Genomic DNA, 57,671 nt, shown 5'->3' on the forward strand with positions numbered 1-57,671 from the left:
GTTTCTAAAAATTGATAGGTTTCAGGATGCAAACGTCCTGTATCTAAACTAAATACACGAAATGGCAAACCTAAATTAGACGCCATATCAATCAGTACCACATCTTCTGCGCCAGAAAAAGAAATTGCAACTTCACCCTGCTGGTTCAAAGCAAGTTTTAAAATCTCGCTCGGTGATTTATCGGCATATTCAGTCGCGAGTGCATCAACAATGTCTATGGTGGGAATGGTGTGCATAAGTCTTCCTGCAGTCGGCTTGAGGGCTAATCTTTGTTCTTGAGCGGATTATTTTAATGGAATTCCTAAAAAGGTCTTATCACTAAAAAATAAATGCTTATGAATGAAATAGATTTAAAAAAGAACAAGGCAAATAACAAATCTTCGGCTATGATAGGGAAAAATTTTTACAGGTATTTTGGGAGAACCCATGGAAATCGTATGTCTTGATCTTGAAGGTGTGTTAGTTCCAGAAATTTGGATCAACTTTGCTAAAAAAACTGGCATTAAAGAACTTGAAGCAACTACACGTGATATTCCTGACTACGATGTGTTGATGACTCAGCGTTTAAATATTCTAAAACAGCATGGCTTGGGTTTGAATGATATTCAGGCCGTGATTGCGGATATGGGGCCATTCCCTGGCGCGAAAGAGTTTGTCGAGTGGGTGAGCACACACTTCCAATTGATTATTCTTTCAGATACGTTCTATGAATTTGCACATCCGTTGATGAAGCAATTGGGTTGGCCAACAATTTTCTGCCACAAGTTAGAAACAGATGAAAATGGCATGATTACAGCATACAAATTGCGTCAACCCGACCAAAAGCGCCAGGCGGTTAAAGCATTACACGGTTTAAATTTCCGTGTAATTGCTGCAGGTGATTCGTATAACGATACAACGATGCTAGGTGAAGCGGATCATGGTTTCTTATTTGATGCACCTGAAAATGTGATTGCAGAATTCCCACAATTCCCTGCAATTCATGGTTATGAAGCATTAAAAGAAGCAATTCGTGGTGCTTCTGTACGTGATATTCCAGCTTAATCTGAAGCTGAGTATAACAAAGGGCATCATTTGATGCCCTTTGTTTTTATGCGATATGAACTGTGAACTATTTAGAAGCGGTAGCCAATATTTAATCCATATGCAACTGCGTAATTATTTTCAAACTTGCCTGCTTCCGTATGTGCACCTGTGACGGCATCAGCATCACCTAACCAGAAGTATTTAAATCCTGCACCAATGAAATAATTTTCGGTAGGTGAGTAGCGAACCCCTGTACCCACACTCCAGTAGCCTTCAGTTGGACCTAAGGTCGTAACAGGGTTGCCGGCACCAGAATCCCAGCCTAGAGATACATTACCACCCCAACGATCATTGAACTTACGCCCTACACCAACAGTTGCAGAAATTTGGTCATCTTTATAGTCAATAAGGTTAAATCCATTAGGTTTGGTGGGTACATAACCAACTTGGCCTAATATTTGAGTAAGCTTGCCAAATTTGTAGGGTTGTACTTTAAAATTTGACCATTCCACCCAGCGAAGGTTTGCAAATGCAACGGTGTTCGCCATAATTCCCGTTTGGAAATCTAGATTGACAGATTGTGGTGTTGTTAGTTGTGTTTTGCCTGGAGTAGAACTAATTTGCGTCATAATTGCATCTAGTGTAGGGATTTGGGTAAATCCTATTGCACCAAAGTTTTCATAAGCAGTCATTTCATGCTCAATTTCAGAGCGGTAAGTAAGAGAAGCTTTAAGTGCGATTTCAGGGATTTGATATGCAACACCCGCTAACCAACCCACAGACTCATCTTCACCTGTTTTAAAATCATAACCATTAAAGGCTGAATATGCAGTACCACGTAAAATAACAGTACCATCTACTGTCTGATATACAGCACCAGCATATAGATTCCAATTTTCATTAGGTTGATAACCCACTAACAGGTTTAAATTTTGGGTATCAACCACAACAGAAGTACTGCCTTGAAATGGTACAGGTCTACTTTCAACAAAATTATTGTTCCCAAAATATTCAGCATCGGCGCCAAAAGGTTGATCGTAAATTAAACCAATCGACACTTTGTTAGTTGCTTGAACTTTTAATGCAGCGTGTGGGAAGTAATAATCACCTGCCATGTCATCTGCTTGGTGTTTATCTTTGTCTTGACCAGATACATTTGGATCTAAAATAGAAATACCTGCTTCTGCATAATTACCCGGTTGTAAAAATGCAGCAATAGATTGACCGGAACGGTCTAAACCAGCAGCAAGCGCAGGTGTAAGTGGGAGAGTGCTAAGTAAAATAGCCGAATAGATTTTATTGAGCTTCATGGTCGTTCCCTGATGCTTTATGTAACAAAAAGTGCAGGAAAAGTAACATATTTAAAAAAAGAGTAAATGCTCAACTTCGCAGAATAAATGAACTGAATAAGTTATAAATCGCAGTTGATTAGAGTAAAAGTACTATTTTAAAGTCTTAAGTAAATGAATTCTATTAAATAATTTTTTAGGGTAATGTTTGGGTAAATATGAGTTTAAGTGTTTTAAATTTGAACATTTAGTTAACACTCGTATAAAAAATGGGAGTTTTAGTTGAAAAAAAAGCCACCCTGAAGGGTGGCTCCTTTGAAAAGCAATAGATTAGAAGCGGTAACCGATTTTTAAGCCGTATGCCCAAGCATCGTTGTCTTCAAAATTTGCAACATATTCATTCGTTCCAAATTGTGCACCTGATTGAGCTTTAGCATCACCAAGCATGAAGTACTTTACACCACCCGCAATAAAGTAGTTAGCTGCAGGTGAGTATTGAACACCTAAGCCTACGTTCCAATAACCTTCAGTTGGTCCAAGAGTTGTTACAGGATCACCTGCACCAGAATCCCAACCCACAGAGACATTACCTGCCCACTGCTCATTCAGTTTTCGACCAACACCAACGGTTGCAGATATCTGATCATCCGTATACCCAACAATATCAAAACCAGTTGGTTTATTAATAGCAGGGTTTTGACCAGCTACAACTGATGCTTTACCAAATTTATCTGGGCGGATAGAGAAGTCTTTCCAATTTACCCAGCGTAAATTAGCAAAAGCAACAGTATTTGCCATAACACCAGTTTGGAAATCTAAGTTAACAGATTGTGGTGTTGTGATTTCTGTTTTTGCATCTGGTGCGGCATTTAAACCTGCAAATAAACCAGTTTTAAAAGATTCTTTAGTATTTGATTCATGTTCAACTTCAGAACGATAGGTTACTGAAGTTTTTAGCGCAATTTCAGGAATTTGATATGCAAAGCCAGCTAGCCAACCAATTGCTGAATCTTCTTTCATATTAGCATTATACGAACCAAATGTAGCTGAACCACCATAAGCTAAACCACGAAGTTGTACGTCACCTTTTACAGTTTGATACACTGGACCACCATAGATATTCCAGTTTTCAGTTGGTTGGAAACCGAAAACCATTGCGAGGTTTTGAGTATCAACTTCAACTTTAGAACCTTCTGTTCCATCGTGAAAAGCTCCTTGACCACCAAAGGCACCCAAAGCGGGACTGATTGAACCTAGTACCGCAGCTGGTGGAGTTGTTTTGGTATTAGCGGAAAATTCAGCTTTAGCACCGAATGGTTGATCGTAAATTAAACCGAAAGAAAAATTATCGGTTAATTGAAGTTTTAGAGCTGCATGAGGAAAATAGTAGTCACCAGCCATTTCACCAACATTTGTATTTTCTAAGCCAAATACTGGAGCTAGAGCAGCAGGTGCACCTGCTGGTACATAGCCACTTTTTACATTACCAGAAACACTCGGATCTAATACAGAAATACCTGCTTCAAAATAGTTACCCGGTTGTAAGAACGCAGCCATAGATTGACCAGAACGATCTAGAGCTGCAGCAAAAGCACCTGTCATTGGTACAGTTGCTAAAATCATTGCTGTGCTAAGTGCTTTTAATTTCATTATACATTTCCCTTGGGCTATAAAGTCTTTTATGACAGTTTTTGTTGATGCTTTAAGCTTTCATTTAGGATGATTTCGACTTGTGCAAACCGAGACCATTTGTTACTCCATGTGACAAAAATATCACAATTAAAATAAGAGTAAATGCTCTAGAAAAAACTAATCAGTATAAAAAACACACTGAATAGAGTATTTGTTCTAATTGGTGTGGGTTTTTGGCTTGTTAGTGGTTGAAATTAAAGAATAAATTTTAAAAATCAATCTATTGTTTAAATGCTTTTAATTGGTTAAAAAAAATACTTTTTATTGAAACTCATTTTGTTGCAAGGCATATTTTGCAACAAAATGGGGTGCATTAACGTGTGGTTTTTCCAAGCTTTGCCAAAAGAATGACAGGAATCAGCCCAACCAATACAATTAGTAAAGCTGCTACTGCGCCATCTTCATAAGTGCCCCTAGACGCTTCTGCATATAGCTGGGTAGCGAGTGTTTCCATATTTAAAGGACGGAGCAACAAAGTGGCAGGTAGCTCTTTCATGCAATCTACAAAAATTAATAAAGCTGCAGAAATAATAGCAGGGCGTAATAATGGCAGGTGTACACGCCACAACAGTGCAAAGTTGTTTTGCCCTAAATTGCGTGCAGCATCATCAAAAACACCATGAATACGGTTATAGCCAGACTCAATGCCGCCCACCGAAATAGCTAAAAAACGCACAGCGTAAGCATAAATGAGGGTAAAACTAGTACCGAGAAATAATAAACCTGTGTGTATCCCCAATTTAAATTCTAAAAAGTCGGCAATGGCATGATCAATTTTGCCCAAAGCCAACATGAGACCAATCGCTAAAACGGTTCCTGGAATGGCATAACCTAAACTGGCAATACGGCTAAACCAGCTGTGTTTGCTAAAACGTGCCGCACTGACAATAAAGAAACCAATCAAAATGGTGACGACGGTGGCAAGGCTGGCAAGGATTAGTGTGTTGATTGAGGCTTGGATTAGGAAATCTGAAAAGCCTGCATATTGAATGCGTTTGTAAGATTCTACAAGTAAGTGACTGGTGGGAATTAAAAAGCCAATACAAACAGGAATTAAGCCCAAGCCTAATAACACAAGCGCTTTAAGCCCTTTGACCGATTGTGCAGGCATTAAACGGCTGCGTTGAGCCGAGTTCATATAGCGCTGTTTACGTCGTCCTAAACGCTCTACTAACACCAATAAGGTAATGATCATCAACATGAAAATGGCAATTTGTGCGGCACTGGCTAAATCGGACTGATTGGTCCAGGTTGAATAAATCGACAAAGTTAAGGTTTTAATGCCTAAAAATTCTGTTGCACCAATATCATTAATGGTTTCCATTAAAACCAGACTAGTGCCCACAGCAATTGCAGGACGTGCCAGTGGAATTGCAACACGTAAAAACACTTGATCGGGTTTTAATCCTAATGTACGTGCAACCTCAATTAAACTGGCCGATTGCATCAGAAACATTGCACGGGTGCTTAAATACACATACGGATACAGCACAAAGCTAAGCAAGAAGATGCCGCCCCAAACGGTACGAATATTAGGAAACCAAAACTGTTGTAATTCTAAATTAAACCCATCCCGCAGGATGCTTTGCACAGGGCCAATGGGGTGCAAAATGTCGATATAACTATACGCAATAATATAAGTTGGTACGGCTAAAGGCAGCAGTAAGGCCCAATCTAAAAATGCACGACCTCGGAATTGATACGCTGTTACAATCCATGCGCTGCCTGTACCAATCAGGATGGTGAGAATCCCCACACCCAACAATAAAATCCCTGTTTCTGCCAACGTGTGTGGAATTACATAACGCAGAAGATGCTCCCAAATTTCGCTATCACCTTGTAATGCTGTCCAAATTAAAGCGAGCACAGGTAAACAGGCGAGTAGCGTCAATAACCCACTGAGCGAAAATAAAAAATTAAATTTATTTTTAAGCATTGCGATAGAGGTACTAAATAAGGGGGAGGGAGCAGCAGAGCATCTTACAGTGCAAAGCGCTGCACTGTAAGACAAAAGCAGGAAATTTTAGCGGTTAAACTGGACTTTATCGACCAATAAGTTGGCGGCTTTACGGTGACGTGCAATATCGCTTAAACGAATTGAATCAATATTCAGTTTGCCAAAACTAGCAATAATCGGGTCAATTTTTACCCCAGGTTTGACTGGGTATTCAAAGCCGTTTTGTGCGTAAATGGCTTGCGCATGATCTGAAGCTAAAAACTCGAGCAGTTGTACAGCTTCTTTACGGTTTGGTGCATGTTTAGAAACCACTGCACCCGATACGTTTACATGCGTTCCACCATTTTTAAAGCGTGGTAACACAACATTAATCGCATTGCCCCAGCGTTTTTGTTCCGCGTCACCTGTACGCATCGTGCCGACATAATAGGTGTTGGCAACGCCAATATCACAAATTTTACCTAAAATATCACGCGCCACATCTCGGTCACCACCACTTGCTGGGCGTGCTAAATTGGCTTTCACGCCACGCAACCAAGTTTCGGCTTGTTTTTCACCATGATGGGCAATATACGCTGCAATTAAAGCAGTGTTATATGGATGGTTGCCTGAACGAATACAGATTTTATTTTTCCATTTTGGATTGGCTAAATCTTCATAAGTAATCGCATTAAGCGGTGTACGGTCTTTAGAGGCGTAGACTGCACGTGCACGCATCGACAAAGCATACCAATGACCATTGGCAGCTCGTAAATTGGCAGGAATTGCGCTATTTAAGGTTTTAGAACTTACGCGCTGGGTTAAACCACTTTCTACTAAATCAACCAAATTGCCAAAATCTACAGTCAGCATCACATCGGCAGGAGAACGACGACCTTCTGCTTTTACACGTTCCAATAAACCATCTTTAATAAAAACCGTATTGACTTTTACCCCCAGTTTTTTGGGTAAATTCGGTTAATAAGGTTTGAATCAGCACAGGTTCGCGCGTGGTGTATAAATTGACTTCCGCTGCTTGTGCGACACTTGCACCAAATGCAAGTAAACCTGTAACAAGCAATGATAAATTAGACAGTGGTTTCATGCAGTATTCCTAATTAAAAATTTAAACCTGAACAGCAGCTTGAGTAGAAGATGAAGCAGTGGGTGATTGTTCATCAGACGCCAAGAAATAACAGCTGTTTAAATCGACAGAAACATAGACCTGATCAGTAGGTTGAATATCTTGAAGGTGGTTCACTTGTGCTAAAAGCGTGAGATCATGATCGCGTAGTTTTAGATGCAGTTGTTGTGCATGACCCATAAAACTGGATGACACAACGCTTGCGGGCAACGCATTTTCACTTGGTGTTTGGCTGACACGCAAGTGATGCGGACGGAAGCAGCAGACCAGTGAATCTTGAGCGGTGGTATGTTCTGGCAAATCAATCTTGCCAAATACGGTATGAATTTCTTGGTGATCGATTTGCGCTGGGATTTCATTCAATGCGGAAAAATAGCGTGCAGCAAATAACGTTTTAGGCTGTAAATAAAGTTGTTTCGGTGAACCAATTTGAATAATTTGCCCTTGATGCATCAAAATAATTTGATCGGCAATTTGCAATGCTTCTTCTGGGTCATGTGTCACGATAACCGTAGTCGTTGCAGTTTGTTTGAGGAGTTGAATGGTATTTTGACGAATTTGATCACGCAGACGATGATCCAAATTTGAAAAAGGTTCATCCATCAACAAAACTTGCGGTTCTGGTGCTAAGGCACGTGCTAAGGCAACGCGTTGTTGTTCGCCGCCCGAAAGTGTATATGGATAGGTGTCTTGATGATGCAACATGGAAACATGCGCTAAAGCTTGTTTGGCAATGGTTTCCCGCTGCGCTTTGGGAAATTTCTTTAAGCCAAACATAACATTGTCTAACACACTTAAATGTGGGAAAAGTGCATAATCCTGAAACACTAAACCAATATTGCGTGCTTCCGCAGGAATCTGTGCTTGCTCACTCCACAAGGTATTTTGTTCCAGTTGGATTGTGCCGCTGCTTGGTGTTTCCAAGCCTGCAATCAGACGTAGCATTGTGGTTTTGCCGCAGCCTGAATGACCTAATAAACACACAATTTGTCCACTCATCGCTGACCATGTTGCTTGTTGCACTGCAAAACGCGAACCAAACTTTTTACTGAGCTGTTGGATCGTCAAGACATTGGCAGGTTGAGCAGCGTACGCATTCATAGTTTATTCACACGACAAATTTTGTGCTCAAATGATAACTAAGAACTCTTCTCATGTAGAGTCTTTTTATCATTTAGAATGTAAATGATGTAGCTTTTGCTACAAAAAAGTTGAAATATCAACTGAAAAGAATGGGTTGGAATTTAAATTATTTTAAGTGCAGCACTTTATTTATGGGCTATTAAAAGGGGGGCTTAAAAGCAAAAAGTTACTGCCGAAGCAATAACTTTTTAATTTTTAGAAATCTGTACTATGCGTACTATGCAAATTAAGGTTTTTTCGCATTAAGCACTCTAAATAAAATGTACATCAAGACCACCCATAGAGGAATCATAATGACTGATTCTTTAAAGCCTTGTGTCCACATAATATAAAGTACCACTGCAATAAACGCTAAAACCAAATAGTTGCTGAATGGTGACCAGAGTGCAGGGAATTTGGTTGGAATCGCTAATTTTTTCAGTGTGCTGGTAAATTTGAGGTGAGTCAAACTGATCATCGCCCAGTTTAAAACCAATGCACCCACAACAATATACATGAGGTGGCTTAAAGCTTCTTCAGGTACAAAGTAGTTCAACAATACACAGCCGAAAATTAATACCGCAGAGAATAATACTGCTGGAATTGGCACACCTTGTTTATTCACTTTTAGGAAAATTTTTGGTGCGTTACCTTGTTTGGCCAAACCAAACAGCATACGGCTGTTGGCATACATCCCACTGTTATACACAGAAAGTGCCGCAGTCAAAATCACGAAATTCAGTAAGTGCGCTGCCCATTCGATGCCCATTTGACTAAAAATCATTACGAATGGACTTTTATCTAAACCACCTAAATCTAACTGATTCCAAGGCACTAAAGACAATAGAATGGTGAGTGAACCGATATAGAAAATTAGAATACGGAACACCACTTGGTTAATGGCTTTAGGAATGGTTTTTTCAGGATCTTGCGCTTCTGCGGCAGCCATACCAATCAACTCAATGCCGCCAAAGGCAAACATGAGGAATGCAAGCATGAAGAACAGACCTTCAAAGCCATTCGGGAAGAACCCCCCATGCGCCCAAAGGTTGCTGAATGATGCGGTTGAATTGGCATCTGCAGAAAGTAAGAGATATAAACCAAACACAATCATCGAAACCACAGCAGCGACTTTAATGAATGCTAGCCAGAATTCTGACTCACCATAGAACTTTACATTGCCCAAGTTAATAATGGTAATCACAATGAAAAAGAACAATGCCGAAGTCCAAGCAGGAATATGCGGCCACCAGTAGTTAATATATTTGGCAACTGCGGTGAGTTCTGCCATTGCCACCAAAATATACAAAATCCAGTAGTTCCAACCTGCTAAAAAGCCAGGGAATTTACCTGCATATTTATAGGCAAAGTGACTGAATGATCCTGCAACGGGCTCATGAACAATCATTTCCCCCAATTGGCGCATAATTAAAAATGCAATAAGACCACCAATGGCGTAACCCAAAATAATAGAAGGGCCAGCAGATTGGATGACCTGCGCGGAACCTAAGAATAAGCCTGTACCAATTGCGCCACCCATGGCAATCAATTGAATATGGCGGTTCTTTAAGCCACGCTGAAGTTGTGAAGACTCGTTGTTCAAAGTATTCAGCCCGACAATGAAAAAGTGACAAGATTGTAATAGATCAAATTTCATTAGCCTAGTAGCTATACATTTATGAATTAAATTTATGCAAATTATAAAAATAAGTTTAGTTGGTTTTTATTTTAAAAATTAGCGTAATCAATATATTAATTTTATTTTTGTCTTATAAATCAAGATGACTGACTAGGGTAAATTTTACCAAATGTTGTTTTTTTATACTTAAGTCAAGACCACGATACCTTTTGAATAAAAACCGTTATCATGCAAAAGGGTCTTTTTATATTGACCATAACAATCAAAAACAAGGGAATAAAATTCATGCGTTTTGCACCACAAGTTAAAATTCCAGCGACTTATATGCGCGGAGGTACCAGTAAAGGCGTATTTTTTAAACTTGATGATTTACCTGCAGCAGCACAGCAGCCAGGCAAAATTAGAGATCAAATTTTATTGCGCGTCATTGGCAGTCCAGACCCTTATGCCAAGCAAATTGATGGAATGGGCGGTGCAAGCTCAAGTACCAGTAAAACCGTAATTTTAGCCAAAAGCACTCAACTCGATCACGATGTCGATTATTTGTTTGGGCAAGTTTCGATTGATCAGCCATTTGTCGATTGGAGTGGCAACTGCGGTAACTTAACAGCTGCAGTCGGTGCATTTGCGATCAGCAATGGCTTGGTCGATGCCAGTAAAATTCCAGAAAATGGCATTTGTACCGTACGCATTTGGCAAAAAAATATTGAAAAAACCATTATCGCGCATGTGCCTGTGACGCATGGTCAGGTGCAGGAAACGGGTGATTTTGAGTTGGATGGCGTGACTTTTCCTGCCGCAGAAGTACAAATTGAATTCTTAGACCCTGCCGATGATGGCGAAGAAGGTGGGGCAATGTTCCCAACTGGAAATGTGGTGGACACTTTGCATGTGCCAGATATTGGTACATTCCAAGCGACCTTTATTAATGCGGGTATTCCAACAATTTTCCTAAATGCAGAAGAAATTGGTTATACAGGCACAGAACTGCAAGATGCAATCAATGGTGATGCACAAGCTTTGGCACGTTTTGAAACCATTCGCGCTTATGGTGCTAAACAAATGGGGCTGATTCAGGAAATTGCTGAAGCTGAAAAACGTCAGCATACGCCAAAAATTGCCTTTGTTTCTGCGCCAAAAAGTTATGTCTCTTCAAGTGGAAAGCAAATTCAGGTAGAAGATACCGATTTATTGGTACGTGCATTATCGATGGGTAAATTACACCATGCCATGATGGGCACAGCAGCAGTCGCGATTGGTACAGCCGCAGCTATTCCGGGAACATTGGTCAACTTGGCTGCAGGTGGGGGTGCGCGTGAAGCGGTACGTTTTGGACATCCATCGGGTACGCTTCGCGTTGGTGCGCAAGCCGTGCAGGAAAATGGACAGTGGCAAGTAAAAAAAGCGGTAATGAGCCGTAGTGCACGTGTCTTGATGGAAGGCTGGGTGCGTGTGCCTGCTGAAACGCTTGAATAAATTGGTCACGAACCTGACATTTTAAATTTAAACAAAATTCAGCCTCTATTTCGATAGGGGCTTTTTTGTAGCTGAAATACTATATCGGTGCAGTTAAGGCTTAAAAAAAATTGAATTATGGGTACAATGCTGCAACAGACAAAGCAGCTTACTGCTTATCAGACATGAACCAACAATTCGAGGCGAATGTGTCATCACTTCACGATTTACAGGCGCATGCATTAACCGCAGCCCAACAACGTATTCAGCAAGACTTGCTTACCGCTTTAGAGGCTTTTGCATTGCCAGAACCGTTAAAGTCTGCCGTGCATCATGCCGTCATGTTGGGTGGTAAGCGTGTGCGTCCAGCTTTGTGTTATGCCACAGCTGCGTTAAGACCTAATCAGAACTATGCGGCAGTACGCCGTGCTGCAGTTGCAATTGAGCTGATTCATTGCTATTCACTGGCACATGACGATTTACCATGTATGGATAATGACTTGTTGCGTCGTGGGCAGCCCACTTGCCATGCAGCGTATGGTGAAGATACAGCATTGTTGGCAGGCGATATTTTACAGTCGATGGCATTTGAAATTTTAGGCAGCCGTTTGTTTGATCAGTCTGCTGCGGTAGATCAAGGGATTGTACTCAAGCAGATGCAAATTTTAGCCACAGCATCTTCAAAAATGGTGTGTGGTCAGGTTATGGATTTACAATCTGAAGGCAAACAAGTCGATCAGGCGACTTTGGAAAGTATCCACCGTAATAAAACAGGTGCCTTGATTTCTGCTGCAGTGATGATGGCTGCTGTGACCGTGTTTGATGGACGAGATAAAGCCATTCCGCAACTGCGCGAATATGCACAAGCGATTGGCCTAGCTTTTCAGGTACAAGATGATATTTTAGATATTATTTCAGAGACTGAAGTACTTGGTAAAACTGCAGGCAAAGATGAGCAGGTGGAAAAGTCAACTTACCCTGCATTGATGGGGCTAGAGCAGGCACAAACTTACGCTCAACAGTTACATGATCAGGCTTTTGCTGCGTTGGCCTTTTTTGATACTGCTGCAGCAACAGAGCTACAGCAAATTTCAGAATTTTTACTGTCACGTAAAAGCTAATTGATGCTTTAGGTTTTACTGATGCCTTTAAAAAAAGTGATTTTTAATTGAAGTAAATTGGCGGTGTGCCAAAAAATCAAAAGCGAGCATTTGCTCGCTTTTTTATGTTGCTTTGGAGTAAGTCTATTTTAAAATATTTACAGGTTTAAAATTTCACTCCTTGTTTTGCTTTTTATTCCTGAAGTGTTGCATCTGGAGCAAGAATTGTTTTGCCTTGCTTTAAGCTATCTAAAGCCTCTCGGTTAAAATCGACCAAAAGAGAGTTATTTTGCGGATCAATCGCATAGTGACTAATCAATTTTTGATCACCCTGTAAAGTTTCCAGTCGGTATTCATCTGCAATATTCATAATGCCGTCTAAATTAATGGTGGCAGAAGCCTTGTCTTGACGAAATAATTCATAAACATCGCGTAGGTCAAAAATTGCATTTTGTGCATCGGGATGTTTTTCAAAATAATTTTGCAAATGACGAATAAATAATTGCGCAAACATAAAGTAATTTGGTTTGTGGGTATAGTCTAAGCTCATGTGTTTACTCCTTATTATTCAAATTTTTAATGCTTACTAGGAATAGCACACTCTGGGTGAAAAATTAAAGAAACTCAGGGTCTAAGTTGCAAAAACTACACAAAATTTTGTGCGGCTTAAACTAAGCTGAAACCTGAAGTTGCGATGATCTCTCTATAAATTTAAAAACTTTGCAACGAACCGCTCAATTGGTGTTTTGGAAAAAATAATCATAAATGGTTTATCTATTCATTAAAGCGATTAGTAGCCCTACAGAGTAGTGGAATTCTAAAATATCAAGTATTTGAATAAAAAATCATCCGAAAGACTAAGACTTATGAACTAGCAAGTGAAATCATAAATCAGGTACAATTGGCGTGATTAATTTTGTGTTTGGTGTATTTGAAGGCCAATACATACATTCTTTGTTAATAAATAGGCCTGCCAGGAGTTATCCCCGCATGAGTGCCATTACTCCATACGAATGGGCAATTATTGCCTTCGTGATCGGCGTTACATTTTTATGCGTCTTTATGCTGACCGTTCCTTTACTCCTTGGGGGTAAATCATGGGGGCGTGCGAAGCAAGAGCAGTTTGAGTCGGGTGTTGTAGGTGCTGGTGGAGCACGTATCCGCTTATCTGCAAAGTTCTATTTGGTTGCAATTTTCTTCGTTGTTTTCGACTTAGAAGCACTTTATCTATACGCATGGGCAGCTTCTGTTCGTGAAGTAGGTTGGGTGGGCTTTGCAACGGCTGCTGTATTTATTTTAGTTTTACTCGTTGGCTTAATTTATGAATTATCAACTGGTGCGCTGAACTGGGCTCCATCTGATAAGCGTAAAGCAGCAGGGATTAAACCTAAAATTGGTTCGCCAAATATGGATCTTGCAGAAATCACACGCTTTAACTCAATTGAAGAATTGGTAACGGACCCTACCGGTCAAATTCCAGCTCAATCCTCTGGTCGTGTAAAAAAATCTGCGACTACCTCATCTGACAAGGAGTAACTCGGGATGAAATATACCTTAACCCGTGCGAATCCCGATGCTGATCAATATCCACTTCAAGAGCGTCAGATCGTAACCGATCCGCTTGAAGAAGAAGTGAATAAAAATGTGTTCATGACTCGTTTAGAGGACTTGGCACATACAGCAGTAAACTGGGGACGTAAGAACTCAGTTTGGCCGTTTAACTTTGGTACATCGTGCTGCTACGTAGAGTATGCAACTACCTTAACAGGTGTGCATGACTTGTCACGTTTTGGTGCAGAAGTTATTCGTGCTTCACCGCGTCAGGCAGACTTGATGATTGTTGCAGGTACGTGTTTTGTGAAAATGGCACCTGTAATTCAACGTTTGTACGAGCAAATGCTTGAGCCTAAGTGGGTAATCTCAATGGGCGCATGTGCAAACTCAGGTGGTATGTACGACATTTATTCAGTTGTGCAAGGTGTGGATAAAATCATTCCTGTGGATGTGTACATTCCGGGTTGCCCACCACGTCCTGAAGCATTAATCCAAGCATTGATGTTATTACAAGACCAAATTCAATTAGAGCGTCGTCCGTTGTCTGCGGTGATTGGTGATGATCTTAAGCCAGTATATAAGCCGAAGATGATGCCAGAACGTGACCGTAAGAATGCGCAGCGTATTGCGGTGAAAAACTTACGCTCTATGGATGAAATTAAATAATTTAAACGTACAAATATTGATGCACCCGACGGGTGTAGTTGTCGTTTAGGTTGACTGAATTTGTATTAAATAGGAAGCCAAGCCAATGGCTGAAACTGACATTGCTATGCCAGAATCAACAGCAGTTGATTCACGCCCAGCATTTGCAATTGTAGAAGAGCTCAAAACCAAATTTGGTGAGAACTTCTATGTGCAAACGACTTTTGAAGATTTTCCAACAGTCTGGGTTGAGCGCGCACGTGTACAAGAAGTTTTAATGTTCTTGCGTACAGTGTCACGTCCATACGTGATGTTGTTCGACTTGTCTGCGGTAGATGAGCGTTTGCGTACTCACCGCGATGGTCTACCTGCGTCTGACTTTACTGTGTTCTATCACTTGTTATCGCTAGAGCGTAACACGGACATTCGTATTAAAGTTGCGTTGAATGAGAGTGATCTCAATATTCCAACAGCAACCAACATTTGGCCAAATGCCAACTGGTACGAGCGTGAAGCTTACGATATGTTTGGTATCAACTTCGAAGGGCATCCAATGCTTCGTCGTATCTTGTTGCCAACATATTGGGAAGGTCATCCGTTACGCAAAGAGTATTCTGCACGTGCAACGGAATATACACCGTATATGCAGAACCAAGCCAAACAAGACTTCGAGCAAGAACACCTTCGCTTTGTGCCTGAAGATTGGGGCTTAAAGCGCGGTAATAAAGACGAAGACTTCATGTTCCTGAACTTGGGTCCTAACCACCCATCTGCGCACGGTGCGTTCCGTGTAATTTTGCAGTTGGATGGTGAAGAAGTGAAAGACTGTGTGCCAGATATCGGCTATCACCACCGTGGTGTGGAAAAGATGGCTGAACGTCAAACTTGGCATTCATTCATTCCGTATACAGACCGTGTGGACTACCTAGGTGGTTGTGCCCAAAACATGCCGTATGTGATGGGTGTGGAGCAACTGGCAGGTATTACTGTGCCAGATCGTGCACAATGTATTCGTGTAATGATGTCGGAATTATTCCGTATCAATAACCACTTATTGTTCATTGGTACTGCAATTCAGGATGCGGGCGGTATGACCCCTGTATTCTATATGTTCGCAGACCGTCAAAAAATCTACGATGCGATTGAAGCCATTACTGGTTACCGTATGCACCCAGCATGGTTCCGTATTGGTGGTACCGCACACGACCTACCAAACAACTGGCAGCACCTGATTCGTGAAATCTTGGAGTGGATGCCAAAACGTATGAATGAATACTACACTGCGGCATTACGCAACTCAGTATTCATGGGTCGTACGCAAGGCGTTGCACAGTATGATGCGAAATCTGCTTTGGCTTGGGGTGTAACAGGTACTGGTCTACGTGCAACAGGTATCGACTTTGACGTGCGTAAATACCGTCCATACAGTGGTTATGAAAACTATGACTTTGACGTGCCAGTAGAGTACGAAGGCGATGCTTACGCACGTGTATTGGTTCACTTCCGTGAAATTGAAGAGTCATTGAAAATCATCAAACAATGTCTAGATAACATGCCTTCTGGTCCATATAAAGCGGATCATCCATTGGCTGTTCCACCACCAAAAGACAAGACATTACAAGATATTGAAACCTTGATTACGCACTTCTTAAGCGTGTCTTGGGGTCCTGTAATGCCTGCTGGTGAAGCATCTGTAATGGCAGAAGTGGTGAAAGGTGCATCTAACTATTACTTGACTTCAGATAAGTCGACGATGAGTTACCGTACCCGTATTCGTACACCAACTTTCACGCATTTACAGCAAATGCCTTCTGTGATTAACGGCAGTCTGGTATCTGACTTAATCATTTATTTAGCGACCATTGACGTCGTAATGGCAGACGTGGATCGCTAAGGGGTAAACGCATTATGATGATTTTGACTGATAAAAAGCCACGTGTGAATGTTGAAGGGATTTTAACTGCGGAAGAAATCCATGAAATTGAACATCACATTGGTCATTATCCGTACCCACGTGCAGCATCTTTAGATGCCTTGAAGTGTGTACAGCGCCGTAATGGCTGGGTAGATGACGCGCAGTTAAATGCAATTGCACAACTTCTCACCATCAGCGTTGCTGATTTAGAAGGTGTTGCAACATTCTATAACCGTATTTATCGCCAGCCTGTAGGTCGTCACGTGATTTTATTGTGTGACTCAATTGCATGCTTCTTGATGGGTGCAGAAACGCTGGCAGAAGCATTCCAGCGTGAATTAGGCATTCAGTTTGGTCAAACGACTGCAGATGGTCGTTTCACGTTATTGCCAATTTGCTGTTTAGGAAATTGCGACAAGGGACCAACCTTGATGATTGATGAAGATACTCACGGTTTAGTTGAGGTGACATCGGTGCAACAGTTATTGGAGAAGTATGTATGAATACCGAACCAAGACCAATTTATGGTGACGGTAACCCAGAAACGCATCCATTAACTTGGCGTTTAAGCAAGCAAGAGCACGTGCGTAATGCAGATGATTACGAAGCGCTAGAAGGTTATGCGGGCTTTAAGAAAGCGATTTCTATGCCGCCTAAAGATGTGCTTGAAGTCATTAAAGCTGCGACAGTAAAAGGTCGTGGTGGTGCAGGCTTCCCAGCAGGGATCAAATGGTCACTGATGGCGCCAAACGACAATTCAGGTCCACGTTACCTGATTTGTAATGCCGATGAGATGGAGCCGGGTACTTTCAAAGACCGTTTGTTGATGGAAAAACTTCCTCACCAACTGATTGAAGGTATGTTGATTGCAGCTTATACGCTTGAAGCTACACACGGTTATATCTTTATTCGTGGCGAATACATCGAAGCTGCACAGTACTTAAATGAAGCAATTGAGCAAATTCGTGCCAAAGGTTATTTGGGCGAAAACATTTTAGGTACAGGTTGGGGCTTTGAGTTATACGTGCACACAGGCGCAGGTCGTTATATATGTGGTGAAGAAACTGCATTGATTAACTCGCTTGAAGGTCGTCGTGCAAACCCTCGTACTAAACCACCATTCCCGCAAGTTGCAGGGGCATGGGGTCGTCCAACGATTGTCAACAACGTAGAAACCTATAACAACTTACCTGCAATCATGTTACGTGGTGCAGAGTGGTATATCGGTTTATCTGCAGGTAAATCGAAAGACCCTGGCACAAAAATTTACGGTGCTTCTGGTAAGGTGAAATTCCCAGGTCTATGGGAGCTTCCATTTGGTACGACTGCACGTGAAGTAATTGAAGACTATGCGGGTGGCATGCGTGATGGCTTGAAGCTAAAAGCATGGTTACCGGGTGGTGCATCTACCGACTTCTTGGCAGCAGAACACATTGACTTGCCTATGGATGCAGAAAGCATCATGAAGGCAGGTTCACGTTTAGGCACGTGTTTGCTTATGGTGGTCGATGAAACCCAGTGTATGGTTTCTGCAACCCGTAACTTAGAAGAATTCTTTGCGCGCGAATCATGTGGTTTCTGTACCCCATGTCGTGATGGTTTACCGTGGGCTGTAAAAGCACTCAAAGCAATTGAAAATGGCGAAGGGAAAGAAGAAGACATTCAACATCTTCAAGAACTCACCAAAAAATTGTGGATTGGTAAGACCTTCTGTGCTCACGCACCAGGTGCGATGGAGCCATTAATGGGCGCACTCAAATATTTCCGTGGCGAGTTTGAAGCAAAAGTGGCAAATAGCCGTCCTGCTGCTCAAGCTAGCAACGTAGAACAAGCTTAAGGAATTCGACTATGGCTACAATTCATGTCGATGGAAAATCGTACGAAGTCAATGGCTCGGAAAACTTGCTGCAAGCATGTTTGAGCCTTGGGATCGACATTCCGTACTTTTGTTGGCATCCATCCTTAGGTTCTGTCGGTTCTTGCCGTCAATGTGCCGTGACCCAATATGCGAACCCTGAAGATACTCGTGGTCGCTTGGTGATGTCATGTATGACACCTGCTGCTGACAATACCTATATCTCGATTGAAGACAAGGAAGCAACTGAGTTCCGTGCTTCAATTGTAGAGTTCTTGATGACCAACCACCCACACGACTGTCCAGTCTGTGAAGAAGGTGGTCACTGTCATTTACAAGATATGACTGTAATGACACAGCACGATCGTCGTCGTTACCGCTTTACTAAACGTACTCACTATAACCAAGAGCTTGGTTCGTTCATCGCGCATGAAATGAACCGTTGTATCGCGTGTTATCGTTGCGTGCGTTACTACAAAGACTATGCAGGCGGTACAGACTTTGGTGTCTATGCCAACGCATCACGTGTTTACTTTGGTCGTCCTGAATCGGGTACTTTGGAATCTGAATTCTCAGGTAACTTGACTGAAGTCTGTCCAACAGGTGTATTCACCGACAAAACTCACTCTGCGCGTTATAACCGTAAGTGGGACATGCAGTATGCGCCTAGCGTATGCCAAGGCTGTTCTTCAGGTTGTAACATCTCTCCGGGTGAGCGTTATGGCGAATTGCGTCGTGTAGAAAACCGCTTTAACGGTGAAGTCAACCAATACTTCCTATGCGATAAAGGTCGATTCGGTACAGGTTATGTGAACCGTGAAGATCGTCCACGTCAGCCTCAGTTCCGTAACGGTGCGAGCGTAGAAACCGTTTCTGTAGATGCTGCACTTGATACGATTATTGCCAAAGTTCAAGGCAAAAAAGTTTTGGGTATTGGTTCACCGCGTGCATCGATTGAATCAAACTTTGCTTTGCGTGAGTTGGTTGGCCAAGACAACTACTCAACAGGTTTATCGCAAAAAGAGCAAAACTTGGTTGAACTTGCAGCTTCAATCATGCAAACCGAAGGGATTTACAACCCGGGTATGCGTGAAATTGAAGACTACGATGCTGTGTTAATTTTGGGTGAAGATTTAACCCAAACTGCACCACGTATGGCGTTGTCTGTTCGTCAAGCGGCGAAAAACAAAGCCAAAGAAATGGCGGCAGAGCGTCGTACGCCAGATTGGTTGGCTGAACCTGTGCAACGTATTGCGCAAGATGCAAAATCACCAATTTACATTTTGGCTGCAACGCAAACTCGTTTAGCTGATGTCGCAACAGGTGAAGTGGTTGCTTCTCCAAATGATATCGCACGTTTAGGTTTTGCCATTGCTGCTGCGGTTGCAGGTGACGTGATCACAGGTTTAGATGACGATGCGAAAGCATTTGCACAAACCATTGCTGACACGTTAAAAGCTGCGAAAAAACCATTGGTGATTTCAGGTACAAGCTTACTAGACGCTGCCATTATGGAAGCGGCTGCACAAGTGGCACAAAACTTGGGTGAAAACGCAGGTTTAAGCTTAACTGTGCCAGAAGTGAACTCAATGGGCTTGGCTATATTTGGTGGGCAAAGCTTAGAGCAAGCATTTGCACAAGATTATGATGCTGTGATTGTGGTTGAAAATGACTTATATCGTCGTTTACCTGCAGTACAAGTCGATGCAGCTTTAGCGAAAGCACAAGATGTCATCGTGCTAGATCATGCTGAAACCGCAACTGTGCAAAAAGCCAATATCGTACTTTCTGCAGCAAGCTTCGCGGAAGGTGATGGTACGGTGGTGAGTCAGGAAGGTCGTGCACAACGCTTCTTCCAAGTTTATGACCCAAGCTACTACAAACCTGAATTGGCGATTAAAGAATCTTGGCGCTGGTTACACGCACTTGAAACAGGCTTAAAAGGCAAAGCAATTGCTTGGACTGTTTTAGATGACGTGATTGAATCTGTAGTGAAGAATGTTCCAGCACTTGAAGCAATTCAAGATGTTGCACCAGATGCAGGCTTCCGTGTACATGGCTTAAAAGTTGCGCGTGAACCACGTCGTTACTCAGGTCGTACCGCTATGCGTGCACCGTTATCCATTCACGAACCAAAACAACCTGTCGATGTAGATTCAGCATTAACATTCTCTATGGAAGGTTATGTGGGTAATCAAACGCCAGCGGCACTTGTACCATTTGCTTGGTCTGCAGGTTGGAACTCGCCACAAGCTTGGAACAAATTCCAAGACAACGTGGGTGGTCACTTAAAAGGTGGTGACGCAGGTATTCGTTTATTCGACCGTTTGGCGAAACGTCCTGCACGTAGCTATGTTGCACCTGCACCAGTACTTGCAAATCCAGACAGCTTCCGTTTAATTCCAATGCATCACATTTTTGCATCGGGGGAATTTACGGTGAAAACTCCTGCAATGGAATCACGTATTCCTGAAGCAGTATTTGCTGTAGGTACGCAGGATGCGCAGCGTTTGAATCTACAAGATGGTCAAACAATTACTGTACAAGCAGGCGAAACATCTATCGTGTTGCCAGTACAAGTGATTGAATATTTACCTACAGGTTATATTGGCTACCCAATTGGTCTTGCACCAACGGTATCTCTTGCAGAGCCTGTTTCAGTCGCGGTAGGAGTGTAATTCATGCAACAAGAATTAATCCGTCAGACGCCGCTGTGGGCTGAGAACTGGCCAATTGCCTATTCAGTCATTCAAGCGATTGTCATCTTACTGGTTGTGGTATTGATTGCTGCACTCATGTCTTTTATTGAGCGTCGTTTACTGGGCTTATGGCAAGACCGTTATGGTCCGAACCGTGTAGGTCCAGGCGGTATGTTCCAGATTGTTGCCGACATGCTGAAAATCATGTTCAAAGAAGACTGGACACCAAAATTTGCCGACAAACTTACGTTCCGTATGGCACCAGCAGTTGCAATGGCAACTGCGGTACTGTCGTTCATGGTTATTCCTGTATCACCTTATTTAGGTGTGGCAGACATGAGCATTGGCCTGTTGTTCTTTATGGCAATGGCAGGTATCGCAGTGTATGCGGTGTTATTTGGTGGTTGGTCATCAAACAACAAATACGCATTGCTTGGTGGTTTACGTTCAGCCGCTCAAACCATTTCTTATGAAGTGTTCTTGGGTATTTCACTCATGGGTGTGGTTGCTATTGCAGGCTCATTCAACATGCGTGAAATTGTTGAAGCGCAACGTGATGTTTGGTTTGTGATTCCACAATTCTTAGGTTTCTTGATTTTCGTGGTTGCAGGCGTTGCGGTAACTCACCGTCACCCATTTGACCAACCAGAAGCAGAACAAGAATTGGCAGAAGGTTATCACGTAGAATATGGCGGTATGAAATGGGGTATGTTCTTCGTTGCAGAATATGTCAACGTGGTACTGATCTCTGCGCTTATCGTGACTTTATTCTTCGGTGGATGGCTTGCGCCGTTTAACCTTGAAATTCCATTCATTCCAGCAGCTTTCTGGTTCATTATCAAAACAGCATTCTTTGTAATGATGTTTGTCTTGGCACGTGGTTCTTTAATGCGTCCACGTTATGACCAAGTGATGAACTTTGGTTGGAAAATTTGCTTGCCATTGGCGCTTGTTAACCTTTTGGTAACTGGTGCTGTGATTCTTATGAATCATTCGGCCTAAGACAGCAGGGAGAACAATATGTTTAAGTTTCTAGCTGGGTTTGGGTCAATTGTACGTTCACTGTGGATGGTTTTCTCACACGTGACACGTAAACGTGACACCATTTTGTATCCGGAAGTACCAGCCGAAGAAATTGTACCTCCACGCTTCCGTGGTCGTATTGTGTTAACACGCGATCCAGATGGCGAAGAGCGTTGTGTTGCATGTAACCTCTGTGCAGTTGCTTGCCCAGTGGGTTGTATTTCACTACAAAAAGCAGAACAGGAAGATGGTCGTTGGTATCCGGAGTTTTTCCGTATCAACTTCTCACGCTGTATTTTCTGTGGTATGTGTGAAGAAGCATGTCCAACGACTGCAATTCAATTAACGCCTGACTTCGAGTTAGGTGAATATGTGCGTCAAGACTTGGTCTATGAGAAAGAAAACTTACTCATTTCAGGTCCTGGTAAATATCCTGACTACAACTTCTACCGTGTAACGGGTATGGCTGTTACAGGTAAAGACAAAGGTCAAGCGCAACGTGAAAGCGCACCTGTTGATGTACGGAGTCTATTACCATGATGTGGCCGTTTTATTTGATGGCACTCGTGGCCATTGTCTCTACGGTTCGTGTAGTCACTAACGCGAACCCAGTACATGCTTTATTAAGCTTGATCGTGTCATTGCTTGCAGTTGCAGGCATGTTCATGATCGTGGGTGCTCCATTTGCTGGCGCATTGGAAATCATTGTTTATGCGGGTGCGATCATGGTCTTGTTCGTATTCGTAGTAATGATGCTAAACCTTGGTCAGCAAACCGTTGAACAAGAGCGTAAATGGTTGACTTCATCTGCTTGGGCATATCCAGCTTTGATGAGCTTCCTAATTGGTTTGGTTTTAGTGTGGTCATTAAGCTCAAACTACACCACACCAAGCGCTTTAATGGGCACTGAAATGGTTGGTCCAAAAGCGGTTGGTCAAGCACTCTTTACTCAGTACTTATTATTGGTTGAAGTTGCCGCAATGTTATTACTTGCAGCTTTAGTTGCAGGCTTCCACATCGGTAAACGTGAACCAAGTGCAGAAGAGGAAAAAGAATAATGGGCAACATCCCTTTAGAACATGGTTTGATTGTCGCGACCATTCTTTTTGCACTCGGTTTTTACGGTGTGATGGTGCGACGCAACCTACTATTTATTTTAATGGGCCTTGAAATCATGATGAACGCTGCGGCACTGGCGTTTGTTTTGGCTGGTAGTGCATGGGTACAACCAGATGGTCAGATCATGTTTATCTTGATCTTGACACTTGCTGCGGCAGAGGCGTGTATCGGTCTTGCGATCGTCCTTCAGTTCTATCATCGCTTCCATCATTTGGATGTGGATGCTGCTAGTGAGATGCGCGGATGAGTTATTTATATCTAACAGTATTGTTTCCGCTCATTGGTTTTATCCTTTTAGCGGCAGGGCGTAACAACTTACCTGAAAAAGTTGCTGCGATTATTGGCGTTGGCTCAGTGGGGCTGTCTGCATTATTCGCTTTAATTGCAGGCATGGACTTTGTGAACAATGGTTCGGTTGCAACAACTCAACACTTATGGACTTGGTTCAATGTAGGTGGTTTTGCGCCAGCAATTAGTTTGCACCTAGATGGTTTATCTTTACTCATGCTTGGCATGATTACGGGTGTGGGTTTCTTAATTCACATCTTTGCCTCATGGTACATGCGTGGTGAAGAAGACTTTGCACGTTTCTTCTCTTACTTCAACCTGTTCGTTGCGAGCATGTTGCTGTTGGTTTTAGGCGATAACTTAGCGTTATTGTTCTTAGGTTGGGAAGGTGTAGGTCTGTGCTCTTACTTGCTGATTGGTTATTACTACCAAAACCCTGCAAATGGTTTTGCGGCAATCAAAGCATTTACCGTAACACGTGTGGGTGACGTTTTCTTACTGATTGCATTGTTCTTGCTGTATCAACAATTCGGCACCTTGAATACGCAATACATCGTAGAAAATGCAGCCAATGTAATGACTCAAAGCTCATCCATCACCATTTGGACAGCGTTAATGTTGTTCTTAGGTGCTGCGGGTAAATCTGCACAAATTCCATTGCAAACTTGGTTAGCTGACGCGATGGCAGGTCCAACACCTGTATCTGCATTAATCCACGCTGCAACCATGGTAACTGCGGGTGTTTACTTATGCTGCCGTATGTTCAGCGTATTTGAACTTGCACCTGAAGTGATGTTATTCATTTCAATTACAGGTGCTGTGACCTTGCTAGTTGCTGGTTTTGCAGCATTGGTTCAAACCGACATCAAACGTATTTTGGCTTACTCAACTATGAGTCAGCTGGGTTATATGTTTATGGCAGTTGGTGCAGAAGCATACCAAGCGGGTCTATTCCACATGTTAACTCACGCATTCTTCAAGGCATTATTATTCTTGTCTTCTGGTGCGGTGATTTTGGCTTACCATCACGAACAAAACATTTTCAAAATGGGTGGCTTGTTCTACAAGAACAAATTCCTGTTTGCATGTTTCGCGATTGGTGGCGGTGCATTGGCAGCGATTCCATTCTTGACCATTGGTTTCTTCTCAAAAGACGCTATTTTGGCAGCAGTTTGGACGCAAAGTCATATCGCAGGTATTCCGCTATATAACACCTTATATTGGGTGGGTGTAGCAGGTGCATTCTTAACGTCAATTTATACATTCCGCTTAATTTGGGTTGTATTCTTTGGTAAAGAAAACACACCGTATCACGAGATCAAAGGCGCAACTTACTGGTTCCCATTGGCAGTGCTTGCAGTACTTTCAACTGGTTTAGCGATTGTATTAAAAGCACCAGTGATGAGCATTCTTGATGCTGCAAAAATCCCAGCATTTGTGATTCCTGAAGCATTAGAAGCAGGTGCACATGGTGCAGAGTATGTTGCAATTGGTGTGGCTTTGGCTGGTTTAGCTGTAGGCGTGGTGTTATTTGCCTTTGCTTACAACGCTGTAAAAGGTTTCGCGCAAACTTCATTGGGTGCGGGTCTTGCCAACATTTGCCGTAATGCACTTGGTTTCGATGCGTTGTATGACATCGTATTTGTAAAACCATTCTTGCTGATTGCCAAACTATTAGGTCGTGATCCAGTTGATGGCATGTGGTTAGTACTGCCTGCACTGGTGAAAGGTGGTCATAGCTTCACAAGTTCACGTCAAACAGGTTCATTACGTGAGTACGCATCGAGTATGGCACTTGGTGTTGTGGTCTTACTAATGATCTTGATCGTGATTCAGGTCGTGGGGAAATAAGATGGACGCTCCAAACAATTTAATTCTACCCGCGCTGATCCTTGTTCCGTTCATTGCAGGTTTTATTTGCTGGTTGGTCGATAAACTCGACGATAAATTACCGCGTTACATTGCTTTAGTGGGTATGCTCGTAACTTTGGGCTTAACTATCGCATTGTGGCAAGGTGCCAGCTATAACTACGAATTAGGCGCTCAAGTTCCAACTTGGTCGGCTGAATTTATGTTGCCTTGGATTCAAACCCTAGGCATCAACATTCACTTAGCGGTGGATGGCTTATCTTTACTTATGGTCGGCTTAACTGCATTACTGGGTGTTTTAGCAGTAGGCTGTTCATTTGGTGAGATTCAAAAGAACGTTGGTTTCTTCCACCTTAACCTTTTATGGTCTTTGGGTGGGGTAATTGGTGTATTCCTTGCGATTGACTTGTTCCTGTTCTTCTTCTTCTGGGAGATGATGCTTGTACCAATCTACTTCCTGATTGCGTTATGGGGTCATAAAGGTTCAAATGGTCGTTCACGTGTTTATGCTGCAACCAAATTCTTCATCTACACGCAAGTTGCTGGTTTAATCATGTTGGTGGGTATCTTAGGTCTAGTGATCTACGGATACATGATGTCAGGTACGATTTCGTTCAACTACAACTATTTATTGGCTGTAGCGAATACGCTTGATGCACAGTTACCAGCAGTCGCTTATGCATTTATGATCTGCTTATTTATCGGTTTTGCGGTAAAACTGCCTGTTTTCCCATTACACGGTTGGTTACCAGATGCGCACGCACAAGCGCCTACAGCGGGTTCTGTCGACCTTGCAGGTATTTTGATTAAAACTGCAGCGTACGGTTTGCTACGTTTCGTAATTCCATTCTTCCCAGCGGCATCTGCTCAGTTCGCAGACATTGCCATTATTTTGGGTTTAATAGGTGTGTTCTACGGTGCGTGGTGTGCTTTCCAGCAAACCGACATGAAGCGTTTACTAGCTTATACCTCTATTTCGCACATGGGCTTCGTATTACTTGCAATTTATGCAGGTAATATCCTGACTTACCAAGGCTTAATGATCATGATGTTGGCACATGGCTTGTCATCTGCTGCATTGTTCATTATGTGTGGTCAAATTTACGAGCGCGTACATACACGTGACATGCGTTTAATGGGCGGTATTCGTGGTCAATTCCAATACCTTTCATTCTTCCTGATGTTCTTTGTGGCAGCGTTAGTTGGTATTCCTGGTTTAGGTAACTTTATTGGTGAATTCCTGATTTTAATGGGTTCATTTGAACAGTTCCCAGCCTTCACAATTATTGCGGCAATCAGTTTAGTTTTTGCAGGTGTTTACGGTTTAATCCTGATTCACAAAGCCTTATTTGGTGTACCAAATGAAGAGCAAAAACAGCACTATGCAAATCCGTTAAAAGATTTAAATGCACGTGAAGTTGTGATTCTTTTAATCTGTGCACTGGGTCTAGTATGGCTTGGTCTGTATCCACAAACCTTCCTTGATATTTCAAACTCAAGTATGGCGTGGTTAGCGAATAGCTACATCCCAGTTCAAGAAGTAGTTGAAGTTACTCATGAAGTAACAACTCAACTCGAAAATGTGGAGATCCAATAAGCCATGAACTTCACAATGTCATTTTCTGAGCTTATGCCTTTAGCTCCTGTGATGATCGTGGCCTTAACTGCGATTGTCGTGATGATTCTTACTGCAATTAAGCGTAATCATAACTTAATTGCAACGGCATCAGTTGTGGGCTTGAACCTTGCTGCTGCTTACCTTTTACTCATGATGTTTGGCGGCAATTTTGCGCCTGCCAGCGTGATGGGTATGTTTATGATTGATCCGTTCACCTTGTTGTATCAACTGGTGATTTTGATTGCAGCTTTGGCGTGTTCGACTTTATCTCATGCTTATATTGAGACCTATAAAGACAACCGTGAAGAACTTTACATCTTAATGTTGTGTTCGGTTACGGGTGCCATGTTAATGGTGTCAAGCTCGCACTATGCGTCGTTCTTCATTAGCCTTGAGTTAATGTCAATTCCTGTTTATGGCTTATTGGCATACACTCACCAACGTTCTAAATCTTTAGAAGCAGGCGTGAAGTACTTAGTCTTGTCTGCAACTGCATCTGCAATGTTGCTCATGGGTATGGCGTACATTTATGCATACACTGGTTCATTGTCTTTCTATGACTCTGTACAAGCATTAATGCAAAATATCCAACAGCCATTGGTAGTTTTAGGTCTAGGCTTAATTGTCTTTGCTGTTGCATTTAAATTGTCGTTGGCACCATTCCACAAATGGACGCCAGACGTTTATGACGGTGCGCCTGCACCAATCGCAACCTTTCTTGCGACTGCAGCAAAAGTAGCAACCATTGGTTTGTTTGTACGTTACATTTTGGGTTCAGGTGCAATCCTGATCGACTCAATTGTAACCATCATGACCATTATTGCTGTGCTTTCAATTTTGGTGGGTAACTTCCTAGCTGTACGTCAAGTTAACTTGAAGCGTATTTTGGCTTACTCATCTATTGCGCACTTTGGTTATTTGTTGATTGGTTTAATCAGCATGACCTATGCAAGTTTGGGCAATGTCAGCGTATATGTGATCACTTATGTATTGACCACCATTGGTGCGTTCGGTGCAGTGGCATTAATGTCTAGCCCGTATAACAACGTAGCTGAAGCAGAAAGCTTAGCAGACTACCGTGGTTTGTTCTGGCGTCGTCCTGTATTGACTGCTGTATTAACTGTCATGATGCTTTCTCTAGCAGGTATTCCACTCACTGCAGGCTTCATTGGTAAGTTCTTGGTGGTGATGGCTGCTGTTACGACTCAGCACTGGTTCTTGGCTGCTATGATCATTGTGGGTTCAGGTATTGGTTTGTACTATTACTTACGTGTAATGGTAGTCATGTACATGACACCACCAGATGAACCAAAAATGGACGCTGTTGATCATTGGGGTCAAAAAGTGGGCGGTATTATGGTATTGGCTGCAGCTTTAGCGGTATTGGTGATTGGTGTTTATCCAGACCCAATTATCAAAATTGCACTTGAAGCTGAAATTTTGTCACCAATCCATTTCATGCTGTCACAGCAATAATTTGAAAGAAGTTTAACTTTCAGTCAAAAAGCCTTCATAAATTGAGGGCTTTTTGGTTTATATACACAATAAAAACAGCATATAATAAAATGATATTTGCTTTTCTTTCCTTTTAGGTGTTCTCCCGTGGCTATTCATGAAATCCGACATCCGCTTATTCGTCATAAATTAGGGCTATTACGTCGTGCTGATATCAGCACCAAAAACTTCCGTGAATTGGCACAAGAAGTCACCATGTTGCTGACTTATGAAGCGACCAAAGATTTGCCTATGGTCGAGCACGAAATTGCGGGTTGGAATGGTGCAGTCACTGTAGACCGTATTGCGGGTAAAAAAATTACGGTTGTGCCTATTTTACGTGCAGGTATTGGCATGTTAGATGGTTTCTTAAACTTGATTCCAAGTGCCAAAGTGTCTGTACTTGGCTTGGAACGTGATGAAGAAACTTTAGAAGCGCGTACGTACTACAAAAAATTAGTACCAGATGTACAAAACCGTATTGCGATGATTATTGACCCTATGCTTGCCACAGGTTCATCTTTAGTGGCAGCGATTGATTTGCTCAAAGCCAGTGGTTGTAAAGACATTCGTGTGATGGTTTTGGTTGCAGCGCCAGAAGGCATTCAACGTGTAGAAGCCGCGCATCCAGATGTGGTGATCTTTACTGCATCGGTAGATGAAGGTTTAAACCAAGATGGTTATATTGTGCCTGGCTTGGGTGATGCAGGCGATAAAATTTTTGGTTCAGTGCAAAAAGATTAAGCCGAATGTCGGTGAAAAAGAGGCATTAACTGCCTCTTTTTTATATACTCATATAAAGTGCAGCTCGTAAAAGGTTAAGCCATGAAATCTGAACAATATCAAGGGAAAATCAAACAATATAATGCCGAAAAAGGCTATGGATTTATTGCCGCACCTGAAGGTGAAGTGTTTTTCCATATCTCGGATTTTCCTGCGGCTGAAGGCGAGCCAAAGCGCAATGATCGCGTTAAATTTAATGTGGTTCAAAATGGTGATCGTTATAAAGCCATTAATATTGAACCTGTAGAAGATAAATCCAAAAAAGCAAAAAAAGCCAAAGCGGTTGCTGCAAATACCTCGATTACGTCTGCATTGTTATCAAACTTAAAGCGTTAGTTTTAAATGTTTTCATGCACAGAAAAGAGGCATTTTCGCCTCTTTTTTTGTACAATAATCAAAAATTAACGTGAAAAGAGTAATTTATGTTTTTAGAAGGGAAAATAAAAACTTATAACGAAGAACGAGGCTTTGGTTTTATTCAAATAGAAGGAGAGCCTAAAGATTTATTTTTTCATATTAAAGATTTTCCCAATAAAAATATTCCACTAAAAGTGGGAGAAAATCTAAAATTTCGTAAAGTAGAAGAAAATGGCAAGTTCAAAGCAGATAATATTATCCGTCTAGATATTAAGGTTGCAGTCGAAAGGCATACACCTCAATCAAGGGCAATTCATACGACAAAGCAGAATCATAAAAGACAGCAGAAGTCTGAAAATAACTCATCCAATTTTGTTACTTATATTGGTATATTGATTATATTCGGCTTGGCTTATGCAGTATTTAATAAGTACCAAGCTTGGCAAAATAGTCAGCCTGAAGCTTTATCAGTACAAAAAGTAGTAGAAGTTCCTGTTGTTGAACAGAACTTTACTTGTGATGGGCGTGAGCACTGTAGTCAAATGACGTCTTACGAAGAAGCATTATTCTTTATACGAAATTGTCCAAATACTAAAATGGACGGTGATGGTGACGGCATACCGTGTGAGAGTCAGTTTAATCGCTAAAAAAAGAGTACCATCATCGGTACTCTTTTATAAACTATTTCGCGTCGCAAAACTTCATAAATGCCTTTAAGCCAGGCCCTTGGTATTTCTGACGATGCACCAACATGAATAACGGGCGCGTCAGTTGCCAGAAAGGTGTATCTAAAATCACCAATTGACCTTTTTCTAGTAAAGGTTCAATCGCCAATCGTGAAATACACGACATACCAATCCCACCTGCGACAATTTTTAAAATCGCTTCGTTATGACCCAAAGTTAAACGAATATTGGCATCAGGCAGGTCTTTTAAAATTGCATTGTCAAACACTTCACGGGTACCTGAACCTTCTTCACGTAAAATCCACTCGGCGTCTTCAAAATCTGCGATACTTAAAGCACGGTTTAACTGCGCTAAAGGATGACTTGGTGCACAGCACACTGCAAGCTCATCATCACGCCAATGAATACATTGGAGTTGTGGCAAGTGACAAGAGCCTTCTATCAGGGCTAAATCTAGCTGAAACTGATTTACAGCTTCAATCATTTGGCGGGTATTGCCCACTTGTAATTGTAAATGCGCCTGTGGCTGAATTTGCAAAAAGTCTGCCATTAAATCAGGCATCAAATAGTCACTGATGGTGAGGGTTGCACCTAAACGCAAATCAATACTTTGTAGCTCGCCTTTAGCGGCTTGCTCAAACGCTTCACAACGCCCCAAAATTTCTAAGGCTTGTGGCAATAAAAAACGACCCAAATCATTTAGTTGTAGACGCTTACCCAAACGGTCAAACAGTGGAGCACCCAAGCCATCTTCCAAATCTGCTAAGGCCATGCTTGCAGCACTTTGGGTGAGCTTAACGGCATCACTGGCTTTGGTTACTGTCCCTTCTTGGGCAACTGCTACAAAAACCGCCAACTGGCGTAAAGTCATGCGCATGAATCAAGCCTTAACATTTAAAAATATTCATAAATTACCCCAACATGCTAACATGAGCACAGTCTTTCATGCCACGCTCAAATCATGTCAATTGAAAAATTTACTTTAGAAAAAGTGCTTTCGGTTCATCGTTGGACCAACACCTTGTTTAGCTTCACCATGACTCGTCCTGCGCACTTTAAATTTACCGCAGGGCAGTTTGCACGTATCGGGTTAAAAGTGGATGATGAATTGGTGGTACGTGCTTATTCGGTGGTGTCATCACCCTTTGATGAAACTTTAGAGTTTTTCTCAATTGTCGTGCCAGATGGTGCGTTTACTTCTAACTTGCAGCACCTTCAAGTGGGGGATGAGCTGTACTTGGAAAAAATCCCTTATGGTTTTTTGACCTTGGCGCGTTATCAATTGCCTGCCCCACACGATTTATGGTTACTGGCCACAGGTACAGGTCTTGCACCGTTTTTATCCATGCTGCAAGATTTTGAAACATGGACAAAATATCAACATATTTATTTGGTTTATAGCGTGCGTACCGAAGCTGAATTGGCTTATGTCGATAAAATTCACGAGATTGCCGAAACTTTTGGCGAAGGGCATACAGGCTTTAAATTTATCCCAATTATCACTCGCGATCCTCAAGCTGATTTGCATGATCGTTTGCCTATATTAATTGCAAATGGTGAACTTGAACAGGCTGCGGGTAGTGTACTCAACCCTGAAACCAGCCATGTGATGTTATGCGGTAACCCTGCCATGGTCGATGACACCAAAGAAGCCTTAAAAGCGCGTGGTTTAAGCATGAACCGCCGCGGGGAAGGTAATATTGCAGTTGAAAATTATTGGTGAGAATGTGATACAACTATTCAAATATCAACTGTTCAAATATATAGCCAGCGCAGGGCTGATGTTTATAGTCGCACAAACCGTACAGGCTGAAACGGTGGAAACTCAGGTTGCTGTGCAAGATCACGTACTCATTTATGATGGGCCACTTAGCCCTGAAGCCAATGCACGTGCAGCGGAATTACTTAAACAGTCAGACAAAATTGATACCTTAAAAATCAACAGTCGGGGTGGCGAGATCAGCTTAGGTATTGATTTGGGTAATTTGGTCTTTGGCCATCAACTGAATGTTGAAGTTGGACAGTATTGCTTTTCTTCTTGTGCCAATTATGTATTTCCTGCGGGCAAAGTAAAATATTTAAACTTGCGTAGTCAGTTGGGTTGGCATGGTGGCAGTTTGCAAAAAATGCAATTTGAAAGTGCCGAAATGGAACAAATGTATAATGAATATATTGGCCCAATCCGTGCAAAGGAAACCGCTTTTTTTCAGAAAATTAAAGTTCAGCAAAGCTCAACCATTGCAGGGCAGACTCCTGAATATGAAAAATATCAAGCGCTATACATCTAAGAAAATGCGCAGTTTTGGCATAGATCAGGTGCGTTTTAAGCAGGTTTTGTGGCTGCCTAAATCGAGTTTTGAAAATAAATGTATTTTCACAATTCGCTAAAAATTGGTTGTTGAGGTGATCTTCACCATTCATATAAAAACCTCATCTACAACGCTGCAGATGAGGTTTTTGCTTGGTGCGATTCAATTTTGAAAGCAACTTTTGAACGCAATGCTTGAAAGTGACTCTTCAAAGAAATTAGTGCACAAACATATCCATATATTCGCGGATTTCCTGAATCGCGCTATCGACATCGCTACTTAGCCAAGTCGGTTCAAAAAAACCTGCATAATGCTCTAAGCGCTCTTGAGGAACCACCAAACGCACAGGACATTCTTCTTCAAGTAAGCGCCACGGTAAAATTGGCACTTCATTATCCAGAAATGCAGCAATGTTGCGAATATCAATGATCATGGCATTCACACAATCTGGAAATGGCATGACCGAAAATTCTTCGGTACGACGACGGAAATATTCCAAATCGCCCCATTTGAGCAGATAGCTGGGCTTGCTAAATTCAATAATACCAATGAGATGCCCATCACGGGTATAGTGCAAGGCACATTGATGAGTGACGTCAGTGTCAAGATCAAGCGATACACTTTGTTGACGATACGCCATAAAGTTCAAAGTACACAAAAAAACGGTACGTGATTATAGCGCATTTCCCCGTGAGAGGCAGCTTTGTCGATATTGGGCAACATAGGTGGTACTTGAGGTATATTACATCTTTTCACCATCTTGCTATGTATTGTCACACAATAAGCGTGAGGAGCTTGTTAGTATAAAAATTCATCAGATAAATACATAAGTGAGGGGAACATGCCACATGATTTCAATAAACCACCTCATGTAAACTCAGCTGAAGACATTAAGCGAAAAAAACGTATTCCAGTCTATATGCTTCTACTGGTGGGAATCTTTTTATTGGCATTGCTGATTTACATGATGGCGGATCGCAATCCGAGTCCGAGCGAAGCACCTCCTGGACATCCTAATCCAACCGTACAACAAGCAACGCCAAATAGCACGACAACGGGCACAGCTGGAGATGAAGCACGTGCAGAGGACAGTAATACTGCAACAGCAACAGATCGGTAGCTTAGCCTAAGCGTCAAAAATTCATATTTACAAATTCAGCCTTGCCTAGATGCAGGGCTTTTTTGTGGATTTTCGCAAGGTTTATTGTCCCTCCTTTGTAGAATTGTTGCGATTCTGCATCCTAAGGTTGAATAAAAAATATGCAAATTCTATGGTGAATAGAGCTTTACTCAATAATTTGAATCGATAAAAAGCAGTTTTGCGCCGTGGTGCAAACCTAAAAATGAAGCTAATCACCATGAGGATTAAACAAGATGAATGATTATTTTAATGGGAACCTACATGGCAGAGGTTTTGATGCCATGTATTATTGGGAGCAATTTCAACCCATTTTAGCTGCAGTCGCAATTTTACTTGTCGGGTGGGTGATTGCATTATTGGTTGCGGGTGGAATTAAAAAGGTTCTACAAAAATTAGGTACCGATCAAAAATTATCAAATGCAACGGGGCATCGTTCAAATATTGAATTGATTGTGTCGCGGGTCGTGTTTTGGGTGATTTTAATTATTGCGGTCATTGGTGCGCTGAATGTGTTGAATCTGACCAGTGTCAGTGGGCCATTCAGTAATATGATTCAGCAGTTCTTACTGTTTATTCCTTCTTTACTGGCTGCTGTAGCCGTTGCTTTTATTGGGTGGATTTTGGCAAATCTGGTTAAAGTGGGGATGCAAAAACTGTTGGCACGTACTCAGTTGGATGAAAAACTCAGTGCCGATGTCGGTGTGAGTGGTTTAAGTCAAAATATCAGTGAAATTGTTTATTGGCTGATTTTATTGCTGTTCTTGCCAATTGTGCTGTCAATTTTAGGCTTAAACGGTCTGTTGTTCCCTGTGCAAAACATGGTGAATGAAGTTGTGCTGTATTTACCGAACATCTTCATTGCAGGCGTGATTGTTTTTGTAGGATACATTCTGGCAAAAATTGTTCGTGGCATTGTCGAAGGTTTATTGGGTAGCTTGAATATTCAACAGCATGCTGAAAAAGTTGGCATCTTCAAAAATTCAAATTTACCTAAATTACTCGGTTCGTTTGTTTTCGCCTTGGTGATCATCACAGCCTTGATTATTGGTTTTGAGGCACTTGGCATTGAAGCCATTTCACAGCCTGCGACTGCCATGCTGTATGAAATTATGAATGCGATCCCGCATATTATTGCGGCAGGTCTGATTCTTATTTTGGCTTATGTGGTGTCGCGTTTTGTAGCCAATATTGTGGTGGAAGTGGTTGCAGGCACAGGAGTCGATGGTATTCCTGCCAAACTCGACTTACAGCGCTTTTTAGGTACAACTAAAATTTCATGTGTGGTTGGTTATCTGATCGTATTCTTTACCATGCTATTTGCGGTATCTGAAGCGGCGAACCGTTTGGGCTTTGATCAAGTCAGCGGCTTGATTGCCATGTTTATCCAGTTTGGTGCAGATATTCTGTTGGGTGCTGTCATTTTGGTGGTGGGTTTCTGGCTAGCGAATTTGGTCGCCAAAGTGGTACAGCGCGGTGAATATAACAGCTCGCGTTGGTTGGCAAACTTAGTCCGTATTTTAATTATGGGCTTGGTGGTAGCCATGGGCTTACGCGCGATGGGTATTGCAGACTCTATTGTGAACTTGGCCTTTGGTTTAACTCTTGGTTCTGTTGCAGTGGCTTTCGCACTTGCCTTTGGTTTAGGTGGTCGTCAACCTGCAGAACGTGTGTTAACTGATTTGATTGATAAAGCCAAACGTGAGGCGAATCAACCGAATCCGTTGCACAAAACAGAAACGGCAACGTCAGCATCAAATGTGATGACACCTATTGTATCTGAGCAGCCACAAGCGTCTGTAAGTGATGTGACTACAACACCTGAAGCGGCAACTGATCATGCTGTGCCAGATACGTTAAAGGTTGATCCTGAACATCCACCAGTCAATAACCCATTTGGTTCGACAGGTGAGGCTGAACCAGATGTTGATGAACATCCAAAAAATGACCCGAAATAACCTGTTCAAATTTTGATTTGAATCGCTAAGATGATCGACCAATCACCGTATTGGTCGATTTCTTTTCGGTATTCATTAAAAAAGAGGAAACGATAATGTCCAAATCAGCACCCGATAAGTTTTTTGCCCCAATCGTGATTGCTGGCATCACCATCGGCTTTTTTGTTGCAGCCTATAAATTTGTTTTTGCCAAGCCAGAAGCCACCGCAAAACCAACTGAAAATGTTGAGAAAAATCATCCAAAAGAGGATAGACCAAGCTCTTAAATTATGTTAAAAATTAATCAACTTTGGCAGGAATGAGCCAAAGACTGATTTGGATAAATCAGATCAATAACTTGGAAAGCTTGATGAGGGTTTAAGGGAAAAATAAAAAACTTGGGTTTTAACCAAGCTGAAATATTTGAGTCTTAAAATTCGCGCAAGGATGACAATAATGAGAGAAATCAATATGCTAAACAAATTACGTATCAGTTTAAAAGTTCAAGTGGCAAATTCGTTACCTATGCATCAACAAAATGCTGTGCTTAAAATGCAGCAAACTGAATCACGTTTGGCAAATACGCCAAAATTGGTATTATTTCGTACCGATTATTTAGAATAAAATAACAGGATTCACGTATTGCTAAGTCTTTATAGTACGTGACGGTGTTAAAGAAAAAGCCAGTTTAGAAAAAACTGGCTTTTGTCATTTTGCAATTTGATCGGCAAGATCAATATTATTCTGTTTAGACTAGAATCATTTTTATCACATTCATTTGTTTGCATGTTTCATCTAAAAGCAAACTTAAACATACTCCGATGCTGCATGCGCAGATGACCATGCCCATTGAAAGTTATAGCCACCTAAATGTCCTGTCACATCTAAAACTTCACCAACAAAATATAGGCCTTTTTGTTTTTTACTTTCCATGGTTTTTGAAGACACCTCTTGAGTATCTACGCCACCTAAAGTGACTTCGGCTGTGCGGTAACCTTCTGTACCCGATGGTTTGACTTCAAAGGCATTTAAACGCGCTGCAATGTGTTCAAGTTTTTCATCACTGATATTTCCAATTGCTGTTTCAGAAAGCTCTGACCAAATCAGTTGCTGTAATTCGGTTACCACACTTTTAGGTAGGTGTTCAGTCAATAAAGTGCGCAGTAAAACTTTCGCCTGAGTTTGTTTTTTCGTTTTTAGAAAATCATAGAGTTCTAAATAGGGCAAAAAGTTAATTTTAAAGCTTTGACCGACATCCCAGTAATTGGAAAGCTGTAAAGCACTTGGCCCGCTCAAACCACGGTGGGTAAATAATAAGGCTTCGGTAAAACTATTCAGTGAGTTTGATAAGGTTGCATCTACAGCATTACCACTTAAACGCGTGGTGACTTCTTTAAAGCTGTCTGAGAATGTAAAAGGCACTAAACCTGCACGAGTTGGATAAACATGATGGCCAAATTGTTTGGCAATTTCATAACCGATGCCTGAACCACCAAGGGTAGGAATAGATAAACCTCCTGTAGCCACCACCACTGAAGTGGCCTGAAAGTAGCCTAGAGTTGTGGCAACCTGAAAGCCCTGATCATCCACAGCATTCACGGCTTTGACTTCACAATTGGTTTGAATATCGACCAAATTGGTTTTTTCACATTCGGCTAAGAGCATGGCTAAAATTTCTTTAGCGCCGTTTAAAGTGAATAATTGCCCGTGTTTACGTTCTTCATATTCAATGCCGTATTCGCAGACCAAACCAATAAAATCCCAGTTGGTATAACGGGTGAGAGCAGAAATGACAAAATGTGGATTATGTGAAATATAATGGATTGGTTCGACTTCTAAGTTGGTGAAATTACATTTACCACCACCAGACATTAGAATTTTTTTGCCCACTTTATTGGCTTTTTCTACCACCAAAACTTTACGACCACGTTGTGCTGCCATGTAAGCAGTCATCAGCCCCGATGCACCCGCACCTAAAACAACAACATCAACCTGATGAACCATGAGTATTACTCGGTAGACGAAAAGCGAACAATTATAAAAGATTTGTGGGGGTTTTAATATGCTTTAAGCTTTCCTTGCAAGCCACCTGTATGAATGGCCAGGATTCGAGTGTGGGCAGGGAAATGATTGTGCTGGATTAAATCAAGAAGTCCCATCATCATTTTACCTGTATAAATGTGTTCGAGTGGAATTTGATATTTTTGCTCAAAATTTTGAATAAATTTCAATAATTCAGGTGTAGTTTTGGCATAGCCGCCACCACAATAGGCATCGGTTAAAGACCAATTGCTTTTATCGGTCCATTGTTGAATGTCCTGTTTGAGAAAATCACCTTTCAAGGCTGAAAACCCTAAAACTTGCTGTTGTTCCGAGCTACTTTCAATGATGCCCACAATTGTTCCACCAGTACCCACAGCACAACAAATTACGTCATAATTTTCTAAATCATCAGGGGAGAGGATTTCCTGTGTCCCTTGAATGGCAAGGGAATTGCTTCCACCCTCTGGAATAATAAAGGCTTGAGGATATTGCTGTTGAAGTTGTTGTAAATATTCCACTTCATGGCGCAGACGATATTCGGCTCGGCTGACAAAATGCAGTTGCATGCCAAAATCTTGCGCTGTTTGTAGGGTAGGATTTAAGTCTTGGGTCGCAAGTTCTTGACCACGAATGATGCCAATACTTTGAAAGCCAAAGCGTTGAGCTGCATAAGCCGTTGCTGCAATATGATTGGAAAATGCACCGCCAAAAGTGAGGACTTGAGAAAAACCTTGCTGTTGTGCTGCCAAGAGGTTGTATTTGAGTTTAAAAAACTTGTTGCCCGAAATCTGGGGATGAATCTGATCAAGGCGTTTGATGGTCAGTTGAACAGGCTGGGGAAGTTCTAATGTTTGATAAGGGGTAGGAAAAGCAATGTGATCAAACATTTTTTGCGAACGAGAAATGAATTTGACCACATTGTAAATGTATTTGATTGAGAATGTCAGTGTTGGTTTATGAGTCGGTATCCACCGACGTGATCACCGACATACCAGGGCGTAGATTTTCGATCCCTTTTTGATTCGGATCAATGGTGATACGTACCGCTATACGTTGAACGACTTTGGTAAAATTTCCTGTGGGATTGTCAGGTTTAAGTACACTGAACTCTGAACCCGCAGCGGGGGGAAATCTGTTCCACATGGCCTGGCTCATTGAGCAATGTCCAAACAATAGGTATCGCTATTCCACGATAGACGATAGCTAACATCAAGATATTGATATCTCGTTTTCCCCATTTCCAGTTGGTTCTATCCAAAGTTAATTGGACTTTATCGAATAAAAATATATTGAAAATTAATTGAGAAATTTGACGATAATCGAAATACTGATCTGCAAAGAAGCGTTGTATACGTCGATAAAATGATTGTGGTAAGCACGTGATGGGTAAGGCTTTAGATGCAGAAGAAAGATTACATGTCTGTTTTACAATTAATGCAAGCATAATCAGTGTAAAACATTTTACATGTGACTTGTTTCACTTTAGATATTTGTTTAAGATGAGATGTAACTCATTGAAATGTTTCATCATATTCGTTGTTAGAAAACAAGTATTATGCCATTATTTAAATGAGTTATCTTTTTTTGTCGTGTACAAAGATCGTTTTATCAAAGTAAGTTGAATAACCATAGGGCAGCAATTTACCCTATGGCTTTTTAAAATTTAATGAAAAACTGCTTCCAAAGCATTTAAGCCAACTTTAGGATCGAGTAAACCATTGTAAATCTCTGGAATTTCACGTTCGACACCCAAGAGCTGATAAATGGCAATCATGGCACAACGTACGGAATATTCCACAGTGAAAACCACATCATCTTCAAGCTCTACGAATTGACCTAAGAAAGCAAAGTTGACCGCATTTTCTGGAATGACCAATGGACGATCACCTGCTTTACGACATGCAAATAGGGCAGAAGCATAAGGCATCATTACTGTGGTAATGTCAGTATGTGCCAACACATGATCCAAAATGTCATCGAAACCAAGTTGATGAATCAACTCAATTAAAATCTCTTGACCCGTCGCTTCACTCATCGTTTTTTTAATGTAATCGCCGATATGGTCAATTTCAAAACCATAACCCCATAAGGTGAATTTACCTTCTGGTAAGTCAGCAAAATGCGGTTGAGCTGGAACGACCACAGATAGATGCCAACCAGATTCAAACCAAGTCATGAGTGCACCTGTACCCGGTTCATTTCCTGTGTAATCAATAATCCGTTTTAGCAGCACATCATCATGCATGGTGAGCGTAAAGGATTTCCATTTATGCTCATCAATGTTGCCATAGAAGGTCATTGGACGACCAAAATCAGGAGCTTTTTGAGCCAATGTTTCCCACAAACGCCAGCCATGATCTTGTCGATCACGAATCAGCTCAGGAACATCGAATTTATCGCCATAACGTGAATCAGCCGTAATCGAACCTAAAGTAAAGAGCGCAAGATCATGCTCACCCAGTTGAATTTGTTCAGTGCCTTCTGGAATGTTGACATAAAGTTGGGTTGCCTTACGTTCCTTCGTTTGGGCATCTTCGACAAAGTCTGCATCTGTGACATAACTACCGAAACGAACATCAACGCCTTGTTCCACCAACCAGCGTTGTAGAGGATGAATCATTGAATCATATTGATTGTATTTAGTTCGTTTCACACCTGCTAAGGTATGGATGCGTGGTAATTCTTGAATGAAACGTAGAAAATAACGGCGTAATTCCGCTGCGCTATGCCATTTTTGAAAGGCAAACGTGGTTCGCCACATCCGCCAAAAATTACTTTGGAAAAATGCATCATCAAAAAATTCATCAATACGGCGACTACCGATACGATCTTCTTTTAATGCCAGTAGACGTAACATTTGAGCACGGTTGAGCGTTGATAATCCCAATTTTTGAGCTTCTGCAATAATATGATTTGAGTCGATCAAACGTGCTTGAGCATTGGTTTTAACTTGTTCGTTAAATTCACGACATTCTTCACGAACAGAAATGTCTGGATTTTCTAAAGATGGGATGCTTGAAAATAAATCCCAAGTACACAAATAAGTCTCATCAGTTAGCATACGTCCACCACGTGTGACCCATGCTTGGTTCGGATTAAGTGGATTATGTCCACCATCCATCGAACCACCAGAAACATTCAATTCTTCTAAAATATGGATATGTTCAGCGGGCACTTTAGCATCACGAATCGCAAAAGCAGCAGCAGCCATACCAGCTATGCCTCCACCTACAATCCAAAGATGTGATTTAGAGCGGTCTAATGTTTTCAGTCTTTTATTTTGCATCTGATGTGCCTCGTTTGTAGTTCTAAAGAAAATTAAAGCCGTAATTTTATTATGGGATTATGTGTTTTAAAAATATATGAAAGTTCTGCTAAAAATCGATGATAAATTATTATCAGAAAAAAACTTTAATAGAAAAAATGGATGCACAATAAAATTTTACTGTTCATATGCTATGTTTTAACTGTTTGACATTAAAATTAAATTGAGTTTTTACTCTATTTTTGGTTTTTTACTAAATATCAAATTGCTTGAAAAATCCTTAAATTTATAAACATAAATCAAAAAAATTATATCTTCTATTATGGTTTTTTAAGTAAAATAAATAGTTGAAAATTATTCTAATCTTGAGGTCTATCTTGGAATCATTATTGATTTTAGGCTCTATTGCTTTGGCATTAATGTTGGGGGCAATTAGTCCTGGGCCTACCTTTATTTATGTGGCAAAAAATTCGATAGCCATTTCACGTAAGCATGGTTTATTTACTGCTTTAGGCACGGGTACGGGTGCCGCAATTTTTGGTTTATTGGCGGTGATGGGGTTGCAGGCTATTTTATTGGCAGTGCCTTCAGCATATTTTCTGCTTAAAATTTGTGGTGGTTTATATTTGTTGTTTTTGGCTTATAAAATTGTGAAGCATGCCAAAGCGCCTATTCAAACCAATCTTGCACATGGACAGCAAATGTCACTGCGCCGTGCGTTTACTACAGGTTTAATTACGCAGTTATCTAACCCTAAAATTGCAATTGTCTTGGCGAGTATTTTTACGGCTTTGTTGCCTAAAGAAATTCCGAACTATTTTTATGTGGTGCTGCCAATTCTGTGTTTTTTTATTGATGCAGGTTGGTGTTCATTGGTTGCAGTGGCTTTGTCTGCAGAAAAACCGCGTCAGGCTTATATTAAGTTTAAGGCTATTTTTGACCGTGCAGCAGGGGCGGTCATGACAGTATTGGGATTAAAGTTAATTTTTGGGATGAAGTGATTTATTTGTGTAGATACCTATGCCTTTTGAGAGAAGATTGGGATGAGGGTATTCTAATAATTAAAATGTTTGCCTTACTTTTAAAGGATCAAAAGTAACAAAAATCCTTTGTTCGTTAGAGGGCACGTCCGTGTGCCTAACGAACAGGCTACATCCATGTCACCTTTCTGTGCGTTAGTACTTAAATCAATATTCATCCTCTTCGAATTTGATAGATGGAAAGTAATGTTTAGGGTCATATCCGTCACAATATTCAAATGGAATATTTTTAATAAAATCATATTTATTTATAAAATTATTTTGGAGCCATTTTTTTCCAAAACGCGATAAAACATTGAAAAAAAGGATATAAAGCTCAGGGTTTGAAAGTTGAGCACGGTAAATTTTTATTAACTCGTATTTTTCAAAATCACTTAGGATTGTTGATTCATCTACTATTTTTATAGCATTATACATATTTCTAAAATAAGAGCTTAAATGAGTTTGATTGGTTTTCAATAAGCAGCCTCTAAAATCCTTTTCCATTAACCTTTTCTGAATTTTAATAACTAATTCTTCATTAAATCCATTATACCTTGATAGTTTATTTACTATAAATGTCGTCCAACTTCCCTCTATACCAAAGTAAAAAATAACGTATGAGATATCTAATATTTGTGATTTATTGAGTTGGAGATTTTCTTGTACAGAAATTTCTTGAATCGTTTCTAAAATTCGTTTGAACTGAATTTTGAAGGTTACAAAAGCCTTTTTCCCTTCTTTTGGTGGGTGTTGCGGATTGGTATTGGGTAAAGAAATATTTATCAAATGTTGGTTGTGATAATCAATCATTTTAAAAAAATTAGACTTTAAATTATTTTTCTGTGCTTCATCTTTTTGATTAATAATTGTATAAATCAAGAGGAATATGCTTGATGCACTTAAGAGAGTACCTATAACTCCTCCATACAAATTACCTAAAGAAGCTCCTAAATTTGGATCAATCAAGGAGGTTACTCCAATTTGAAAAGCTTTGTTGGTAAAAATAAAATAGGTAGCTAGCAAACTAATAATTATCAAGACTATTGGTAGAACTAAGCAAAAAAACTTTATCCATCTATTCATTATTTATAACTATAAAAAACCCCACTAAAATATAGCAGGGCTTTTTATCAGTGTCTAAAAATTAAGACACTTTATCACCCGGTTTTGCGCCAGATTCAGGTGAAATCACCCAAACACCTTCGCCATTACCCGCAGCAAGTACCATACCGTTAGAAATACCAAAACGCATTTTACGAGGTGCAAGGTTAGCCACCATCACCACCAATTTGCCTTTTAAATCTTCTGGTTGATAAAATTCACGAATACCACTAAACACATTACGTGGCTCAGCTTCACCTACGTTTAAAGTCAATTGAAGCAGCTTATCAGAACCTTCAACGGTTGCAGCCTCTAAAACTTCTGCAACACGTAAATCAATTTTGACAAAGTCATCAATCGTGATAATTTCCGCTTCACCGACTTTTGGTTCTGCTTTTTTCTCTTTGGCTTTTTCTTTTTTCTTTTCCGCTTTTGGTGCTTCAGCAGGGGCGGCTAAAGAATCTTTAGATGCATCCACCATGGCTGCTACAGCTTTCGGATCAACACGTTGCATCAATGGTTGGAACAATGCAATCTCATGACCGATCAAAATTGTTTCACGAGAAGCGAAATCGAAAGTATCTAACTGCAAGAAAGCTTGAACCTGTTCAGCCAAGGTTGGCAGTACAGGCGCAAGATAAATCGCCAATTGACGGAATAGGTTAATCCCTACAGAACATACGTCATGAACTTGCTGTTCTTCGCCTTCAATTTTGGCTAAAGCCCAAGGCTTTTTCTCATCAATATATTGGTTGGCGCGGTCAGCAAGCGCCATAATTTCACGAATTGCCGCAGAGAATTCACGCTCTTCGTATGCTTTGGCAATCGAGTCACCTGCAGCAATAAAGCTTTGTACTAACTCAGGTTCTGCACAGCTCGCACTTAATTTGTTATCAAATTTGGTGTTGATGAATTTGGCACAACGGCTGGCAATATTCACCACTTTACCTACAAGGTCAGAGTTTACTTTCTGCACAAAATCATCCAGATTTAAGTCTGAGTCTTCAACTTTGTCAGACAGTTTTGAGGCAAAGTAATAGCGTAAATATTCAGGGTTTAAATGCTGTAAATATGTTTCTGCTTTAATGAATGTGCCGCGAGATTTCGACATTTTTTGACCATTTACAGTTAAGAAACCATTTACAAATAAACCTGTAGGTGTGCGATAACCCGCACCATCTAACATCGCAGGCCAGAATAAAGCGTGGAAATAGACGATGTCTTTACCAATGAAGTGATAGACTTCTTTGTCTGAATCTTTTTTCCAATAATCGTCAAAATTTAGGTCAGGGCGTTTGGTTTTTACGTAGTTTTCAAAACTCGACATATAACCAATTGGTGCATCAACCCAGACATAAAAATATTTATTTGGTGCATCTGGAATTTCAAAACCAAAATATGGCGCGTCACGTGAAATATCCCAGTCATTCAAGCCATTTTCAAACCATTCATCCAATTTGTTGGCAATTGAAACTGGCAAACGACCTTCATCGCGCGTCCATTTTTGTAAATATTCACCAAAATTAGGCAATTTAAAGAAGTAATGATCTGATGATTTTTCTACAGGTGTTGCACCGCTCAAAGTCGATTTTGGATTAATCAGCTCAGTCGCGTTATAGGTAGTGCCGCAAACTTCGCAAGAATCGCCGTATTGATCTTCCGCTTTACATTTCGGGCACGTGCCTTTAATGAAACGATCAGACAAAAACATGCCTTTTTCAGGATCAAATAATTGCGTAACAGGACGCACAGCAATATTGCCTGCATCACGGTTTTTGACATAAATTTCGCTGGCACGTGCGCGGTTGGTGTCGCTATGCGTTGAATCATAATGATCAAAATGCACACCAAAACCGTCAAAATCGCGAATGTGTTCTTGTTGCACATTGGCAATTTGCTGTTCAGGGCTAATCCCGTTGGCTTCGGCACGCAGCATGATTGCTGTACCATGCGCATCATCCGCACAGACATAAGTCACGTCATGTCCCATTGCACGCATGGCGCGAACCCAGATATCTGCCTGGATATAACCGAGTAAGTGACCCATATGGATCGGACCATTGGCGTATGGTAGGGCGTTAGTGACTAAAATTTGACGCACGGATATAACTCTCTCAAATAGGGACGATGCAATTCGGGCAATTTTACCTTAGATAGCACATAGATGCACAAGGGATTCCATGAATTCTTTTCAAATCCATTTACAACACCAAACACAATGCATAAACAAGAACTTAGTCTGAGTTTGAGTAAAAATAAGACAAAAAACCAAGTTATCCAATCGGAATTAAATATTTTCAGCTACAGCATGGCTTAACCTTGTACCGAATTATCGTTACACTATCATAATCGCGGTATTTCCAAACTTTGGAGTAAATCTATGTCTTGGCTTTCTTCACTTAAATCAGTTTTTTCACCTTTGCATACGGTGAATGAGGAAGCTATTCAGCACGTGCTACAAAGTTATATATTGCCTGAATCTGAACATGCTTTAAAAGATCGTATTTCTCAAGTGAATGTGCAAGGTGATATTCTGCAAATCACCATCAATACTTATCCTGAAGAAAAACAACATTTACAACAAATTCATGATGAACTGGCAGATGCTTTAGAAAAATGCGGCATTAAAGAACTGAATATGCATGTGATTCAGCAGAAATCTGGACAGAAAAAAGAAAGTTGTGGGCATCAACATGCTGAAGTTGAAAGCTGCGCAACATCGACCACACAGACTGCAACATCTCATTTACCACCGGTGGTCGATGCTGCGGGCCAAAGTTCAATGCAAGAAGCCGATCCGAATAATCCACCGATTCAAAAAGCTGCGCCACACCAACGTGATGTGCCGAAACATCCGCGTATTCAAAACGTAATTTTGGTATCTTCAGGCAAAGGCGGGGTTGGAAAATCTACCACTACAGTAAATTTGGCTTTAGCTTTGCAAAAGCTCGGCTTAAAAGTTGGCGTATTGGATGCCGATATTTATGGTCCAAGTATTCCGACCATGCTCGGCAATGCAGGCAAAACTCCTATGATTGAAGCTGAGCAGTTTGTACCGTTGGATGCTTTTGGAATGCCTGTGTTATCTATCGGGCATTTAACAGGTGATCACAATACACCTGTAGCATGGCGTGGACCAAAAGCCACGGGTGCATTAATGCAGCTCTTTAATCAAACCTTATGGCCAGATTTGGATGTGTTGATGATTGATATGCCACCAGGAACGGGGGATATTCAATTGACACTTGCACAGCGTATTCCTGTAACGGGAGCGGTGATTGTGACTACACCACAAAATGTTGCCTTAATGGATGCTGTCAAAGGCATCGAACTATTTAATCGTGTGCAAATCCCTGTCATGGGCGTAATTGAGAATATGTCGACGCATATCTGCTCAAACTGCGGCTACGAAGAACAAATTTTTGGTCAAGGTGGTGGCGATAAACTGGCAGAACAATATGACATTCCGTTACTTGGGCGTTTACCATTGAATGTCAGTATTCGTGAAAATGTCGATGCAGGTACGCCGTCAGTGATTGCAGGCGATGATGCTGCCGATAGTTACATTGCGATTGCTCAGCAAATTGCAAAAAAACTGCCTAAAGCTGAAAAAGATCATAATCGTATTTTTTAAGTGCGAATTGAAAAATAACAGTTATTGTTGCCTTATAAGTATTTCAATAGCTAGAAGCTACTTAGGATTAGTGTGCCTGTAAATGGGAAATAGCGGAAACTTAAATTCTCTCGGTGCTTTAAAAAGTAGCTAGTTTTCATTAATCTGGTTTTCAGTTAAAGTACCGCATAGTTTAAACATTCATATTTTGGATAGAAAATAAATGGCAATTAAGTCTGATCGTTGGATTCGCGAAATGAGCGAAAAACACGGCATGATTGAACCGTATGCTGAAAACCAAGTTCGTTTTGACGAAAATGGCGAAAAACTCATCTCTTATGGGGTGTCTAGCTACGGTTATGACGTGCGCTGTGCGCGTGAATTTAAAGTCTTTACCAATGTTCACTCAGCAATTGTTGATCCAAAAAACTTTGATGAAAAAAGTTTTATCGATATTGAATCAGATGTGTGCATCATTCCGCCAAACTCGTTTGCATTGGCGCGTACTGTTGAATATTTCCGTATTCCGCGCAATGTATTGACAGTGTGTTTAGGTAAATCGACCTATGCACGTTGCGGTATTATTGTGAATGTGACGCCACTGGAACCAGAGTGGGAAGGTCATGTAACTTTAGAGTTTTCCAATACCACGAACTTACCTGCACGTATTTATGCAGGCGAAGGTGTGGCACAAATGTTGTTCTTTGAATCAGATGAAGTTTGTGAAACCTCGTACAAAGACCGTGGTGGTAAGTATCAGGGGCAGACAGGCGTGACCTTGCCTAAAGCATAAGTGATTAACCCATCACAATTTTTCTGTTGAACAAGCGAGCCAATGTGCTCGCTTTTTTTCATTCATCGGAAAGCTGCGCTGTTTAGCCAGTTTTTTTTGCATTTGTATTAATATTCAGCATAATTAAATTTGAGATTGGTTTGGCATAATCACGTTTTTAAGGATAAAAACACCCTAATAAATAGCCAAGTCATAGATAAATAAAAGAAAGATGCGGAGCATCAGATAAAAGGAAGGTCGAGATGACTGAACACGCAATTACTTTCCCTTTTCGTAAGCGTTGCTTAGCCACTGCTATAGGCTTGCTTTTGGCGAACCCGAGTTATGCTTTACAAGCACTCTCCGATGACTCTTTGTCAAATACCACAGGCGAAGGGGTTGCTTTAGTCCTTGATGACTTCAAAATGGTGTTTCAGCAACCGAATGACCTATCAACAGGGTCGAGTTATACACGTGGGTTAGAAAATCCAAGTCAATATGATACGGGTTTTATTCGTATTATTCCGACGGGGGAGAATTATCAATATATTCAAAATAAGCAGTTTGAAGAAAAGTATAAAACTGCTTATACGAATCAATATAATAATTCACATAAAGCGGTGTATACTACATCGGAAACTGCAGAATATAATCGTATTTATCAAAGTGAATTTGATAAAGCTTTTGAAGCAAAGAAAGTTGAAAATGAAAAAACTTATCGTGAATATGAGTATCGTGATCAGGCGGGAACCCTTTATAAACAACGCTATGATTATTGGTATAGTTTTCATAGTAAAGTGGGGGGGAATTATGTTGTTTTATGGGATAGACCTAGGATAGCAAGAGATAAAGCAATAAATGATTTAGATAATGTTGATCAGTGGAAGAATGAATTAACTAGCCGTGTAAATGCAAAACTAACAATTGATGCGACACCTATCGCCGTAGAAAATGCGAAAGCATTGGCAGATATGTATGCATTAAAACAGGTTGAATTGCATGCGAATCAAGTAATACGTGATACTGTAAATCAGCAAGCAAATATAACGCATAATAGAACCAAAGCGGATGTGTTTATTTATGGTTTAGCATTATCTAAAAGTGATAATTCGTTAAGTAGTCGTTATAGCAATCAAGGTTTTAACTGGGGTTCAGCAGACAACCCATGGTTATTTCGTGCTGGCACAGAAAAAGTAAAACAATTTAAAAATGTAGAAAAAGATGTTGGTTATTTAGCACTAGAGGCACCACTCGCAACTACTACGCCAACTGAAAGTGATAATAATATTAAATTAGGCTTTTGGACTGATATTTTTTCACGTCAGTTGAACTCAAGTGCAGAGGTAGATCCGAGCACTGGAGCACCAAAATCGGGTTTAGATAAAGAACATCGTTTACGCACTCAGTTTATTGCCAATGGTTTAAGTTTAAATGGTTCACAGACTCGACTATTTCAGACTTTAGACTCTGATAATCCAAATCATCATCAAACATTGGGTATGGCAAGTGTATTGCGTTTAAATACTAATGATAATCCTGCGAATCTAAGTTTCACAGATTCAAACTTAGATAGTAAAGGGATCCGCATTAGTACAGCAGCAAAATCAGATACTTTGGATGGAACGGCGGTCACACCAGCAATAGATGGTTCATTGGCACCAGTTTTTCATGATACAGAAGGTTTGTATTTATACAGTCCAAATATCAATTTAGTTTTAGGGAATATGTATCAACCTTTTGTGGTCGGTTCGGAAGGCAATAATATTGTGCTGGAAGTAACCCGTATTCCGAATGTTCCTGAAATTTATAATAAAATTTATCAAAATTATGAAGATGGAAAAGGTGGATATTTAGGTGCTGCTACGTTTACAGGTTCTACGTGTAATGTGGTGAGCTGTGGCACACCGCTAAAAGCCAATGTCAATGACAGCACTGCGATGTATCAAGGACGTAATGCGACGCATAGTAGTATTGCAATTGGTACTGTAGAACGCTTGCCAAATAATATGTTACGTGCCAAAGATCATACGGATGCCACAGGTGTTGTATTTAAAGGTGTAGATGGTTCTGCTAAGAATCTAGGTTCGGTTGCAATTGATGGCGTGCTGATTCAGCACCTTAAATTTAAAACGACAGGTCTATAAAAGGAGAATCATCATGTTGAAAAAACTGTCTTGTATTGCATTGATGTGTAGTCCTTTGACCCATGCCAATTTAATTGCACTGGAAAATCACGAATTAACACAGGCTACAGGTCAAGGTGGTGCAGACCTCAATTGGACGTTATCGTTAAACCATGAATATGCTGAAAATTTAGAACTCAGCAATATTTCCAAATTTAATGGTGGGACTAAACCTACAGAAGTTTATTATCGCTATAGTAAAAATTGTGCTGACAATAATGTGCTTTGTCGTTTAGCCATTGCACCCAATAACCATGAAGATGCGCAGGGAAATAAAAAATGGCTGGTATTTAAACAAATTCAAGGCACCATACAAATTGATAAGTTTTCTTTAGATGGCACGACTATTATTAATCATAAAAATGACCCACAAACGGCGATGATGTTGAGTTTTTATGATGATAAGCCATTAAAAATAAGAAATTTGGGTTTTGCAACCATGGCGATTGAAACAGGTTCTAAACTTGAAGGTGAGGGTTATGCAAATTCAACAGTTTATGAGAAATATAATTCAAAACAAATTTTAGCAGATGGAACGATCGGCAGTGAGGTATCTTTGGATGTACCATTGTTTGATCAGGGCGCTGAAAAAGGATTTATGGGCTTAAATATTCACGGCAATATGCACATGTCTGGCAATGTGAAAATATTTAGCTACAACTGTACAGGTTCAGCAGCAAGCCGTTGTTGAATATAGGATTAAGTACAGTATAGGGAAATAAAATGAAAAAAATAATGCAATTAAATTTATTAACATTGAGCGTACTTTGTGCGCAACAAGTGTATGCTTTAGAGCTGATTGCAGACCAGCATTTGTCTGATGTAAGTGGGCAAGATGGTATCGTGATCACCCACGAAATGTCTAAAGCCACAATTAATCAAATCAATTGGTATGATCCTGACTTAGTGGATGGAACTCAACCGGGCCTAGGCTTACATAATGTAGAAATTATAGGACAGAATAACCAGTCTATTATCAGTAAGCTTGCTTTAGATGTGGGGAAAACTGATGTTGGTGCAGGTGTGCGTATAGATGCGAGTATTGATGCTTTTCAATCGACTGCAGATTTAAACTTAGTCAAAAGAAACTGTCTTGGAAATAGTTGTACTAAAGAAACACAAAGTTTGGGTCAGTTCGGCTTAGAAACTAAATCACCTTTAAAAGTTTTATTAGAAACCAAAGCAGGTTTATTCAATCAAAATGAAACGGCACATTTAAACTTCCAGTTACAGAATGCCAAAATTAGTCATGGTTTAGGTAAGCATCAATTATCTATGCATGATTTTAACTTTAATTTTGCGACTGATGGCTATATGTACATTGATGCCGATGAGGGATTGGTCTTTACCACTAAAAATGGCACCACCGACCATTTTGTTAATCTTGGGCGAGTGAAAGATTTGGGTAGTGATGTTGCAAGTAGCCGACAAAATGCAACCAATCCTGGGGTCAATATTGATTTGCGTTATGATGACAAAAATTTAATTCGCTTTGGTGCATCAGGCGCTGTGAGCAACGCAAAATTATTTTTTAATGGGCAGCAAAAGAATGTTGCCAATTTTGATGTCTCGAATAAGGTTAATGGTGTAATTGAAACAAAAAACACACAAGTTGCAGGCTACGATGCTGTGGTGGGGCAAGGTGGTTTGCATTTGGGCCTATCGGCTGATTTTACCAATCAAAATACGACAGGTTTGGCGGCAGGGCAATTACCAACAACTTTAGAAATTGGGCACACAGGAAAAGGTAGTTATGCGGTTGAGTTTTCGAATTTAAGACCGCTAACCACACGTGATGCACAAGGTAATTTACACAATAAAAATGCCTATATCGATTTTGGCGATATTTATATTAATACCGTACAAGCGAAAAACCTCAATTTTTTAGTCAATGAAAATATTAAAAATACTATTGGTGCAACCAGTCCTCTTTTAAACCAGTTGCTATCGAGTAAGCTTGAAGGTGACCAGTTTTCACTGATTGCTGTTCGTGGTATGGACTTTCAGTCTATTGCGGCCAAAGCTAGAATTATTTCTGACAACTCTTTAAATGAATTGACAGGGGATGGTGGTTCTTGGGGTATTGGAATTCCAATTTATAATTTAAATGCCAATGTGGCCTTGTCGGGTAAACAATATCTGTCACCTTATGATGGAACGAATAAAACTGGAATTGGTTATAACGCCATTGTTTCTACCGCAGGTTATGGCATTGATTCAAAAACAGGATTGCCAAGTACCACTTCTATTATCTTAATTGACGGGCAAGACAGCCTGCATGCAGGAGAAGCTGTCAACTATTATGCTGGTTTAAGAAATATTGACGCATTAATTCAGTCCGATGGCGTGATTGGTTATGAAGATGCAGGGATTTATATTCGTGCAGATCATTTGTTGGTTGCAGCAAAAGCTGAGTTAGCGATTGGACAATTACCAGGTTCAAAATACAACTGCGTCACAGGATCAACTAAATGCGGTGGATTTGTACCATACGATAATTTTTCTAAGAAAGATGATGTATTGACCACAATTGCTTTTAAATTAGATGGTAATGGCGAGTTATTGGTAATTCCTGGAATGGATCCAACCGATACTAATCCGAACTCAAACTTTTTGTCTTTTGATGCGAACTTTAAGTTTAGAAGTCTAGATAGCACAGAACAGGCAGATCCGAAGAACTTGGGTAGTTATTTTAGTTTGATGAATGAAGATCAAGTGAATAATGAAACTGTTCAAACTTCTTCAATTAACTTGAATCGTATGGAAGGACATTTAGGTGTTAAAGGAAAAGTCGTCGTTAGTGCAGATACGGTTACTTTAGACAATCAAGTAAAATTTAATTATAAAAATGATATTGCTCAACCCTTTAAAACAGACTTTGCAATGTCTACCAATGGCAATATGCAGAAAATCGCATCTGTCGCGCTTACAGGTGGAACCATGCGCAGTACATTGGGCATTACGCCACGCTAAAGGATAGAAATAAAATGAAAAAAACAATTTTAGTTGCATCTATTTTAAGTACAGCCTTTTCATTCAATTCTGCTCAAGCGATGCAGGCTTTAAATGATGATCAGTTATCTCATGTACAAGGTCAGGCACTTTTGAACCTGATGACTGCGACAGATCAATCACAAGGGTTGAACTTTTATAAGCTGAGTGTTGATGCACTCATGGAGCTTAATGCCAATATTAAAACGCTACAATTAGGTTGTGGCGGTGTAAATAATGCGATTGGTGGTAAAGCGGGATGTGATATTGATATTTCTAATATTTCGTTAAGTGGTTTGAATGAATCTTATGATTCAACAGATAGTCCAAAGTTTAATGGTGAACGTGCGGGTACCAGTGCGCAAATTACCAATCCATTTATTGAATTTGCGATTAGTGGAAATAGTGCGTCAACACGTGAAGTGGTTGGTTTTCGCTTAGGTGCTGAAGAAATTTTAGGTCTACTGACTTTGGGTACAGATAACGTACAAAACCCAAATGACGGGATTAAAAGTTTTAGTGGTTATATGAAAATGGCACAAACTCGAGGTCATTCATTTACTGAGCAAACGACATTTGGTATGACCGATGATGAAATTATTTCTGGTCGTTTAACGGCTTTGGGGCAAACAAGACAGTTTCATAGTAAGCCATTTACAAATCGTGTTAGAACAAAAGGGCATACAGGGATTACAGTTCCTTCTATGAAAGTAGATTTTACTATGCCAGAAACGGTGGTTACGGGTCAACGTATGACTGCTGCCAAAGTGAGTGGTATTCGCTCATCTATTCCTTCTATTCCTTTAGCTGCTGCAGAGTCAGGTAAGCGTTTGCCAGATAGTGTCCAAGGGGACCCTAAGTTCGCAGCTGATCAGCTCTATGTGGAATTCCCAGCTTTATTAGGTACGGTTGGTACGCACTCATTCTTTAAAATGGCAGCAGGTTCGAGTTTGGATGAACTTAATATGGATATTACTTTTGTTCAAGCTTTAAATATGATTCACAATATTCCACTCAATGGTACGGGGGGCTATTTATCTTTGCAAAGTAAACCTGTGCATTGGCAGGGGGCTGATCAGGGCGATGTTGCACAACAAGGGTGGTGGATGTCTTTTAAAGAACCTATACAACTGGGATATTTAGCAACAACAGATAAAGTTGATATTTCGGCGGTATTACCACAAGTAGCTACAGCAATTAGTGATTATTTACTTAATAAATCTGAACCAATTGATGTTGGTTTTTTTGCTGCGTTAGGATCTTTAGCTGGAATACCTGTAGAGAAAAAATTAAATATTAATGTGGGGCAATATACTACTCAGAACCCTGCTACGATTACATTAACGGATAAGGTTTTACAAAACCAGAACGTCACCCCTAACTGTTATGGTGGTATGAAATTCTGTTAATCCCAAATGAAAAAAATCCCGCAACTTGTGCGGGATTTTTTATGCTTAGTGTTTAACTTTCTTTAGCAATTTTGATGAGTAATTCTTCTTTCGTCAGGTTGCTAGATTCAGCATCACCACGACCTTTATATTCAAAAGTACCTGCATCTAAACCTTTCTCACCAATCACAATACGGTGCGGAATACCTGTAAGCTCAAGGTCAGAGAATTTCACCCCAGGACGTTCATTACGATCATCCAGTAATACATCATAACCCGCAGCTTGAAGTTCAGCATAAAGTGCTTCTGCTGCTTCTAATGTACGTGGTGATTTATGTGCGTTCATTGGTACAATCGCAATTTCAAATGGTGCGATGGCTGCAGGCCAAATAATCCCTTTATCATCAAAGTTCTGTTCAATGGCAGAGGCAACGACACGTGTGACTCCAATCCCATAGCATCCCATAGTGACAGTAAACGGCTTGCCATCTTCACCTAATACTTTACAGCCCAGCGCTTCAGAGTATTTAGTACCAAGTTGGAAGATATGACCGACTTCAATACCACGTTTAATTTGTAGAGTTCCTTTGCCATCTGGAGATGGATCGCCCTCAACGACGTTACGTAAATCGTAAACTTCAGTATATTGTGCATCGCGTTCCCAGTTCACACCTGTTGCGTGTTGATCAACTTGGTTAGCACCTGCAACGAAGTCAGACAGTACCGATGCTGCACGGTCTACAATCACAGTTATGCCTTTTTCTACCAAACCTTGTGGACCAACAAAACCAGCAGTTAAACCTAAAGCTGCAATTTGTGCATCGGTTGCAAAAGTAAGTGGTGCAGCAATCTGTGGATGCTTTTCTGCTTTAATTTCATTAAGTTCATGGTCACCGCGCAGGAATAATGCAATCACAGGCACTTGACCAGTTTCATCTGCAACACCTTGAACCAAGAGCGCTTTGACTGACTGGTTATTATTTGTGCCTAAAAATGCAGAAACTTCCGCAATGGTTTTTTGGTTTGGTGTATCCACAATGTTGAGTTCTTGCGTTGCAGCAGCACGTTCACCCACCAAAATAGCTTCAGCCATTTCAATATTGGCTGCATAATCAGATTCGGTAGAGAAGGCGATATCATCTTCACCGCTTGAAGCCAGAACGTGGAATTCATGTGAACCAGAACCACCAATAGAACCTGTATCTGCTTGTACTGGGCGGAAGTCTAAACCTAGGCGCGTGAAAATACGGCAGTAGGTGTCGTACATTACATCGTAGGTTTCTTGTAAAGAAGCTTGATCGGTATGGAAAGAATAAGCATCTTTCATAATAAATTCGCGTGAACGCATTACTCCAAAACGTGGGCGAATTTCGTCACGGAATTTAGTTTGAATTTGATAGAAGTTAATTGGTAATTGCTTATAGCTTTTTAATTCATTACGCGCCAAATCGGTAATGACTTCTTCATGGGTTGGGCCAAGTACAAAAGGATTGTCGTGGCGGTCTTTAAAGCGCAGTAATTCAGGACCGTATTGCACATAACGACCTGATTCTTCCCAAAGTGAAGCAGGCTGAGTGACAGGCATAAAAGTTTCTAAAGCACCTGCGCGATTCATTTCTTCACGAACAATGGCTTCAACTTTATTTAGCACACGCACACCCATTGGCAGCCAAGTATATAAACCTGAAGCCAATTTACGAATCATACCCGAACGTAACATCAGCTGGTGAGAAATCACCTCGGCATCGTTTGGGGTTTCTCTTAACGTAGCAAATAAAAAGCGACTCGCGCGCATGGAAACTGTCCTAAAAAGTGAAGCGTTAAATGGAGTTTTTTCAAAGCCAGATTATACAATAAAAATCGGGCTAAACTTGCGTTAAAATTTAGCCCGAGCGATTGTGTGACTTTACGTGAGATTTTAAGAAATCAGTTTACGTGTTTGGTGTAACATAAAATTCTTAAAATCGTCTAAGTAAGTGAAAATCACGGGTACAACAACTAAGGTCAGTAGTGTAGACGTAATCACACCACCAATAACAGCATGTGCCATAGGTGCACTTTGCTCACCGCCTTCACCTAGTCCAAGTGCGAGGGGTACCATCCCCATTACCATGGCACTAGTGGTCATTAAAATAGGGCGTAGTCTGGTTTTACCTGCGGCAATAATAGCGTCATAACGTGACTCACCTTGATCCATGGCTTTCTTTATAAAATCAATCAGTAGAATCGCATTTTTGGTCACCAGTCCCATCAGCATAATAATGCCAATAATAGAAAATAGGTTCATGGTGGAATTAAAAATAAACAGCGCCAAGAACACACCAATCAGCGACAACGGCAAAGAAGCCATAATTGCTGCGGGGTGAATAAAGCTGTTAAATTGCGAGCCTAAAACAATATAAATAAATACGATGGAGAGTGTAATTGCTGTGAGTGCATAACCCGCAGATTCGGCCATATCGGCATTGGAACCTTGGGTGTCAAAACTATAGCCCGCAGGGAGCTTAAAATTATCCTGAATTTTTTGTATGTCGGCACCAATGTCACCTGCAGGTCGACCTGCGGTGTTCGCTTCTACCAAAACTTCACGAGCTAAATCTCTTCGGTTAATTTGTGCTGCACCGAGGCTTTCTTCAAAGCTCGCAACACTCGCCAAAGGCACTAGAATGCTTTGTCCATTGGAATCAGTTTTTTGTGAAGTCAAATACATGCTTTGTACATCACTTGGCAGACTGCGTTGGTTTTCGGTTAGGCGCACGTTCACATCATAGGTTTCACCACGTTCATCTTGCCATGTCGTAACATTATCCCCAGCGATGAGTGGTCGGATAATATTGGCAATTTGATTCACCGATAGCCCCAAATCGCTAGCAAGGACGCGGTTTATATGAACACCTAATGTAGGTTTAGGGGCTTTTAGCGAGCTTTCTAAATCGACAATACCATCCACCTGAGCAATTTCTTTCATAAAGCGGTCAGAAATTTTTTGTAACTCTGCTAAATCAGGGCCTTTAATGGACACCATCACAGGTTTTTGCCCTCCCGAAACTGTTTCATCGGCAGATGCGACAGAGGTGATGGTGATACCTGCAATGCTTTGTAGACGCTGGCGGAATTCGTTATTGAGTTCTGTCAATGTTTGTTCACGTTCATGACGTGGGCTGACAGTTACACGTAAATTAACATGATTTTTCCCGCGATCTGTCACGCTGTTAATGGCTCCGTAAGTCGCGCGAACTTCAGGGTGTTGACGAATGATTTGATCTACTTGTTTTAATTTTGCTTGTGAATATTCAAGTGAGGCATCCACAGGTGTTTCAAATTTAATCCGAATTTCACCTTTGTCAGGTACAGGTACAAATTCTGTACCAATCAGTTTAGATAATCCGAGTGCGGCAAATAATGAAGCTACGGCAATCAATAAGGTAATACCGCGAAATCGAAGCGCTAATTTTAAAAGTTTTTCATAATGATGACTTAAATTATCGAGTTTGTTGGAAATCCAGTTTAAGAAGCGTTTTATTCGCCCAGGTTGTTTATTGGGATTGGGTTTTTCTGCCCAATGTGCAGATAGCATTGGGTCTAGGGTAAAACTGACAAA

48 protein-coding genes and 3 pseudogenes (2 of these 51 running past the window's edge) are annotated in these 57,671 nt (G+C 40.8%); 32 read left to right on the top strand and 19 right to left on the bottom strand.

Features of this window, described 5'->3' with window-relative positions; all coding sequences use genetic code 11:
* A protein-coding gene (locus FTU66_RS04835) for a phosphoadenylyl-sulfate reductase (RefSeq protein WP_180112403.1) crosses the window boundary here: on the bottom strand, window positions 1–236 show its start. 496 nt of this gene lie to the left of the window's left edge; the window shows 236 of its 732 coding nt (coding positions 1–236); it begins with the start codon at window positions 234–236; its stop codon lies off the left edge, out of view.
* A gap of 190 nt (window positions 237–426) precedes the next feature.
* Between FTU66_RS04835 and thrH the strand changes: the two genes are divergently transcribed.
* Complete coding sequence (thrH, locus tag FTU66_RS04840) at window positions 427–1,044, top strand: bifunctional phosphoserine phosphatase/homoserine phosphotransferase ThrH (protein ID WP_180112404.1); 618 nt, start codon at window positions 427–429, stop codon at window positions 1,042–1,044.
* A gap of 71 nt (window positions 1,045–1,115) precedes the next feature.
* Here the strand turns inward: thrH and FTU66_RS04845 are convergent, their stop codons facing one another.
* The 6 genes and pseudogenes from FTU66_RS04845 to FTU66_RS04870 all read right to left on the bottom strand — a co-directional run bounded on the left by FTU66_RS04845 (window position 1,116) and on the right by FTU66_RS04870 (window position 9,812).
* Window positions 1,116–2,336, bottom strand: a complete 1,221-nt coding sequence (locus FTU66_RS04845) for an OmpP1/FadL family transporter (RefSeq protein ID WP_180112405.1) — start codon at window positions 2,334–2,336, stop codon at window positions 1,116–1,118.
* A 309-nt stretch (window positions 2,337–2,645) separates the two neighbouring features.
* Window positions 2,646–3,965 (bottom strand): OmpP1/FadL family transporter, encoded by a 1,320-nt coding sequence (locus FTU66_RS04850; RefSeq protein WP_179988602.1) that lies wholly within the window; start codon window positions 3,963–3,965, stop codon window positions 2,646–2,648.
* A gap of 355 nt (window positions 3,966–4,320) precedes the next feature.
* Window positions 4,321–5,943: an iron ABC transporter permease gene (locus FTU66_RS04855; protein WP_180112406.1), complete on the bottom strand. Its 1,623-nt coding sequence runs from the start codon at window positions 5,941–5,943 to the stop codon at window positions 4,321–4,323.
* 87 nt (window positions 5,944–6,030) lie between these two features.
* Window positions 6,031–7,048: pseudogene (locus FTU66_RS04860) on the bottom strand (extracellular solute-binding protein).
* Window positions 7,049–7,069: 21 nt separating this feature from the next.
* The gene (locus tag FTU66_RS04865) at window positions 7,070–8,188 is read right to left on the bottom strand and encodes an ABC transporter ATP-binding protein (protein WP_180112407.1); all 1,119 of its coding nucleotides are present in this window, start codon (window positions 8,186–8,188) and stop codon (window positions 7,070–7,072) included.
* A gap of 268 nt (window positions 8,189–8,456) precedes the next feature.
* Entirely contained in the window at window positions 8,457–9,812 is a 1,356-nt protein-coding gene (locus FTU66_RS04870; protein ID WP_180112435.1) for an amino acid permease, read from the bottom strand.
* 321 nt (window positions 9,813–10,133) lie between these two features.
* On the opposite strand from FTU66_RS04870, the gene prpF reads away from it, so the two are divergent.
* Window positions 10,134–11,324, top strand: coding sequence for a 2-methylaconitate cis-trans isomerase PrpF (gene prpF / locus FTU66_RS04875; RefSeq protein WP_180112408.1), 1,191 nt, complete (start codon window positions 10,134–10,136; stop codon window positions 11,322–11,324).
* A 164-nt stretch (window positions 11,325–11,488) separates the two neighbouring features.
* Window positions 11,489–12,424 (top strand): polyprenyl synthetase family protein, encoded by a 936-nt coding sequence (locus FTU66_RS04880; RefSeq protein ID WP_180112409.1) that lies wholly within the window; start codon window positions 11,489–11,491, stop codon window positions 12,422–12,424.
* 172 nt (window positions 12,425–12,596) lie between these two features.
* On the opposite strand, the gene FTU66_RS04885 is transcribed toward FTU66_RS04880, so the two are convergent.
* Window positions 12,597–12,953: a hypothetical protein gene (locus FTU66_RS04885; RefSeq protein ID WP_180112410.1), complete on the bottom strand. Its 357-nt coding sequence runs from the start codon at window positions 12,951–12,953 to the stop codon at window positions 12,597–12,599.
* Window positions 12,954–13,393: 440 nt separating this feature from the next.
* Here FTU66_RS04885 and ndhC point away from each other — a divergent pair, with 440 nt between their 5' ends.
* The 16 genes from ndhC to FTU66_RS04965 all read left to right on the top strand — a co-directional run bounded on the left by ndhC (window position 13,394) and on the right by FTU66_RS04965 (window position 30,269).
* Window positions 13,394–13,939, top strand: a complete 546-nt coding sequence (ndhC, locus tag FTU66_RS04890; protein WP_004975445.1) for an NADH-quinone oxidoreductase subunit A — start codon at window positions 13,394–13,396, stop codon at window positions 13,937–13,939.
* Window positions 13,940–13,945: 6 nt separating this feature from the next.
* Complete coding sequence (locus FTU66_RS04895) at window positions 13,946–14,623, top strand: NADH-quinone oxidoreductase subunit B family protein (RefSeq protein ID WP_004975447.1); 678 nt, start codon at window positions 13,946–13,948, stop codon at window positions 14,621–14,623.
* Window positions 14,624–14,708: 85 nt separating this feature from the next.
* Window positions 14,709–16,496 (top strand): NADH-quinone oxidoreductase subunit C/D, encoded by a 1,788-nt coding sequence (nuoC, locus tag FTU66_RS04900; protein WP_070155070.1) that lies wholly within the window; start codon window positions 14,709–14,711, stop codon window positions 16,494–16,496.
* Between the two features lie 14 nt (window positions 16,497–16,510).
* Window positions 16,511–17,020, top strand: coding sequence for an NADH-quinone oxidoreductase subunit NuoE (gene nuoE / locus FTU66_RS04905; RefSeq protein ID WP_004975451.1), 510 nt, complete (start codon window positions 16,511–16,513; stop codon window positions 17,018–17,020).
* Complete coding sequence (gene nuoF / locus FTU66_RS04910) at window positions 17,017–18,354, top strand: NADH-quinone oxidoreductase subunit NuoF (protein WP_180064450.1); 1,338 nt, start codon at window positions 17,017–17,019, stop codon at window positions 18,352–18,354. The genes nuoE and nuoF overlap by 4 nt, the downstream gene beginning before the upstream one ends.
* Window positions 18,355–18,365: 11 nt before the next feature.
* Window positions 18,366–21,050, top strand: coding sequence for an NADH-quinone oxidoreductase subunit NuoG (gene nuoG / locus FTU66_RS04915; RefSeq protein ID WP_180112411.1), 2,685 nt, complete (start codon window positions 18,366–18,368; stop codon window positions 21,048–21,050).
* Between the two features lie 3 nt (window positions 21,051–21,053).
* Window positions 21,054–22,073, top strand: coding sequence for an NADH-quinone oxidoreductase subunit NuoH (gene nuoH, locus FTU66_RS04920; protein WP_004975457.1), 1,020 nt, complete (start codon window positions 21,054–21,056; stop codon window positions 22,071–22,073).
* 18 nt (window positions 22,074–22,091) lie between these two features.
* On the top strand, window positions 22,092–22,634 hold the full coding sequence (nuoI, locus tag FTU66_RS04925) for an NADH-quinone oxidoreductase subunit NuoI (RefSeq protein ID WP_104852362.1): 543 nt from the start codon (window positions 22,092–22,094) through the stop codon (window positions 22,632–22,634).
* Complete coding sequence (gene nuoJ / locus FTU66_RS04930) at window positions 22,634–23,152, top strand: NADH-quinone oxidoreductase subunit J (protein ID WP_171501122.1); 519 nt, start codon at window positions 22,634–22,636, stop codon at window positions 23,150–23,152. The genes nuoI and nuoJ overlap by 1 nt, the downstream gene beginning before the upstream one ends.
* Entirely contained in the window at window positions 23,152–23,460 is a 309-nt protein-coding gene (gene nuoK / locus FTU66_RS04935; RefSeq protein WP_004975463.1) for an NADH-quinone oxidoreductase subunit NuoK, read from the top strand. Before nuoJ ends, nuoK begins: the two co-directional genes overlap by 1 nt.
* Entirely contained in the window at window positions 23,457–25,352 is a 1,896-nt protein-coding gene (nuoL, locus tag FTU66_RS04940) for an NADH-quinone oxidoreductase subunit L (protein WP_168461369.1), read from the top strand. The genes nuoK and nuoL overlap by 4 nt, the downstream gene beginning before the upstream one ends.
* Before the next feature lies 1 nt (window position 25,353).
* Window positions 25,354–26,967, top strand: a complete 1,614-nt coding sequence (gene nuoM, locus FTU66_RS04945; RefSeq protein WP_180112412.1) for an NADH-quinone oxidoreductase subunit M — start codon at window positions 25,354–25,356, stop codon at window positions 26,965–26,967.
* 3 nt (window positions 26,968–26,970) lie between these two features.
* Window positions 26,971–28,464 carry an NADH-quinone oxidoreductase subunit NuoN gene (gene nuoN, locus FTU66_RS04950; protein ID WP_180005978.1) on the top strand — a complete coding sequence of 498 codons (1,494 nt, stop codon included), beginning with the start codon at window positions 26,971–26,973 and terminating at the stop codon, window positions 28,462–28,464.
* 126 nt (window positions 28,465–28,590) lie between these two features.
* Complete coding sequence (upp, locus tag FTU66_RS04955) at window positions 28,591–29,226, top strand: uracil phosphoribosyltransferase (RefSeq protein WP_004975475.1); 636 nt, start codon at window positions 28,591–28,593, stop codon at window positions 29,224–29,226.
* Window positions 29,227–29,307: 81 nt separating this feature from the next.
* Window positions 29,308–29,601: a cold-shock protein gene (locus FTU66_RS04960; protein WP_004975478.1), complete on the top strand. Its 294-nt coding sequence runs from the start codon at window positions 29,308–29,310 to the stop codon at window positions 29,599–29,601.
* A gap of 86 nt (window positions 29,602–29,687) precedes the next feature.
* On the top strand, window positions 29,688–30,269 hold the full coding sequence (locus FTU66_RS04965; RefSeq protein WP_179996972.1) for a cold shock domain-containing protein: 582 nt from the start codon (window positions 29,688–29,690) through the stop codon (window positions 30,267–30,269).
* 34 nt (window positions 30,270–30,303) lie between these two features.
* Here FTU66_RS04965 and gigC read toward each other — a convergent pair whose 3' ends face one another.
* Entirely contained in the window at window positions 30,304–31,185 is an 882-nt protein-coding gene (gigC, locus tag FTU66_RS04970) for a LysR family transcriptional regulator GigC (RefSeq protein ID WP_004975482.1), read from the bottom strand.
* Between the two features lie 84 nt (window positions 31,186–31,269).
* Between gigC and FTU66_RS04975 the strand changes: the two genes are divergently transcribed.
* Together FTU66_RS04975 and FTU66_RS04980 are read left to right on the top strand one after the other, a co-directional pair.
* Window positions 31,270–32,031 carry a ferredoxin--NADP reductase gene (locus tag FTU66_RS04975; RefSeq protein WP_179996973.1) on the top strand — a complete coding sequence of 254 codons (762 nt, stop codon included), beginning with the start codon at window positions 31,270–31,272 and terminating at the stop codon, window positions 32,029–32,031.
* Between the two features lie 58 nt (window positions 32,032–32,089).
* On the top strand, window positions 32,090–32,596 hold the full coding sequence (locus FTU66_RS04980) for a hypothetical protein (RefSeq protein ID WP_180112413.1): 507 nt from the start codon (window positions 32,090–32,092) through the stop codon (window positions 32,594–32,596).
* A gap of 238 nt (window positions 32,597–32,834) precedes the next feature.
* Here the strand turns inward: FTU66_RS04980 and FTU66_RS04985 are convergent, their stop codons facing one another.
* Window positions 32,835–33,257, bottom strand: coding sequence for a hypothetical protein (locus tag FTU66_RS04985; protein WP_004975486.1), 423 nt, complete (start codon window positions 33,255–33,257; stop codon window positions 32,835–32,837).
* Window positions 33,258–33,458: 201 nt separating this feature from the next.
* Here FTU66_RS04985 and FTU66_RS04990 point away from each other — a divergent pair, with 201 nt between their 5' ends.
* From FTU66_RS04990 to FTU66_RS05005, 4 genes are all read left to right on the top strand, one after another.
* Window positions 33,459–33,737 carry a hypothetical protein gene (locus tag FTU66_RS04990; RefSeq protein WP_004975487.1) on the top strand — a complete coding sequence of 93 codons (279 nt, stop codon included), beginning with the start codon at window positions 33,459–33,461 and terminating at the stop codon, window positions 33,735–33,737.
* A 254-nt stretch (window positions 33,738–33,991) separates the two neighbouring features.
* A complete protein-coding gene (locus FTU66_RS04995) occupies window positions 33,992–35,713 on the top strand; it encodes a mechanosensitive ion channel (RefSeq protein WP_180112414.1) in 1,722 nt (573 codons plus the stop codon).
* 95 nt (window positions 35,714–35,808) lie between these two features.
* A complete protein-coding gene (locus FTU66_RS05000; RefSeq protein ID WP_004975491.1) occupies window positions 35,809–35,979 on the top strand; it encodes a hypothetical protein in 171 nt (56 codons plus the stop codon).
* 169 nt (window positions 35,980–36,148) lie between these two features.
* Window positions 36,149–36,316, top strand: a complete 168-nt coding sequence (locus FTU66_RS05005; RefSeq protein WP_004975492.1) for a hypothetical protein — start codon at window positions 36,149–36,151, stop codon at window positions 36,314–36,316.
* Window positions 36,317–36,499: 183 nt separating this feature from the next.
* On the opposite strand, the gene FTU66_RS05010 is transcribed toward FTU66_RS05005, so the two are convergent.
* From FTU66_RS05010 to FTU66_RS05030, 5 genes and pseudogenes are all read right to left on the bottom strand, one after another.
* The gene (locus FTU66_RS05010; RefSeq protein WP_180112415.1) at window positions 36,500–37,696 is read right to left on the bottom strand and encodes an NAD(P)/FAD-dependent oxidoreductase; all 1,197 of its coding nucleotides are present in this window, start codon (window positions 37,694–37,696) and stop codon (window positions 36,500–36,502) included.
* Between the two features lie 53 nt (window positions 37,697–37,749).
* Window positions 37,750–38,622 carry a 1-aminocyclopropane-1-carboxylate deaminase/D-cysteine desulfhydrase gene (locus FTU66_RS05015; RefSeq protein ID WP_131261522.1) on the bottom strand — a complete coding sequence of 291 codons (873 nt, stop codon included), beginning with the start codon at window positions 38,620–38,622 and terminating at the stop codon, window positions 37,750–37,752.
* Between the two features lie 67 nt (window positions 38,623–38,689).
* A pseudogene (locus FTU66_RS05020) lies at window positions 38,690–38,882 on the bottom strand (HlyD family secretion protein); the annotation flags it as partial.
* A pseudogene (locus FTU66_RS05025) lies at window positions 38,877–39,263 on the bottom strand (IS4 family transposase); the annotation flags it as partial. The pseudogenes FTU66_RS05025 and FTU66_RS05020, both read right to left, overlap by 6 nt.
* 135 nt (window positions 39,264–39,398) lie before the next feature.
* A complete protein-coding gene (locus FTU66_RS05030; RefSeq protein ID WP_180112416.1) occupies window positions 39,399–41,021 on the bottom strand; it encodes an oleate hydratase in 1,623 nt (540 codons plus the stop codon).
* A gap of 356 nt (window positions 41,022–41,377) precedes the next feature.
* On the opposite strand from FTU66_RS05030, the gene FTU66_RS05035 reads away from it, so the two are divergent.
* Complete coding sequence (locus FTU66_RS05035) at window positions 41,378–42,001, top strand: LysE family translocator (protein ID WP_096901823.1); 624 nt, start codon at window positions 41,378–41,380, stop codon at window positions 41,999–42,001.
* A gap of 186 nt (window positions 42,002–42,187) precedes the next feature.
* Here the strand turns inward: FTU66_RS05035 and FTU66_RS05040 are convergent, their stop codons facing one another.
* Both FTU66_RS05040 and metG read right to left on the bottom strand, forming a co-directional pair.
* Window positions 42,188–42,988, bottom strand: coding sequence for a putative phage abortive infection protein (locus FTU66_RS05040; RefSeq protein ID WP_228278934.1), 801 nt, complete (start codon window positions 42,986–42,988; stop codon window positions 42,188–42,190).
* Between the two features lie 178 nt (window positions 42,989–43,166).
* Entirely contained in the window at window positions 43,167–45,224 is a 2,058-nt protein-coding gene (gene metG / locus FTU66_RS05045; protein ID WP_180112417.1) for a methionine--tRNA ligase, read from the bottom strand.
* A gap of 279 nt (window positions 45,225–45,503) precedes the next feature.
* Between metG and apbC the strand changes: the two genes are divergently transcribed.
* The 6 genes from apbC to FTU66_RS05075 all read left to right on the top strand — a co-directional run bounded on the left by apbC (window position 45,504) and on the right by FTU66_RS05075 (window position 54,091).
* Complete coding sequence (gene apbC, locus FTU66_RS05050; RefSeq protein ID WP_180112418.1) at window positions 45,504–46,757, top strand: iron-sulfur cluster carrier protein ApbC; 1,254 nt, start codon at window positions 45,504–45,506, stop codon at window positions 46,755–46,757.
* Window positions 46,758–46,959: 202 nt separating this feature from the next.
* A complete protein-coding gene (gene dcd / locus FTU66_RS05055; RefSeq protein WP_004975507.1) occupies window positions 46,960–47,529 on the top strand; it encodes a dCTP deaminase in 570 nt (189 codons plus the stop codon).
* Window positions 47,530–47,771: 242 nt separating this feature from the next.
* Window positions 47,772–49,652 (top strand): hypothetical protein, encoded by a 1,881-nt coding sequence (locus FTU66_RS05060; RefSeq protein ID WP_180112419.1) that lies wholly within the window; start codon window positions 47,772–47,774, stop codon window positions 49,650–49,652.
* A gap of 13 nt (window positions 49,653–49,665) precedes the next feature.
* A complete protein-coding gene (locus FTU66_RS05065) occupies window positions 49,666–50,382 on the top strand; it encodes a hypothetical protein (RefSeq protein ID WP_154320457.1) in 717 nt (238 codons plus the stop codon).
* A 32-nt stretch (window positions 50,383–50,414) separates the two neighbouring features.
* A complete protein-coding gene (locus tag FTU66_RS05070) occupies window positions 50,415–52,664 on the top strand; it encodes a DUF6160 family protein (RefSeq protein ID WP_180112420.1) in 2,250 nt (749 codons plus the stop codon).
* A gap of 14 nt (window positions 52,665–52,678) precedes the next feature.
* Window positions 52,679–54,091 carry a hypothetical protein gene (locus FTU66_RS05075; protein WP_180112421.1) on the top strand — a complete coding sequence of 471 codons (1,413 nt, stop codon included), beginning with the start codon at window positions 52,679–52,681 and terminating at the stop codon, window positions 54,089–54,091.
* Window positions 54,092–54,143: 52 nt separating this feature from the next.
* Here the strand turns inward: FTU66_RS05075 and FTU66_RS05080 are convergent, their stop codons facing one another.
* The gene (locus FTU66_RS05080) at window positions 54,144–55,865 is read right to left on the bottom strand and encodes a proline--tRNA ligase (protein ID WP_180112422.1); all 1,722 of its coding nucleotides are present in this window, start codon (window positions 55,863–55,865) and stop codon (window positions 54,144–54,146) included.
* Window positions 55,866–55,988: 123 nt separating this feature from the next.
* Window positions 55,989–57,671, bottom strand: the 3' portion of a protein-coding gene (locus FTU66_RS05085; protein ID WP_180112423.1) for an efflux RND transporter permease subunit. 1,422 nt of this gene lie beyond the right edge of the window; the window shows 1,683 of its 3,105 coding nt (coding positions 1,423–3,105); the start codon falls outside the window, past its right edge — the gene reads right to left on this strand; it ends in the stop codon at window positions 55,989–55,991.

Origin of the sequence: Acinetobacter sp. YH12131, assembly GCF_013418635.1 — a bacterium.
Taxonomy (GTDB): domain Bacteria; phylum Pseudomonadota; class Gammaproteobacteria; order Pseudomonadales; family Moraxellaceae; genus Acinetobacter; species Acinetobacter towneri.

Bases quoted from the DNA above. Each gene is read 5' to 3' on its own strand.
- thrH (WP_180112404.1), top strand. From the start codon at position 427: ATGGAAATCGTATGTCTTGATCTTGAAGGTGTGTTAGTTCCAGAAATT.
- FTU66_RS04845 (WP_180112405.1), bottom strand. From the start codon at position 2,336: ATGAAGCTCAATAAAATCTATTCGGCTATTTTACTTAGCACTCTCCCA.
- FTU66_RS04850 (WP_179988602.1), bottom strand. From the start codon at position 3,965: ATGAAATTAAAAGCACTTAGCACAGCAATGATTTTAGCAACTGTACCA.
- FTU66_RS04855 (WP_180112406.1), bottom strand. From the start codon at position 5,943: ATGCTTAAAAATAAATTTAATTTTTTATTTTCGCTCAGTGGGTTATTG.
- FTU66_RS04865 (WP_180112407.1), bottom strand. From the start codon at position 8,188: ATGAATGCGTACGCTGCTCAACCTGCCAATGTCTTGACGATCCAACAG.
- prpF (WP_180112408.1), top strand. From the start codon at position 10,134: ATGCGTTTTGCACCACAAGTTAAAATTCCAGCGACTTATATGCGCGGA.
- FTU66_RS04880 (WP_180112409.1), top strand. From the start codon at position 11,489: ATGAACCAACAATTCGAGGCGAATGTGTCATCACTTCACGATTTACAG.
- FTU66_RS04885 (WP_180112410.1), bottom strand. From the start codon at position 12,953: ATGAGCTTAGACTATACCCACAAACCAAATTACTTTATGTTTGCGCAA.
- ndhC (WP_004975445.1), top strand. From the start codon at position 13,394: ATGAGTGCCATTACTCCATACGAATGGGCAATTATTGCCTTCGTGATC.
- FTU66_RS04895 (WP_004975447.1), top strand. From the start codon at position 13,946: ATGAAATATACCTTAACCCGTGCGAATCCCGATGCTGATCAATATCCA.
- nuoC (WP_070155070.1), top strand. From the start codon at position 14,709: ATGGCTGAAACTGACATTGCTATGCCAGAATCAACAGCAGTTGATTCA.
- nuoE (WP_004975451.1), top strand. From the start codon at position 16,511: ATGATGATTTTGACTGATAAAAAGCCACGTGTGAATGTTGAAGGGATT.
- nuoF (WP_180064450.1), top strand. From the start codon at position 17,017: ATGAATACCGAACCAAGACCAATTTATGGTGACGGTAACCCAGAAACG.
- nuoG (WP_180112411.1), top strand. From the start codon at position 18,366: ATGGCTACAATTCATGTCGATGGAAAATCGTACGAAGTCAATGGCTCG.
- nuoH (WP_004975457.1), top strand. From the start codon at position 21,054: ATGCAACAAGAATTAATCCGTCAGACGCCGCTGTGGGCTGAGAACTGG.
- nuoI (WP_104852362.1), top strand. From the start codon at position 22,092: ATGTTTAAGTTTCTAGCTGGGTTTGGGTCAATTGTACGTTCACTGTGG.
- nuoJ (WP_171501122.1), top strand. From the start codon at position 22,634: ATGTGGCCGTTTTATTTGATGGCACTCGTGGCCATTGTCTCTACGGTT.
- nuoK (WP_004975463.1), top strand. From the start codon at position 23,152: ATGGGCAACATCCCTTTAGAACATGGTTTGATTGTCGCGACCATTCTT.
- nuoL (WP_168461369.1), top strand. From the start codon at position 23,457: ATGAGTTATTTATATCTAACAGTATTGTTTCCGCTCATTGGTTTTATC.
- nuoM (WP_180112412.1), top strand. From the start codon at position 25,354: ATGGACGCTCCAAACAATTTAATTCTACCCGCGCTGATCCTTGTTCCG.
- nuoN (WP_180005978.1), top strand. From the start codon at position 26,971: ATGAACTTCACAATGTCATTTTCTGAGCTTATGCCTTTAGCTCCTGTG.
- FTU66_RS04960 (WP_004975478.1), top strand. From the start codon at position 29,308: ATGAAATCTGAACAATATCAAGGGAAAATCAAACAATATAATGCCGAA.
- FTU66_RS04965 (WP_179996972.1), top strand. From the start codon at position 29,688: ATGTTTTTAGAAGGGAAAATAAAAACTTATAACGAAGAACGAGGCTTT.
- gigC (WP_004975482.1), bottom strand. From the start codon at position 31,185: ATGCGCATGACTTTACGCCAGTTGGCGGTTTTTGTAGCAGTTGCCCAA.
- FTU66_RS04975 (WP_179996973.1), top strand. From the start codon at position 31,270: ATGTCAATTGAAAAATTTACTTTAGAAAAAGTGCTTTCGGTTCATCGT.
- FTU66_RS04980 (WP_180112413.1), top strand. From the start codon at position 32,090: ATGTTTATAGTCGCACAAACCGTACAGGCTGAAACGGTGGAAACTCAG.
- FTU66_RS04985 (WP_004975486.1), bottom strand. From the start codon at position 33,257: ATGGCGTATCGTCAACAAAGTGTATCGCTTGATCTTGACACTGACGTC.
- FTU66_RS04990 (WP_004975487.1), top strand. From the start codon at position 33,459: ATGCCACATGATTTCAATAAACCACCTCATGTAAACTCAGCTGAAGAC.
- FTU66_RS04995 (WP_180112414.1), top strand. From the start codon at position 33,992: ATGAATGATTATTTTAATGGGAACCTACATGGCAGAGGTTTTGATGCC.
- FTU66_RS05000 (WP_004975491.1), top strand. From the start codon at position 35,809: ATGTCCAAATCAGCACCCGATAAGTTTTTTGCCCCAATCGTGATTGCT.
- FTU66_RS05005 (WP_004975492.1), top strand. From the start codon at position 36,149: ATGAGAGAAATCAATATGCTAAACAAATTACGTATCAGTTTAAAAGTT.
- FTU66_RS05010 (WP_180112415.1), bottom strand. From the start codon at position 37,696: ATGGTTCATCAGGTTGATGTTGTTGTTTTAGGTGCGGGTGCATCGGGG.
- FTU66_RS05015 (WP_131261522.1), bottom strand. From the start codon at position 38,622: ATGTTTGATCACATTGCTTTTCCTACCCCTTATCAAACATTAGAACTT.
- FTU66_RS05030 (WP_180112416.1), bottom strand. From the start codon at position 41,021: ATGCAAAATAAAAGACTGAAAACATTAGACCGCTCTAAATCACATCTT.
- apbC (WP_180112418.1), top strand. From the start codon at position 45,504: ATGTCTTGGCTTTCTTCACTTAAATCAGTTTTTTCACCTTTGCATACG.
- dcd (WP_004975507.1), top strand. From the start codon at position 46,960: ATGGCAATTAAGTCTGATCGTTGGATTCGCGAAATGAGCGAAAAACAC.
- FTU66_RS05060 (WP_180112419.1), top strand. From the start codon at position 47,772: ATGACTGAACACGCAATTACTTTCCCTTTTCGTAAGCGTTGCTTAGCC.
- FTU66_RS05065 (WP_154320457.1), top strand. From the start codon at position 49,666: ATGTTGAAAAAACTGTCTTGTATTGCATTGATGTGTAGTCCTTTGACC.
- FTU66_RS05070 (WP_180112420.1), top strand. From the start codon at position 50,415: ATGAAAAAAATAATGCAATTAAATTTATTAACATTGAGCGTACTTTGT.
- FTU66_RS05075 (WP_180112421.1), top strand. From the start codon at position 52,679: ATGAAAAAAACAATTTTAGTTGCATCTATTTTAAGTACAGCCTTTTCA.
- FTU66_RS05080 (WP_180112422.1), bottom strand. From the start codon at position 55,865: ATGCGCGCGAGTCGCTTTTTATTTGCTACGTTAAGAGAAACCCCAAAC.